The organism is Domibacillus sp. A3M-37, assembly GCF_024213455.1.
GTDB lineage: Bacteria > Bacillota > Bacilli > Bacillales > Domibacillaceae > Domibacillus > Domibacillus tundrae.
Map to the genome: position 1 here is coordinate 1 of NZ_JANAVL010000008.1, position 57,671 is coordinate 57,671.

The following is a 57,671-nucleotide window of genomic DNA, read 5'->3' on the forward strand; positions in this document are numbered from 1 at the left end:
GGCTATAGCCAAGCGGTAAGGCAACGGACTTTGACTCCGTCACGCGCTGGTTCGAATCCAGCTAGCCCAGCCATTTTTGAGCCATTAGCTCAGTTGGTAGAGCATCTGACTTTTAATCAGAGGGTCGAAGGTTCGAATCCTTCATGGCTCATTAACATTAAAAAAACGACTTTTCATGTAAAATCACATGAAAAGTCGTTTTTTGTTCGTATTCAACAAAAAAACTGCTATAATTAGAAATAAAAGGGAAGTAATGTCGAAAAGGTATTGCTTTTTTTATTTATGAGTAGAATATTCATTTAAAATCCGATCAAGCTTTTGGCTAATTTCGATCACTTTTTGGTTATTCAAAGACGTTTGCATTGCTTGGAAGATCATTTCAGAGCGGTACTGCTCAATCGTTGTATGAAGTTGAGTCAGCTGCAACGAGGATACCCCCTATTCATAGTGATTTACATACATAATCATACCTCTTTTAAAATTAGTGTAAACTTTTACTATTAATTTTTTTTATCTTTTTTTGAAACTTTTGTTTACCTATATCCGTATTAACATGTACCGCGAGGGCGGAGGGAGAAAAAATGGATTTAATTGTACAAAGAAGAATTAAGCAAGTAATAAAAGGAGACCAAAATGCGTTTGGAGAAATTGTCGAACTTTACAAGGACAAAGTATACCAAATCTGTTTTCGGATGCTTTGGGACCGCCATGAGGCAGAGGACGCGGCTCAGGAAACCTTCCTGAAAGCTTTTTTGAATATACACACATATAACCAAAGCAAAAAGTTTTCTACATGGCTGTATCGGATTGCGACCAATTTGTGTATTGATAAAATCCGTAAAAAGAAACCGGATTATCACCTGGATGAGGAAATTGCTGGAACAGAAGGACTGAATATGTACTCGCATTTAGCGTCAGGCGGTCAACTTCCGGAAGAAGAAGTAGAAAGTTTGGAAGTACAGGCATCGATCCACGACGCTATATTAATGCTTCCGGAAAAGTATCGTTCAGTAATTGTATTGAAATATATTGAAGAACTGCCGCTGCAGGAAATAGCAGATATATTAGAACTGCCCCTTGGAACTGTGAAAACACGCGTACATCGGGGACGTGAAGCACTGCGTAAGCATTTGCGGCATTTGTGAGAAAGGGTGCGATGAACGATGACATCTTGTCCAAAGCAGATTGTTCATTATATGCATGAGTATCTGGATGGGGATATTCGCGAAGAAGCGAAACAAGAACTGAGATTTCACATTGAAACGTGTACGGACTGCAAGAAGCATTTCGCTGAATTAAAGAAGACAATTGCACTTGTACAAAGTGCTTCCCATATTGAAGCGCCTGCAGGCTTTACGGCCAAGGTTATGGCACTGCTTCCGCGAGAAGGTAAAAAAATTGGAATGGAACGGTGGTTTCGCAATCATCCATTTTTAACTGCGGCTGCTTTATTTCTTTTGTTCATGAGCGGTGGTTTTGCTTCTTTGTTCAGCCAGGAAGACAACCATTTTGCATTTACGAAAAACAGTGAACTGAAAGTAGAGAATGAGACCGTTATTGTCCCGGCTGGAACGAAAATCGAAGAAGACCTTTTTGTGAAAAATGGCAACATTCGAATTGAAGGTTCGGTCGAAGGAGATGTTACTGTTATTAACGGAGAACGCTTCATGGCATCTGCTGGAAATGTAACAGGCGAAATTAAAGAGATTGACCAGTTATTTGGCCGAATTTGGTATGAAATGAAATCATTGTTTCAATAAGAAGCAGACGGGAATCGTCTGCTTCTTTTCGGCTGGTATGTTATAATGGACAGGTTAAAGAAGAAAGTGATTTCTTCACGGCTCCGTAATTCCAACCTGGAGGATATAGTATGCCGTTTACGACTTATTTTCAAGATTATACATTTATTGATTATTTATCGAACGCGATTGATATATTGCTTGTCTGGTATGTTGTTTATAAATTATTAATGGTCATTAGAGGGACGAAAGCTGTCCAGTTGTTAAAAGGAATTTTTGTTATCGTTATTATTCGGACAATAGCCGGCTTTGCCGGCCTGGACACGTTAAGCTGGATCATGCAGCAGGCGCTCACATGGGGTTTCCTGGCGGTCATTATTATTTTCCAGCCGGAAGTACGCCGTGCACTAGAACAATTAGGGCGCGGGCGGATTTTCTCCCGCAGTGCAATTCAAGAAGATGAAGAACAGCGCAAAATTATTGATGCGCTCGTGAAGTCTGTTCGTTACATGGGGAAACGCCGAATTGGCGCATTAATCTCGATTGAAAAAGAAACCGGAATGAATGACTATATTGAGACTGGCATTCCCATGCATTCTGTTATTACGTCAGAACTTTTGATCAACATTTTTATTCCCAATACGCCGCTGCATGACGGAGCGGTCATTATTCAAAAAGATCAGATTGCGGCGGCAGCTTGTTACCTGCCTCTGTCTGAGAACCCGTTTATTTCAAAAGAGCTGGGCACAAGACACCGTGCTGCGCTGGGCATTAGTGAAGTAACCGACAGTTTAACCATTGTCGTCTCAGAAGAAACGGGTGCCATTTCGGTCACTCGAAATGGTGATTTATACCGTGATTTGACGGAAGAAGAGTTTCAAGATATTTTAGAGCATCAGTTATTAACCGGAATTGATAAAAATGAGTCTGCTAACCGCTGGACGTGGAAGGGGCGCAGAAATAGTGGATAATTTTGTAGAAAGCAAGTGGTTCGTACGAGTTGTCGCATTTCTATTAGCTTTTTTGTTATACATGACCGTTAATTTTGCTGATTTTGAAGCGGTCCAGCAAGCAGGTGATTCGGGACTCGATACAACCGAGGTATTGACGAATGTACCGGTAAAGACATATTATGATACAGAAAATTTATATGTTTCCGGCATACCGGAACAAGTTCGAGTTGAGCTGTCCGGCCCGAAAAGTATTATTGAATCAACAAAACGGCTGCGTAATTTTGAGCTGACCCTCGATTTGACGGATTATGAAATTGGGGAGCACCGGGTGGCGATTAAGCATAAAAACTTCTCTGAAAAGCTCGATGTGTCGATTTTACCTGCTTCTGTCGATGTTATGATAGAAGAAAGAGTCATCACATCGAGGAAGGTTACGCCTGAATTCAATGATTCTGCACTGGCAGAAGGATATCAGGTGGACAATGTAACAGTCGCTCCTCGTGAAGTGAAGGTAACTGGATCTGAGTCGGATATTGATAAGATCGCCTTCGTACGAACAGCGTTGACCGGAGAAGACGAAATTAGCGAAGAAACGACTGCAACCGCTGCTGTTCAAGTATTAGACGGGGACTTAAATAAGCTGGATGTAAAGGTGGAACCGGCGACTGTTCAAGTATCAATTTCTGTTAAAAATCCAAGTAAAAAGGTGCCGTTGAATGCTGTTTCAAAAGGAATACCGGCAGAAAATGTCACCATCACCTCGCTAGAACCGAACGTGGAGGAAATTACCATTTACGGGAAAGAATCCGCTCTGGAAGAATTAAAAGAGTTTTCGCTTCCGGTGGATGTGAGCGGCGTGACAAAAGACACGACACTTACGGTGCCGGTGAACCTTGGGGAGCAATTTAATTTTTCATCGCCGCAGGAAGTAAAAGTGAAAGTAACAGTGGAAAAATCAACGGATGAATCTTCATAAAGCCGTTTTGATAAAAGGAGAGAAAACAATAGATGGGTAAGTATTTTGGTACAGATGGTGTCAGAGGTGTCGCAAATGCAGAACTGACACCGGAACTTGCGTTTAAGCTGGGCCGGTTTGGCGGTTATGTATTAACAAAAGATGCTGAGCGTCCGAAAGTGTTAATCGGACGAGATACACGTATTTCAGGGCCGATGCTTGAAGGAGCGCTCGTAGCGGGACTTCTTTCTATTGGAGCAGAGGTCATGCGCCTCGGCGTGATTTCAACACCAGGTGTCGCATATTTGACGAAAGCGATGGATGCACAGGCAGGTGTAATGATCTCAGCTTCTCATAACCCGGTTCAAGACAACGGCATTAAATTTTTCGGGTCAGATGGTTTTAAGCTTTCCGATGAACAAGAAGCCGAAATTGAAGCGCTTCTTGATCAGGCTGAAGACACATTGCCACGTCCTTCAGGGGCGGATCTCGGTTCATTAAACGATTATTTCGAAGGTGGTCAAAAATACCTCCAATACTTGAAGCAGTCAGTTGATGAAGACTTTGATGGCATCCATGTCGCGCTTGATTGTGCGCACGGAGCCACATCTTCGCTTGCTGCGCATTTATTTGCGGATCTTGAAGCAGATATTTCAACAATGGGTGCATCGCCAAACGGCTTGAACATTAATGAGGGTGTCGGATCAACTCACCCAGAAAAGCTTGCTCAATTTGTAAAGGACAAAGAAGCGGATCTTGGTCTTGCATTTGACGGAGATGGCGACCGTCTCATTGCAATTGATGAAAAAGGAAAAATCGTGGATGGCGATCAGATCATGTTTATCTGCGCGCGCTATTTAAAAGAACAAGGCCGCTTAAACAACGATACAATCGTCTCAACCGTAATGAGTAACCTTGGCTTTTACAAAAGCATTGAAGAGCATGGAATTAGAAGTGAACAAACCGCTGTTGGCGACCGGTACGTCGTGGAAGCAATGAAAAAGTATAACTACAACTTGGGTGGAGAGCAATCCGGTCATATTATTTTCCTTGATTTTAATACGACAGGTGACGGTCTTCTAAGCGGCCTTCAGCTTGTAAACATTATGAAAGCAACGAAAAAGCCATTATCTGAATTAGCAGCGGAAATGAAAAAATTCCCGCAAACACTTGTGAATGTTCGTGTAACCGATAAGCATCATGTAACAGATAATGAAAAAGTAAAAGCGGAAATCGAAAAAGTGGAAGCAGAAATGGCTGGAAACGGACGCGTTCTTGTACGTCCATCTGGAACAGAGCCACTTGTGCGTGTAATGGTGGAAGCAGCGACGGAAGAACTTTGCCGTGCGTATACAGACCGTATTGCAACAATCGTTGAAGAAGAAATGGGTCTTCGCGTTTAAATAAAAGGAAGTCCGGCAGCCAGTTTCGACTGGCGAGCCGGACTTCCTTTTTCGTTTCGTGAGCAATGGCCTCGTTTCGTAATCAAATCCCCCGCTCCTTGTCAATCGAAAAGGTTGAAATACGTTTCTATTTGCTCGATAATAAACAGAAAACGCTTTACGTGATGAGGAAGGCGGGTCAAGAGATGGAAGAATACATAGAAACAGGCCAGCAGCAAACCATTGGGCGAAAAGATCACATTTATTTTTTGGCGGCCGTTTTTTGTTTCTGGTTTGCGATTTATATTTATGCGCCGGTCTTTGGCGTTTATTTGCAGGAAGTAGGCTTCAACTTTTCCGCGATTGGCATTATTTTGGGTGCCTACGGTATTACACAAATTTTGCTTCGATTTCCACTCGGCATTTTATCGGACTTTCTGCAAAAGATCCGCAAACAGCTGCTTGTTGGCGGGTTTGTCATGGCACTGCTCAGCAGCTTAATACTTGTTTATTTTGAATCATTTGCCATGATACTCATTGCACGTCTGCTGGCGGGTGTAACGGCATCAATGTGGGTAATGGCGACTGTGCTCTACTCTCATTACTTCAGTGCGGCCCGCGCGTCGAATGCAATGGGGATTATGCAATTTGTAACGGTGGCGACACAGTTTTTCAGCATGGCGGTCAGCGGCTGGCTCGTTCATCAGTTTGGCTGGGATTTCCCGTTTTGGGTCGGAGCCGCAGCATCCGTTTTAGGCGCTGTTTTTGCCTGGAACATTCGAGAAGTGAAAACAGACACGTCTTCAGTTCCTAAAAACGCCATTCACCACATAAGGGAAACAGTGAAAATGCCGCATCTGAAAATGCTGACCTTTTTGTCACTGATGGCGCATGCTGTTTTATTTATAACGATTTTCGGGTTCAGTCCGATCTATGCGGCGGCGCTTGGTGTAGAAGAGCAGTCATTTATTTGGCTGACATGTGCCTTTTTCATTCCACACGCAGCGGCGTCACTCAGTCTTGTGTTTTATCGTCTCCATCCGCGCTTTAACAAGATAGTGCTGGGGGTTTGTTTTATCGTGACGGCTGTTTTCCTAATTGCCGTTCCCTTTTCGCATACCCTTGCATCTCTTAGTAGTGTACATTTTTTTATTGGGCTGGCGCTTGGTTTTATTTTTCCGATTTTGTTAAGTGAAGTCGTACTCGTCAGCCCGCCGGCGTTTAAAATGTCTGCGATGGGCTTTTTTCAGTCGTTTTATGCGCTTGGTATTTTTCTTGGACCGCTTGCGGCAGGTGTTATCGCGGAGCAGTGGAGCCTCAATGCAGTGTTCACGATCACCGGTGTTTTTTGTATCGTCGCTGCTGTGCTTGTTTTCTTGTTTTTAGGACAACGAAAATCAATTTTTGGTTGACGAAACAGATAGAACACGGTATGATTATCGTGTTTTTATCTGTACATAGAAAGGAGCGGAGAGACAGACACGTGTTTTACTAAAAGCGCCTGGGCTGAGCGGGACGACCATACGTTCAGTTGACGAGGAGGAGGTTTATCGATGATTCGGCGGATACCTCCCGGCTGCAGGTACACAGCTGTTACGTTCATCCTTAAAACAGGGGGGCAACCCCGTGGACAAAGGGAGCGGACATGTGCCTAAAAATATAAAATATGAAGGAGCGCGGCAGGCAATGTGCCCAAGCCGGCGCTTGTTTGCCGACGCCTCTACTCAGGAGGAACCATTTATGTGCGGAATAGTTGGATATATTGGCAGCGAAGATACGAAAGAAATTTTATTGAAAGGGCTTGAGAAGCTCGAATACCGGGGCTACGATTCAGCCGGTATTGCTGTGCGCAACAAAGAGGGTGTGCACATTTTCAAAGAAAAAGGACGTATCGCTGATTTGCGTGCAGTTGTGGACGAAAATGTACAATCTCACGTAGGAATCGGCCATACTCGCTGGGCAACTCATGGCGTACCAAGCCGTTACAACGCGCATCCACATCAAAATACAGACAACCGTTACACACTTGTGCACAACGGTGTCATTGAAAACGATGAGCAGCTGAAATATGACTATTTACTGGACGTTGCCCTTCAAAGTGATACAGACACAGAAGTCATCGTGCAATTGATCGGCTTGTTTGCCAAAGATGGGCTGACAACGGAAGAAGCATTCCGTAAAGCGCTTGGCCGTTTAAAAGGTTCTTACGCGATTGCCCTTTTGGACAAAGAAGACGATAGCACGATTTATGTAGCGAAAAACAAGAGCCCGCTTCTAATTGGCCTTGGCGAAGACTGCAATGTTATCGCATCCGATGCGATGGCGATGCTTCAAGTAACGAATCAATTTGTGGAATTGATGGACAAAGAAATGGTCATCGTCACAAAGGAATCCGTCACGATTAAAAATGAAAACGGCGAACCGATTGAACGCGCTCCTTATACAGCAGAAATTGATGCCGGCGATATTGAAAAAGGCACGTATCCGCATTACATGTTAAAAGAAACAGATGAACAGCCTTTTGTTATTCGTAAAATTACGCAGGCGTATCAAAACGAGCAAGGCAAACTTCACGTTGACGAAAACATCGTTAACGCACTAAACGAAGCAGATCGCCTGTACATCGTTGCATGCGGCACGAGCTACCATGCCGGTCTAGTCGGCAAGCAATATTTAGAGCAAATGGCGAACATTCCGGTGGAAGTGCACGTAGCGAGCGAATTCGTCTACAATATGCCGCTTCTATCGAAAAAGCCGCTCTTTATCTTTATTTCCCAAAGCGGTGAAACAGCGGACAGCCGCGCCGTATTGGTGAGAGTAAAAGAACTTGGCTATGAAGCTCTTACAATCACAAACGTAGCAGGCTCTACATTGTCTCGTGAAGCAGATTACACATTGCTTCTTCACGCAGGTCCTGAAATTGCTGTAGCGTCTACAAAAGCCTATACAGCGCAAATTGCGGTACTGTCCATATTGGCAGACGCGGCAGCGAAAAAAGCCGGCATCGATACAGGATTCGATCTTGTGCACGAGCTTGGCATCGTCGCAAACGCAATGGAAGTCCTTTGTGACGGAAAAGAAGAATTTGAACAAATCGCGCGTGACTATCTGTCAACAACACGCAATTGCTTCTTTATCGGCCGCTCTGTCGACTACTATGTCGGCTTAGAAGGTGCTTTGAAGCTAAAAGAAATCTCCTACATCCAGGCAGAAGGCTTTGCCGGCGGAGAGCTTAAACATGGCACAATCGCGTTGATCGAAGACGGCACACCAGTTATCGCTCTTGCGACGCAGGAATCTGTGAATTTGAACATCCGCGGCAACGTGAAAGAAGTCGCAGCACGCGGCGCCAACACATGCGTGATTTCTATGAAAGGCCTTGAGCAGGAAGGCGACCGTTTCGTCCTGCCAGCCGTTCATGAATTGCTAGCACCACTTGCAGCTGTCGTACCATTCCAGCTGATTGCGTACTATGCAGCGTTGCATCGTGACTGTGACGTGGATAAGCCGCGTAACTTGGCGAAATCAGTAACAGTGGAATAAGATAGGTGAAAAGACTAATATTGGTGTTATAGCAAAATTAAATTCTTTCCAAGTCAAATAAGTTGTTCCCTAAAACGAGTGAAAATCGGAGTCTACCTCCAGTTTTCCTCGTTTTTTTCGTTCCTGTGAAGAAGAAAAATCTTGAAAAAAGCATAAACAAAATCCCGAAAAAAGCCTGATAAATCAAGGTTTTCAAAGGTTGAAAAGTGAAAAAGAGAAAGAAAAAAGGCAGGAGAAAAAGCAGGAAAAACCCCTCGTTCTTAATCCCTTTCTCCTGATTTTCAGGGAACAACTTAATTTTCCTAAAAAAACAGGATTCCGACAAAAAATAGGAAAAAAGAGGAAGTTAGGAAAATACTCATTACCCTGCATAAATTGGAAAAATAGGGGAGTGCAGAACTATTTTTTTTTGTATAATGAAGTAAACAGACATTAATTTCTAGATAAAATTTGATCCAAATTCTTTTTGTTTTATTTGTATGAAATTTTATTAAATGGGATGAAAAAAAGATAGAGAAAGGGTCCTTTCCCATGAAACAACTTTGGCATAACGGAATCATTTACACTATGGAACAAGAAAATGAAACTGTAGAAGCAGTTCTTGTGGAAGACGGGGAAATTATTGCAGTGGGCTCCTTCGATGATCTAATTGAACAAGCAGAAGAACAACTGGATTTGCAGGGAGCGGTGATGTATCCTGGCTTCGTTGACAGCCATCTTCATATGATCTTTCAAGGAGAAACGTTCGTACGGCTTGATTTATCGAATGCGTCTTCAGCGGAGGAAATGCTGGAGATGGTGAAAGAGGCGGCGAAGACAACGCCTGCGGATAAATGGCTGTTTGGTGAAGGGTGGAATGAACAGAACTTTGCTGACCGACGCATCCTGACGCTGGAGGAGCTCAACGCGATTCGGAAAGAACCGATCCTCTTAACGAGAGTTTGTCATCATGCGGCGCTCGGCAATGCAGCGGCCCTGTCAGCGGGCGGCATTCGAGAAGAAAGTGAAGCACCGGCAGGCGGTGAAATCGGGCGAACGGCGGAAGGTAAATTAAATGGCCTTTTATATGATAAAGCCATCGATCCGGTAACAGAAGCGATTCCGAGAAAAGGGGAAGCATATATTGAATATCTCACGGAGGTGCTGAATCTGGCGGTTGATCAAATGCTGTCTTACGGGTTAACAGGCGGACACACAGAGGATATGCATTATTTCGGGGAATTTATGAATCCGCTGACTGCATTTCAGCGTGTTATTGGGAAAAAACATCATTTCAGGGTGAATGTGCTTCGTCATCATGCTGTATTTGAAGAAATGGTGGAAGCAAGTGTGCCATTCGATGAACCATTTATTGAATCGGGAGCGATGAAGATTTTTGCGGATGGTGCATTAGGCGGTTCAACGGCCGCGTTATCAAAGCCATATGCAGACCAGCCGGATAATAAGGGCTTGCTGATTCACACAGATGAGCAATTGAAGGAATTAGTAAAGCTTGCACGTACATATAATGAAGCGGTTGCCGTGCATATCATTGGAGATGCAGCGGCGGATCAAGTACTCCACATGATTGAAAAATATCCAGCGCCAAACGGCAAGCGAGACCGTCTTATTCACGGATGTGTCCTAAGCGAAGAGCTAATCGAGAGGATGGCTAAATTGCCTGTTGTCGTGGATATTCAGCCGGCATTTGTTTCATCTGATTTCCCCTGGGTGGAGGATCGTCTTGGTAAAGAACGTCTGGCTCATGCGTATCCTTGGAAAACGCTGTTGGACCGTGGGATTATGTGTGCTGCTGGAACGGATGCACCTGTAGAGGATATAAACCCTATTGCCTCTATTTATGCAGCGGTCGAACGCAAAAAACCATATGAAACGCATGACGGTTATTTGCCGGAACAAAAGCTGTCTCGTTTTGAAGCCATCCAGATGTACACAATCGGCAGTGCAAAAGCCATTTGCAAAGAGCATGAGCGCGGGCTTATTAAACCCGGCTACGTTGCGGATTTTTCGATTTTTGATCGGGATTTATCTGCCGGAACATCCGAAGATATGCTTGCTGCAAAAGCGGTCAAAACCGTTGTTGCGGGACGTATCGTGTTTGATAGAGAAGCAGGCGTTGGCGGTTGACTAATAAAAAGAGAGATGAAAATCCATCTCTCTTTTATGTTGTATTTGTTTAATTGTCAGCCCCGATATTGCTGATAGTGAGGAATGTAAGGAATATGTGGGTATTGCGGAATATATTTCCGCTGGTGATAATGATGAATTAAATAGTGATGAGGCATGTTTTCCTTGCCTTTATTGCAGTCCTTGTATGGACCTATATATGTTGAGGGTTTAACTGGTGCAGTTGCTTGTTTCCATTGATTTTCATCCATACAATACGTTTGCGACATGATATTTGCAGGAGTAAGTTTTAAGATGTCAGAGCCTAAAATCACTTCTGGAGTTGGTGCATTAAAAATGGCTAAAAGATGAGTGTTATCAACTGAAGCTACTTCATAATGCCACCAGCCTTGAGGAACATTTGCCACTTGTCCGGGTGTAATAGAGTAACTGAGAATTTTTTTTGTAAATGGGTTCAGCATCGATACAGTAGCAGCGCCGGAAATACAATAAACAAGCTCGGCTGCGTTTTGGTGATAATGAGGTTCTACGACATTATCGGCACTTAAGAAAATGTCTAGCAGAGAAACATTTTCCAATGTATTCAACTGTTTCACACCTAATACGTTAATATAGTTGTTGTTATCTTTTTTAAATAAGGGACTTTTATGTAAGTCAAAAGTGTATTGAGTTGATGGAGATGTGTAATCCATATTCTTCACCGCCTTACATTAGCTATAAAATCACCTTTATAGGTTATGTACTTACAATTGGTTTGGTGTGCAATTCGAAGGTAATATGCCGTCAAAAGAATTACCTCTTGCAACGGGTACTTGGGTTTAAAAACAGCTAAGTAACTCGATAGATCTATGCTGATCCAAGTTCCTTAACGTGCCACTGGAAAATACCCCAATTTATGAAAAGCTAAAGCCATTTGATAATATCCTCTACTATTAAGATGGATTCCGTCTCTTGTTAATAAAGCTCTTTCATTTCCTTTAACTATATTATAGATATCAGCTACTTTTACATGTTTATCCTTACTGAAATTGTAAATAAGTGAATTGAATGTTTTAATACCTTCCTCTGCTATGGGGATATTTGGGAATGGATTATACAAATTAGTTAGTCGGATTATAAATTCTTTTTGTTTCTCCATGTTGTGAATTCTTTTCATTATGCTGGAAAAGTTATTCTGAGATTGTTCAAGAACATTAGAAAAAATTTTTTCGTTTTTATTTTGTATGAATGCTTTAGCGGCATTTAATAGATCATTCCCTCCAGCAGTTATAGTAATGATATCTGCATGTTTTACATATTCTATAACAATTGGAGAGTGAAGCATATTTAGAACATCGCCGGTTGTTGCTCCCGGCCGTGCATTTTTCTTATATTGAATACACTTTTTTAAGGATTGTTTACTTAAACATGCGTAATGTTCTACAAATCCCGGGTCAAGAGCTGGGACACCGACACCAACAGTCAAGGAATCCCCTAATGCAAGATAATGAAAAGGATAAAAATCCATGTTTCACCTCGATTTGTATGAATTTGATTATATTCGTATTGTATTCATGGTATGCAACATACGAAACATTTTGTTGAACCAGCCTTTAGATTTGTAAATCTAAAGGCTTTTTATTTTGAGCATTTTTGATTGCTGATGAAGAAAAAGATATGAAAAAGCTGGCCAGACTTGCAAAAGAAGGCTGGATTTTTGAGAAGTGTGCTTTTATGGGATATAAGGACTGGTTTATACGGGACTGCCTTATTTAGGATACAGCTATAGAATAAGCAAACTGCATAAGAAAAAATGAAAAAACACACGGCCGCAACGGTCATGTGTTTTTTTGATAAGAACTATAATGATTTGTTTATCTCCTCATCCACTAATTCGGCGTCATACTTCTCTCCGAACCATTTTTTCATCCGTTGATGCGCCGCGCGCCGCATCTCGTCATTAACCATGTTATACACACTGACAAGCGCTGCGATCAGAAGGCCGGCATCATCCACCAGCCCGACCGCCGGCAGAAAATCAGGCATGACGTCGACCGGTAAAATTAAATAGCCCAGCGCACCGAGAATGGTCATGCGGGTTTTGTTTGGCAGCTTCGGACTTTTCAATGCTTCAAATAAAAGAAGGGCGGCATACATCGCTTTGTGGCCAAGTTTTCCTCCGGACTTTGTGAGCTTTTCTGTGAACTTTTCCTCTGAATAGTATTGTTCTTTTCCATCAATTTGCTGCTGGAGGTTTCCTGCTGTTTCTTCTTTTTTCTGTTTACGGATTCTCACATTCATCATCTCCTTATTCTTTTTTACCCGTTTTTCACGCACTTATTTGGGAAAGGGAAACATTTATTCTCTTGTGAAGTGAAGCCAGCCCCTTTTGTATGGAAGGATGGCTGTTTGTTAATGGATGTCGCGTTTTTTGAAATTGGTGCCGCGTACTTCAGAATGTAATAGGTAATCGCAGAATATAAGGCGCTTTCCAATCCAAAAATAAAACTTGCTCCGATAAAAATAAAGGCATTTAAAAATAAAATAATATCACCGACTAAAAACGGAATTTTTCGTGAAAGCAGAACAGCCAGCACTTCCGAGCCATCGAGAGCGCCTCCGTTGCGAAGCACGATGCCAATGCCGACGCCAAGAAAGATTCCGCCAGCCAGCACAATAAGCAATGGATCCTCTGGAAGCAGGATTAACCTATGTCTTCAGCTGTCACTCTATTTTCTTTATGTGAGTAACAATTTCGATCAACGCTTTAAAGCTTTGAACCGTTCAGCCAAATGTCCTGGATCGCTTTTTTCGGATTGGAAGGCTCCGAGTAATACAGCAAATAAGAATCATTCATGTTAAGCGGCTGAAAAATGCGTTCATGAAGATTTTCGTGAAATGGCTTGCCGGTCACTTTCTCGATGAGCAGCCCAAGCAGGATGTAGCCAGTGTCCGAGTAATGAAACACCTGGCCGGGCACACCGACTGCCTGCTGACGCTTTCGTGTAAAGTCAACTAGTTCAGGCGGGGTCCATTTTTTGTTAGGTTCAGAAATGATCAATTATTTTATTCCTGCATAAATCAAAATCGCATCACGCAGAAATTGAGCTCCGCCTTTGACATGTTTATCATAATAAGCAGTAAAGCGTTCATCCGCCACGTACATTTCCGCAAGACCGGCATGTGCTTCTTTTGAATAGCTTGGCCATGAAAACATAAGCCACTCTTTATGCTTGGCCGCAAGCTCTTGTGCTTTTTCAGATGAGGGATCGCCAGTTGCGTATGCTTCCTTAAGCACTAAAAGGATTTCTTCGCCTAATTTGTTCATCGCCACGTAATTTTCCTGCGACATGCCCATTAGCTTTGCATTGCTTGCATCTACTGTCTCGTTGCCATACTTTTTACGGATTTCGTCCCCATATTTCTGTTCATTTTCCTCAATCATTTTTTCTTTTAATCCTTCAAACTTGTCATTGTCCTGCATCGATATCCCTCTTTCTTTATGAGCGATCGTTTTTTCAACGTTCACCATGATTTTGTCAAGACGGGCGCGTTTTGTCTGAAGCTTGTTGTAATGGTTCTTCAAAGCAGCTGTTTGGTCAAAGTCTGGCTTGTTTAAGATTGCTGTAATGTCCTCCAGGCTGACGTCCAATTCGCGGTAAAATAAGATGTGTTGAAGCCGGTCCACTTCCTTTTGTCCATAAATACGATAGCCGGATGAATTGATTCTGGCCGGTGTCAGCAGCCCGATTTGGTCGTAATGGCGAAGTGTACGGGTCGTCACGCCTGACATTTGCGCTAATTTGTTGATCGTATATTCCATAGCAGCCCCTCCTGATAGTTATTATCATAAACGTTTACGCTGCGTAAAGGTCAAGAGGGATTTTGCAATATTTTAATGGATGGGAAAGATCAAAATCCTGCCTTACCATCCTGTCGGAATCATTATATACTTGAAAAAGAAATGTCAGTAACGGGAGGAAATAAAAAGATGACAGAATTGCCAAACTGCCCGAAATGCGGGTCGACATATACATATAAGGATGGGAGCTTGTTCGTTTGCCCGGAGTGTGCCCATGAGTGGACGCTGGAATCAACAGCTGAAAGCAGCGAAGGAACAAAGGTTGTCAAAGATGCTAATGGAAATGTGTTAAACGATGGAGATTCTGTTTCGGTCATTAAAGATTTGAAAGTGAAAGGCACGTCGTCTGTCATCAAAATCGGCACAAAAGTAAAAGGTATTCGCCTTGTGGAGGGCGATCATGATATTGACTGCAAAATCGATGGCTTTGGCGCGATGAAGCTGAAGTCGGAATTTGTGAAGAAGATTTAACTGGAAGAATTCGTTTTGAAGCATTTTTCAAAATGAATTCTTTTTCTTTTCATTTGTTCGAAACATATATCCTTTTCAACTGTATGAATTTATCTTTTAATAATAAAAAACCATACAATAAGGAGAGACAGGATGAAAGGGAGTTTATTTGTTTTTTCAAGCAGCAAAAGCATAACAGAAATTCAAGGATAAACGAGAAGGGTGATTAAATGACGAAAAAGGTAAAGATTGAAGGACCAAAGTTTTCCCGGGAAATGATTGAAGCCCATTTTCATATGATTTATGAGGAAGAAGAGCCGGAATTAACCGCATGTATCATAACAGGCGCACAGGCCGAAGGCGTTGCGATTGAGAAAGCAGTCTTTTCGAAAGTGGTCTTTAAAAATGGAACGTTTGTAAATGCTTGTTTTGAGGGGGTGGACATGGTGGATGTCCTATTCGAGAATTGTGACCTTTCGAATGCCAGCTTTCATAAAGGACTTTTTCATCGAATAGTCTTTAAAGAGTGCAAGCTGATGGGAACAGATTTTTCGGAAGCACACCTCAGTCATATAACAATTGACGAGTCTGTGGCTCGTTTAAGTGATTTTGTGGATGCCCATTTAAAAAATGTGACGTTTAACGACTCCTCGTTAAAAGGCGCTAATTTTTATAGCAGTTCACTTCAGCATGTGTATTTCGATCAATGTGATCTCGATGACGTTCAATTTAAACAAATGTCACTGAAAGGAATCGATATTAGCACTTGTACATTCGACCAGCTTCACGTCGATTTGGACTGTTTGAACGGCTGCGTGGTATCTCCTGACCAGGCGATTGGATTTGCCAGGCTGATCGGCTTGACTGTTAAAAAGCAATAAAAAGGGGCATGTCATTATTTAATCCTGGTATTTGGTAAATATTAAACAAATTGTTTTGTCGTATAATAAGTAAAAGAAAGTAATTCCTCAATTTTTTGTCGTTTTTTGACTGTCTAAATTGATTCAGGGAAGTGCTTTTTTTATATACAAAATTTCAATTTAAATACTAGGAGACATGCCGATGAAAGTAACCAGCTCTTCTATTATAGAGACAGACCCGCTTCCTGCTGTTATAAAACGCCTCCTTGATTTGTCCGGCAGCACTGTTGCTGTGGAGATTCATAAATCTACGGACCGTCAGACCATTGTCGGCGGTAAATACAGCTTAGCCCAGCATAAAATCACTCTTTATTGGGACGGCATTCAAGAGCAGTGCCGCATCTTATACGGCTCATTAAAACCATTTGATCAGCATCTGGCCGCAGTTTTCGCCCATGAGCTCGGTCATGCAGAAGACACCCAGCTAAAGGGGTTGGCTGATCAGCTTGATGAAACAGTTGACCTGCTGCAGAAAAAGCGGATTGCCCTGCGGATCGAAACAAACGCATGGCATTATGCCAATCGTCTTCTTCAAGATGCGGACAATGAATTTTTACAATTTCTTATGCATATGTCACTGGAGCCGTACCACACCAGGGAGGTGGCTTAAAAGTAAAAAATGCCTGCAGTAATCTCTTCAAAGAGAAAAGTTTACTGCAGGCATTTTATAAAACAAAATTTTCTAAAAGAGATACAAAGAACTAAAAATGCAACTTAATAAACAAAAAAGGAAATTCAATAGCAGTATTTTATTTACAGCAGCAATTAAAATAGCAGGGAAGATTCAGATGAATAGGGGGGCACTCTCTTTAACAGCGGGCACCTGCTGTTTTATTATAAAAAAGAGGCTGAATCAAAGCTTTAGCCTTTTTTCATTTTTTTGGCCAGTAATTACGCCAGCTGCTGTTCAGCGAATTTACGATAAAGTTCATGAGACTGTATTAACTCGTGATGTGTGCCAATTCCGGTTACCTGCCCTTTTTCAATGAAAATAATTTTATTCGCATCAACAATCGTCGATAACCGGTGGGCGATGACGAACGTTGTGCGGCCTTCCATTAAACGCGTAAGCGCTTCTTGGACAATACCTTCTGATTGACTGTCCAGGCTTGCGGTTGCTTCATCCATCATTAAAATTTTCGGGTCGCGCAAAAAAGCGCGGGCAATGGCGATGCGCTGTCTTTGGCCGCCGGACAGCTTCACGCCGCGCTCCCCGACTTCTGTGTCCAGGCCTTTCGGAAATGCTTTAATAAATTGATCAGCATAAGCCATTTTGGCTACTTCCCACAAACGTTCATCCGTTATGCTTTCCCCGTTTTTCAACCCATAGCTCAAATTTTCACGAACCGTTCCGGCCATCATGGCGCTTTCTTGAGACACATACCCAATTTGGCTGCGCCAGGACGCCATTGACAAATCGGCAATCGGTGTACGGCCGATACGTATTTCACCTGCAGTTGGTTCGTAAAATCGTTCAAGCAGCCCAAACATGGTTGTTTTTCCGCCGCCGCTTGGTCCGGCAAAGGCAATCATTTCTCCCGGCTGTGCTTGGAATGACACATTTTTTAAGACAGGCTCTTCTTCGCTGTAAGCAAAGGATACGCCTTCGACATGAATCGGCTCATTCTTAATGTCGATCTCTAACCCATCTTGTCCGGCTTCGAGCGGTAATTCTAAAATATCAATAATACGCTCTGTTGCTCCCATTGCTTTTTGTAATTGAGTAAAAAACATGGCAAATGAGGTGATTGGCATAATGATTTGGAACAGGTAAAGCAAAAAAGCAACAAGTGAACCTGTCGACATCGTTCCGTTTGCTACCCGCATACCGCCATACCCGATAATCATGACGATAACGACCATCACAACAAGGTACATAATCGGTCCGATTAAAGAAAAAACCCGTGCTTCTTTTAATCCGAAATGAAACAGATTTTCGATGCCCTTTAACCCTTTTACTTCTTCATTTTGTTCAGCGGTTGAGGATTTCATTAAGCGTACTTCACTGAGCGTTTGTTGAATGTGCCCGGTAAAAGAGGCTGTTTCATCCTGCAGCCCGCGGGAAATTTTCGCCATCTGCCGTCCAAGGGGAATCATAACAGCCAGTGTGATGGGAACAGAGATGAGCATGAGCATCGTCATTTTCCAGTCCATGACGAGCAAGATGATGACAGCACCGATAATCGAGATCACACCGGTAACAAATTGTGGAAAGTGATTCGAAATTAAATCCCGAACAACGCTTGTATCATTTACAACCCGGCTTACAGTTTCTCCGCTGGATTGTTTATCAAAATAGCTGACAGGCAGCCGGATTAGTTTTACCCACATACGGTCCCGCATGCTTGAAACTACTTTTTGTCCGACCACACTTAATAAGTAAATAGAGATCCCGCTAATGATTGCTTGGACGATAAAAGCTCCTCCAATGGCAATAATGAGAGGAGTGCTTAAAGATGAGACTGAAAACCCATCGACTAAATTTTTTGTCAGCACTGGAACAAGCAGTCCCGCAATGGTTGTCAGCACACTCGCGGATAATCCGATAACGAGCAGAAGCTTAGGGATGTCAGAGGATAAAATAAGGGAGATAAAAGGCTTTAAGCTGCTTTGCTTTTTTTCCACTATTCATTGCTCCTATTCATGTCATTTTTTCTTCTTTTCTCAAGTCTTGCAGCTATTCTTCTTTATTATACTTCTTTAGATCTAGAACAGCACAAACAATCATTGTTTTAACTCCTTCATTTATCGATTTTAGACGAGAAGAACGCCGCCTCTATGTGTAAGAAAAGGCAGGGAAGCATTCGTGAGATATTTTCCATGAAGAATCTTTAAAAAAAGAGATATTTTGAGCTGAAAAGGGAAAACAAACAAAAAAGCTTTCTAAAGAAGGAGAAGTGTTTATGTCTGGTGAAAATGGTATGCCAAAAGAAGAAGGACTGGATCAAAGCCTGAGTCTGTTAAGAGAAGGGTATTTGTACATACCGAACCGGCGCCGGTCGTTTCAGGCGGATATATTTGAAACACGCTTAATGGGCAAACCGGCTGTATGCATGGGCGGCAAAGAAGCAGCAAAGCTGTTTTACGACCCGGAAAAATTCAAGCGGGAAGGTGCCGCGCCAAAGAGAGTATTGAAAACATTGTTTGGCGAAGGCGGCGTGCAGACGCTTGATGGGGAAGCGCACCAGCAGCGAAAAGCGGCGTTTATGTCGCTGATGGCACCGAAAGAGATCATGCGTCTGACGGATGTGGCAGAGCGGCAATGGACAAAAGCAGCTGAAAAATGGGCGCAGCAAACAAAAATTGTTCTATATGAAGAAGCGAAAGAATTGCTATGCCGCATTGCGTGCGAATGGGGCGGTGTGCCGCTCTCAGAAGAAGATGCGAGGCAGCGGACTTCGGAACTTAGCGCAATGTTTGAATCGTCTGTTTCAGCCGGCCCGGCCTATTGGAAAACACGCCGCGCAAGACGAAAAGTGGAAAAATGGATTGGCGGCCTGATCGAGCAAATCCGTGAAGATAACCTTCATCCACCGGAAGAATCAGCCCTTTATGTTTTTTCACATCACAAAGAACTAACCGGTGAATTACTGGATACCGAAACGGCGGCGGTGGAAGTGATCAATATTTTACGGCCGATCACGGCAGTCTCTATTTACCTTGCCTTTACGGCGCTGGCACTGCATCAATTTCCGGAAGAAAAGCCGAAGCTGACTTCTGTAGAGGAGTCGTATACGAAATATTTTGTCCAGGAAGTCCGCCGGTTTTATCCGTTTTTCCCATTTACCGGGGCGAAAGTGAAAACGGATTTTGAGTGGAACGGCATGGACTTTAAAGAAGGAACACTTGCCCTTCTCGATTTGTATGGGACGAATCATGATCCCCTGCTTTGGGAGAATCCCGATCTGTTTCAACCCGGTCGATTTGAAGATTGGGATAAAAGCCCGTTTGATTTTATCCCTCAAGGCGGCGGTGATTATCATACCGGGCATCGATGTGCCGGGGAATGGATCACGATTGAATTAATGAAAGTGAGCGTTAATTTTCTCGTGAACCGCCTGTCGTATACTGTTCCGGATCAGGACACCAGCTTCAGTATGACCAGCATGCCAAGTGTGCCGAAAAGCGGGTTTGTTATGCGCGATATTACTATTATTTCGAGGAGTGAAAACGATGAAAACAAAAATAAATGAAAATACGCTGGAATTAGTGGTGGGTGACATTACGGAACAGGAAACAGACGCGATCGTGAATGCAGCGAACGGATCTCTTCTTGGCGGCGGTGGCGTGGATGGCGCTATTCACCACGCAGCTGGACGTGCCATGCTGGATGAATGCAAGAAAATACGGATGGAAAAGCTGAACGGAGAAGAGCTGCCGGCTGGTGAAGCGGTCATCACAAAAGGACACGATCTTCCAGCTGATTATGTCATTCACACGGTCGGCCCGGTTTGGAATGATGGTTCGGACGGGGAAGAAGGAAAACTGGCTGGCTGTTACCGAAACGCATTACATCTCGCGGTGGAAAATGGAGTGACAAGCATCTCATTTCCGTCCATCTCAACCGGCGTGTATCGCTTTCCGATTGAGAAGGCATCGGTCGTTGCGCTTCAGGCCGTTGTTGATTTTTTGGAGAAGCATTCCTTTGGTTACGTGGCATTCACCTTGTTTTCCGATCACGACTACCGTATTTACGAAGCAGCGATGAACCGCATATTGCAGGAAGAAAACCGCTAAGAATGATTAGCGGTTTTTTTGTGTTGAAATGGTTATTGTAAATTATTTAACAAAAAATGGAGAGTTTGATTAAATGTAATGAAGCGGCACGGGAAGAGAAAATCCCAATTTTTCTGTGCTTAGCGGCTTTTGGTTGTACGATGCTTTGGAAGTGATCTTTATGTATACTAGGAGTTTACTGGCGGAATTTTTAACGCTGACTATTATGTCTGTTTTATGAATATAAAAAGTAAAAGAAATGAGGAATAAAACAATGACGTTACAGCAATTAAAATATGTGATTGAAATTGTGCATTGCGGGTCGATTAATGAAGCGGCGCGGCGGCTGTTTTTGTCGCAGCCAAGCTTGTCTAAAGCGGTGAAGGAGCTGGAGGCGGAGCTTGGGATTACCATTTTTATTAGGACGTCAAAGGGCATTACGCTGTCAACAGATGGAGCCGAGTTCCTGGGATACGCACGGCAGGTGGTGGAGCAGGCGGAGCTGTTAGAAGGCCGCTATTTGAATTCGGCGCCATCCAAGCAGCTTTTTTCGGTATCTACACAGCATTATGCCTTTGCGGTCAATGCGTTTGTTGAAATGATTAAAAAGCATGGCGCGGATGAGTATCAATTTACGCTCCGGGAAACACGGACGTATGAAATTATCGAAGACGTGAAAAACTTGCGCAGTGAAATCGGCATTTTATACATTAGCTCATTTAATGAAAAAGTAATGCGCCAGCTGCTGAAGGAAGAAAGTCTCCTGTTTCATCCGCTGTTTGAAGCGAAGCCGCATGTTTTTGTCAGTGCGCAAAATCCGCTCGCTGGGAAATCATCGGTGACGCTTGAGGAATTGGAAGAGTACCCGCGGCTTTCGTTTGAGCAAGGAGAGTTCAATTCGTTTTATTATGCCGAAGAAATCTTCAGTACACTGCCACGTCAAAAAAGCATTCATGTGAGCGACAGGGCGACACTGTTTAATTTATTGATCGGGCTGAATGGCTATACGATTTCGACGGGGATTTTAAGCGAAGACTTAAATGGCTCTGATATTGTTCCGGTGCCGCTCCAAGCGGAGGAAGCGATTACGGTTGGCTGGATCGCGCATGAAAAAACACAGCTTGGCCGGATGGCGCATGTTTATTTGCAGGAGCTGCAAACCATTGTCGATCTTTATTTAGCAGATTGATATAACTTTTAGCTATAATAAATGATCATATTTAACCGTTACGCTATATCTTCCGTAAACGAGATCGGATTTTTTTCTTTTGGGGCGCATCTAAGAGCGTTTGGACCGGCGAAAAAATTTTTCTGCCGATGGGAAAGTAGAAGCTGCAATGATCTGTCTTTTTACCGGGGCTCCAGTTCCGTCAGTTCAAGCATGACTGCACCGCGGACCAAAGATTCAATTCTGCCGATGTTTGGCGCATAGTAGATCAACGAGCCGTTTTGGTTGTTGAAGTAATAATTAATTCTCCCGTTCCATTCGGATTGAGGGGCCAGGACTGGCCTTCTGTAATCGGATATTTGAGCAGCTGTACGATTGAAACAGGTCCTTCAGATGTTAAATAGCTCGGCGCTGTCTTCATGCTCTGCCATCGGAGTTTCCGCTTTAACACTGCCTTCATACGTCTCCCAAACATTCCATCCGTTCGGTTCTGTGTCCGAAAAGGAATAGACAATTATGCCGACCTCATCCGCGCTGTATCTGTATACTTTGGTTTGATCCATTGCGTAACTCGGCTTCTCGACCTTGAATCGGTCATCTAAAGCACGGGCCAAGAAGTCAGAAAATTGACCGCGCATAACGGGTTCATCCGGCCTGAAGGTAGAATCCGAAGAGCCGGAAATAATCCGTTCGTTTTTCAAAAACATCATTTCTTCATAAAATGGACTCGTTGCCCGAAGATCTGTAAAGCTTGCTGCCTTTGAATCGATAATGAATGCGCTGAAAAACAAAACAAATGCAGCCGCAAGCGGGAGAGTTCTTTTCATTGGAAGCTCCCCAATAGGACATCTTCCCCTACTTTCATTCCCTTTCTTTTTCTACAAAAAACATAATGATTTAAGTATTCTGACATTTATTTTTTTAGAAAAACATTCGAAATATTGCCTTCTTTCCTGTACGATGAAAAAAACTAATTAAATTTTAAAGGTGATCGCATGGCATTTTTACTCATGATCTTTTTCAGCCTTATTCCGCTGACCGCTGTTGTGATTTTATTCCGGATAAAACATCAGCGAATCACATACCCTCTTGCTATTTTTTATTGTGCCGTTTGTATGTGGCAGCTCAGCATTACTGTATTATACGGAGAAGGCTGGATAGAGCAGGAAACGATTGAGCGCTTATTCCGCTTTTTTAGAATTGGCACAGTTATTTTTGCGCCGCTGCTGTTTTATATGATTTATCAGCTGCTTTTTTTTGAGGAGCTGAAATTATCGCCTCGCAAAAAAAGGTTTTTAAAAAAGATTGTGAATCGCTCTACGTATATAGGTCTTTTAATATGGAGTATAGGTGTATACTTGATCGGTTGGACATCACTAGGCATTGCTGACTTTGAGCGGCATTCCATCGATCCATTTAAAGAGGTCTTTTATTACCCGCTGCCTGGTGCACTTGGCTGGACTTTTTCCATTCATGTGCTGCTTATTTTTGCAGTTGATCTGCTGGCTATTTATTTAACATCTAGGATAGTGGATAAACACCGCCGTACATTTTTGCTGATCTTTTTTATTTCTCTTTTTTTGGCCTACTCATTTGGCATTGTAAATCTATCACCGGACAGTCCATTGTTTCAAGCAACTTTAGCGCTCATCATTTTGGTTATGGGTATCTTTACGGCTAATGTGAAAATGAATTATGACAGGATGGAAGAAGTAAATGAGCAGCTGCTCATCCAGCAGTTATTTCTACGAAAGGTGATTGATGCCAATCCGAATTTTATTTATGCAAAAGATCAAAAAGGCCGTTATTCTATGGTGAATGCTGCATTGGCCGATTTATATAATACGACACCTGAGCAAATGATTGGGAAAAGTGAACAGGATTTTAGTTCGTTCCTTGATTATGCCGAAAAAGCGGTAAAAGAAGATCTTTCTTTGCTTAAGCACAACAAACGGCTAGTAAAGGAAAAGCAGTATTTATACGTTAATGAGGATCGCGTGTACACGGTGCAAATGACAAAAAAGCCAATTTTCTTTTCTGAAAGTCATAAAGAACTGCTCTGTGTAGCGAATGATGTGACCGAGATGGAACAGAAAGAAGAGTATATTCGCAGAACGGAAAAAATGAACATTGTTGGGGAGCTTGCGGCGGGTGTTGCCCACGAAATTCGAAACCCGCTAACGTCCTTAAAAGGATTTGTGCAATTGATTGAACAGGAATCTTCAATTGATCCGATGTATACAACGATTATGATGGATGAGCTAGAGCGCATCCACTTTGTCTCCAGTGAGCTTCTTGTGCTGGCGAAGCCTGAAATGGCGGTCAAAAAAACGATCTCACTGAAGGACTTAATGCAGGATGTGGTGGGGCTTCTGAATATGCAGGCAATGATAAAAGATGCAACCATTCAAATGGAGTCTTTTTCTGAAGATATGCTTCTTACAGGAAACGCGAACCAGCTAAAGCAAGTGTTCATTAATATTTTGAAAAACGCAATCGAAGCCTCTCCAGATAACGCTATCATTATGATCTACCCAAGAAAAGAAAAAGGCATGTTTTCCATAGCCATTGTGGACCACGGGGTTGGCATGCCGCAAGAGCGGATCGCCAAGCTTGGGGAGCCTTTTTATACAAATAAGGAAAAAGGAACCGGACTTGGTCTCATGGTAAGCCTGCGAATTATTAAGGAACACGGCGGTGACATTTTGTTTGAAAGTGAGGAAGGGAAAGGGACAACCGTAACGGTGTCTTTGCCGGTTCAAGGGAATGAGGAATAGTTGATTATTGAAGAAATAAAGTGAAAAAGCATGTCTTCCATCACAGGGAGCATGCTTTTTCGTTTATACGGTTGTCTCTGTTTCATGTGTTTTGACTGAAGGCGGTGTGTAAGTATGAAATGTTTCCAGTAATCGCTCAGGCGACTTGTCCACAAGAAGCATCGTCCGGTACTGCTCCTGCAAAAAACGCTCATCCGTCATATGATCAAAAAAGGAAACGAGCGGGTCAAAATAACGCGCGACGTTTAAAAGGCCAATGGGTTTTTGATGAAGGCCGATCTGCGCCCATGTAAAAACTTCGAAAAACTCTTCCATCGTACCGGCGCCTCCTGGCAGCACAATAAATGCGTCGGCCAGCTCCGCCATTTTTGCTTTTCGCTCGTGCATCGAGCCAACAATGTGCAGCTCGGTTAGCTGTGTGTGGGCAATTTCCCGCTCCTCCAGCAATGTTGGAATAACGCCAATTGCTTCGCCGCCATTCTGTAAAACGGCATCGGCGACCGTGCCCATCAACCCGGTGCTTGATCCGCCGTATACAAGTCCAATCCCTTGCGCTGCTAATGTTTGGCCAAGTAAAGCAGCTCCAGCCTTATATTCTATCGAGGCCCCGTCGGCCGAGCCGCAAAAAACCGCAATTCGCTTCATTGCACATCCTCATTTCTATTCGAATTCTACTTCAATTATACTGTTTTTCACAGCAGAAAAGAACGGAAAACGGGAAGTATGTTTACCTGCAAGTGGAATCGCCGAATACACTTGTTTTCATTCATTCGTTCGCGGATACAAAAGGAAAGACGATCCGCGCAAGAAAGCATTAAACAGGGATTTGCCGGGACACTTGCGCAGCTTGAGGCGTATATCTTGAAACAAAAGAAGGGTGTTAATAAAGGAAATATAAAGAAAACAGAGAATATATAACGTGAAACAAAAAATAAACAGAGGGTGAAAAATGGGCATGCAAGCAGACAAAATTTTCGTCAATTTACCAGTAAAAGATTTGCAAAAGTCAATGGCGTTTTTCTCGGAAATCGGTTTTGAATTTAATCCTCAATTTACAGATGAAAACGCGGGATGTCTGGTAATCAGTGATCATATTTTTGTCATGCTGCTCGTTGAAGAGTTCTTTCAATCTTTTACGAAGAGAAAGATTGCTGATACATCCGCGAGCACAGAAGTCATTATCGCGCTTTCGGCAAGCAGCAGAGAGCAGGTAGATGAAATCGTTCAAAAAGCATTGGCAGCCGGCGGGAAAGCGGCAAATGATCTGATCGATGAAGGTTTTATGTACGGTGGGAGTTTTCAAGATATCGATGGTCATATGTGGGAAGTCATGTGGATGGATGAAAATACAGCACAGCAAAGCGAATAATACTCGTATTAACATAAAGAAAATCCGTCATTCTTTCACATATGTGAAAAGGTGACGGACTTTTTTGTACATAAAAAAACAAAAATGGATCATGCTGCTTTTTAATCTGTCATGATTCGAATGACATCGCAATGAAAGAAAATATTTTTCTTCCATCCGTCTAATTAAATCCTCCACTGGGTATAACACTAGTACGATAAGGTGTGGCTCGAGGAGGGAATGCGATGAAATGGCAGGGAAGAAGAGGCAGCTCGAATGTGGAAGACCGCCGGGGCATGGGCGGCAAAGCCGTTCTTGGCGGCGGTATTGGTGGAATCGGTCTTATTTTTGTTCTGATTTTTACGTTAATGGGCGGAGACCCATCGCAGCTGCTTGGAACGGGCAGCAATGAACCATATCAGGAAACCGAACAGGATCAGGAGCTTGCCGAGTTCGTATCGGTCGTGCTGGCGGATACGGAAGATGTCTGGACGGAAGTGTTTAAAGAAGAAGGCATGGTATATGAGAAGCCGGTGCTTGTGCTGTTTTCAGGCAGTGTGGATTCAGCCTGCGGAACGGCGACGTCAGCGGTCGGGCCGTTTTATTGTCCCGGCGACCAAAAGCTCTATATTGATTTAAGCTTTTATGAAGAGCTTCAAAATCAATTCCAGGCACCAGGTGACTTTGCGATGGCATATGTCGTCGCGCATGAAGTCGGGCATCACGTTCAGACGCTGCTTGGCACGTCACAGAAAGTGCATGCGATGCGGAATCGTCTAAGTGAAGAAGAGTATAACGAGTATTCGGTAAAGCTTGAACTGCAGGCTGATTATTACGCGGGTGTGTGGGCACAGCATGCTCAAGGGATGGGCGTGCTTGAAGAAGGGGATTTAGAAGAAGCATTGACGGCAGCAAGCGCTGTTGGAGATGACACGATTCAAAAACGCGCGCAAGGACACGCCGTGCCGGACAGCTTTACACACGGAACATCAGAGCAGCGGAAAAATTGGTTTTACCGCGGCTTTCAGTCAGGCAATTTAAAAAATGGCGATACGTTTAACGCGCAGGATTTATAATTTGCGCTAATTGGGCCGGTATATTTACAATAAGGGCGGTTTTTGGCGCGCTTGGGGCGGGAAAATGATTTACCGCCCTAACCGTATCAAATACCGCCTTTAAAATGAAAATATCGTCCCAAGTCTTCTTCTTTTTTCTTTATCCGAAAAAGGCGTATAATAGGCTGTACTTGAAAAAAGCTGGAGGGAACAAAAGTGGAAAAATTACAGTCCATGGAACAATTTGAGCAGTTGAAAAAAGAAGAGCGGATCGTATTTATGTTTTCAGCAGACTGGTGCCCGGACTGCCGGGTCATTGAGCCGATCTTGCCGGCAATTGAAGCGGATTATCCGGAATATCAATTTATTTCTGTAGACCGGGATGAATTCATTGATTTGTGCGGCAAACTGGACGTATTTGGCATTCCAAGCTTTGTGGCGTACCACAATGGAGAAGAAGCAGGCCGCTTTGTCAGCAAAGACCGGAAAACGCAGGAAGAAATTGAAGCGTTTTTGAATAGCTTGTCTGCTTAAGTATAGAACGTATAAACACCGTCTTGGAATAACAGACGGTGTTTATTTTTGTGAAATATTCCCCCGGCGAAGATTTTCAATGCCTTCTTTACAGACGCCGTATGAAAGCCACGAACAACCTGCGCATACATGATCGAGGTCATCCGCCTGAATCTTTTCAGCCGTTAATCGGACCAGCTCAGATTTGGAGTAGATACCACCTGGCTGGAGTCCGAGCTTGTTCAGCACCCGGCGATCCATTGAAGTAACATGATCTTCTGATTGGGGCCCTGCTGCACATACTGTTCCGCCGTTATGAGGACAGGCGGCGCATGCATCGTCTAGTAACATTTGTACTTGAATAGGAAAATCGATTGTTTCATCACGTATTTCTTTCACAATTTCAGTCATCGTATCGGCAAAAGTTTCGCTATATCCCATTCCTCTGAAGCCATGAACACACAAAAGGTGGTGTCCACGCAGCACTCTATTCATGTAAACCATTCCTCTCTTTTTGTTTACATTTCATTATAGCAAATATAGAATCTATGAAGAAAGCCAGCGAGACAGGAAACACCAGCTTTGGCTGCGAAAGGCTGGACAGACAGAATGATCAGAACAAATTTTTGAAATAAAATAGTTGTTTTGTCATTAATTTATAGAGAAGTGGGTATTCAAATAGGGTGAGAAATTTAAAATAGTGTTTCAGGAGGGGAACAAACAGTTTTTACACCAAAATATTGTGAATAAGCTGCTGGTCACTTACATGTTTTATGATTGATAAAATGAAAGCGCTTTTAAGTTTGTTCGAGTAATGATTTCACGGAAAAATTACAATAACAAAGGGGATTTTCAGATGACAGGTAATCGGGCGATTGCGTATATTGAGCCAGGCAAAGTACAGGTCCAGGATATTGCGTATCCTGATTTGGTGTTGCGGGATGGTCCTGGGGTTAACCCGCTTAACGTCGGGCGCAAGTGCGAACATGGCGTTATTTTAAAAGTAGTCACCACCAATATTTGCGGGAGCGACCAGCATATGGTGAGGGGCAGAACGACTGCGCCGAGTGGATTAATATTAGGACATGAAATTACCGGAGAGGTGATTGAAGTTGGCCGCGATGTGGAATTTATCCAAAAAGGGGATCTTGTTTCTGTACCGTTCAATATCGCATGTGGACGCTGCCGCAGCTGTAAGGAGCGGGACACGCATATTTGTGAAAATGTGAACCCGGATCGTCCAGGCTCAGCTTATGGTTACGTGGACATGGGCGGCTGGGTTGGCGGCCAATCGGAATATGTCATGGTTCCTTACGCGGATTTTCAACTGCTAAAGTTTCCGGATAAAGATCAGGCGATGGAAAAAATTCTTGATTTAACGATGCTGTCGGACATTTTTCCGACCGGGTATCACGGTGCGGTAAGCGCCGGTGTCAGAACAGGGTCAACGGTGTATGTCGCAGGTGCGGGGCCGGTTGGTTTGGCTGCGGCTCATTCAGCGCAGCTGCTTGGTGCCTCTGCTGTCATTGTGGGGGACTTGAACAGTGAACGGCTGGAACAGGCAAGAAGCTTTGGCTGTGAAACGGTCAACTTAAAGGAATACCCGAATCTGGATGAGCAAATTGCCCAAATTTTAGGTGTGCCGGAAGTAGACTGTGCGATTGACTGTGTCGGATTTGAAGCACATGGGCACGGGGCGTCTGCTGGAGAGGCACCTGCTGCCGTATTAAATTCGATTATGGAAGTGACCCGTGCAGGAGGGCGTCTCGGCATTCCAGGTTTATATGTGACCGGTGATCCGGGTGCAGCGACTGAGGATGCAAAGCATGGGACATTGAGGGTTCGATTAGGACTGGGCTGGGCGAAGGCGCATACATTTGTGACGGGTCAAACACCGGTTATGCAGTATCACCGTGATTTAATGAATTCTATCTTAAGCGGCAGGGCGCAAATCGCAAAAGCAGTCAATGCCACGCTTATTTCGCTGGATGAGGCACCAGCAGCTTATGCAGAGTTTGATCAAGGGGCTTCAAAGAAATTTGTCATTGATCCACATAACTCTGTCAGAAAATAAATGGCTAAAAGGCGTTTACGCTTGGCCGAAAAGAGCTGGATGAACAAAACCGGCTTTTCAGCGTAGATGCCCAATTGATAAATTGGCGGATCAGTACAATTTATGCGCTGAAACAATTAAAAAAATTGGATATAAAAAATCTCAGCAACAAGATGGATTGCCTCTGGAAAAGAGGCAGTCCTTTTTTTATTCATGGGTGACCGCATGACAACTGGAAAGAAGAGTGAAGGTTTTTTTCTTGTAACCGATTGCGGGAGAAACAATCTTTCGTATAATGAAAGAGCATACTAAATCTAGTATAATGGGAGAAACCTTTCACATCGGGACGATTATTTACACAGAAACAGGTGAATGTCAGATGGAAAATGATCAGAATGCCTTGCTGTTTAAAGGATGGCTTGGCCTGACCGCCATTCAGGCCACGGTTGCGCGAGAATTGGAGCGGGCGCTGCAGGAGCAGCACCAGCTTTCATTAAATGAATGTTATGTGCTGCTGTTTTTATCAGAAGCACCGGAGAGGAAATTGAAGTTGTATCAGCTGCAGGATATGGTAGGCTTAAGCCAAAGTGCGCTGTCCCGCCTCGTGAACCGATTGGAAGAAAAGAACTGCCGCGTTGTCAGGAGGCATAGCTGCGAAGACGACCGACGCGCTATTTACGCGTCTCTTACGAAAGAAGGAGAAGCAAAATTTAAAGCGGTTTTACAGACATTTTGTGCTACACTCGAAACGGCTTTTTCTACTTCATCCATTCAAAACGATCTGCAGTCAACAATCCAGCAATTGAAAAGATAAGCATGTTTAAAAGCTTTCCAACCCGGGAAAGCTTTTTTTATGTACGAGTTCGTTTCTTTGACAGTTACAAAACAAGATGATAATTTATATGCATGTGCATACATATATTAAAGGAGCTGAATTAAATGAAACATTTATTTACGCCTTATACAATTAAAGGACTTGAGCTGAAAAACCGTGTCGTGATGCCCCCGATGTGTCAATATTCAGTAACCGCAAAAGATGGGATCGCCAATGATTGGCACTATTTCCATTACGTAAGCCGTGCAATTGGCGGCACCGGTTTTATTATTATTGAAATGACCGATATCGAGCCGGACGGCCGTATTACCGATTATGATTTAGGTTTATGGTCAGATGAACAAGTCCCGGCGCTGAAGCGCATTATTGACGCCATCCATGACAACGGTGCGAAAGTGGCGATTCAAATCGCACATGCCGGACGTAAAGCAGAAGATGCGGCTGAGCCGGTTGCCCCATCTGCTATTGCATTTGATGAAAATTCGAAAACACCAAGAGCTCTTTCAACTGACGAAGTGAAAGAAATGGTAGAGAAATTCCGTGCTTCTGTCCGCCGCGCTGTCGAAGCGGGCGTAGATGCGATCGAACTTCACGGGGCACACGGCTATCTCATTCATCAATTCCAGTCGCCGTTTACAAATAAACGGACAGATGAATATGGACAGGAGTTAACGAAATTCGGCAAAGAAGTCATCGAAGCCGCAAAAAGTGAAATGCCCGCTGACATGCCGCTCATTATGCGTGTATCCGCTAAGGAATACGTTGATGGTGGCTACGGCATCGAGGAAAGTATTGCTTTTTCAAAAGAATACCAGGCAGCGGGTGTCGATATGTTCCACATTAGTGCTGGCGGCGAAGGTCCAATCGCGGCACATGGACGTCCAGGTACGCATGCCGCTTACCAGGTACCATTGGCACGAGAAATTAAAGAGGCTCTTAACGTACCGGTCATCGCTGTCGGCCGTTTGGATGAACCTGTTCTGGCAAACGCAGTGATCGGCAATGAAGAAGCGGACCTTGTGGCAGTTGGAAGAGGCATGCTGAGAAATCCGTACTGGACGCTTGAAGCAGCAGTGAAGTTAAATAAAGAAGCCGATATTCCGAAGCAGTATGTGGCTGGATTTCCAGGGAAATAAAAGAATTCGCTAAACTAAAAATAAGCGTTTGGACCAATGAAATGTTAATCGGTCCAAACGCTTTTTATTTTGTCTTACATTTAAAATACATGTCAATTATGATAATTAAAATAATGAATGAATACTCATTTATTTTCCTGTACAATAAAATAGAAGCGCTATTATTTTGATAGGAGTGAAGCTGGAATGGAAAAATTTTCTTTGATTAACGTAAATGTAATAAAAAGTGTGGCGTATGTAACCATCGAAAATCCGCCGGTAAATGCGCTGAATGCGATGGCACTTCGGGAAATGGAACAATGTATCGACCGATTAAATAGTGATTCGTCTGTAAAAGCTGTTATTCTAACCGGCTCGGGTACCTTTTTTATTGCTGGGGCAGACATTAAAGAGTTCACTCATTTGTTTGGACAGGAAGAACTCGCGGAACAAGCGGCATTAAAAGGCCAGGCGCTTTATAATAAAATCGAACAATCCGAAAAACCGATTATTGCGGCGATTAACGGTGCGTGCCTTGGCGGCGGGCTGGAGCTGGCGATGAGCTGCCATATGCGGATTGCGGCAAATGAAGCGAAACTCGGCCTTCCGGAAACGAAGCTTGGCATTATTCCGGCATACGGCGGAACACAGCGTCTTGCCCGGTTAACGAACACAGCGAAAGCATTGGAACTTATTTTAACCGGCCAATTTATCGATGGGCGGGAGGCTGAAAAAATTGGATTAGTAAATCATTCTGTCGATGCAGATCAGCTTCTCCAAAAAGCAGCGGAAATTGCGGCATCCATTACCCAAAAAAGCAGCTTATCCGTAAAAGCAGTGCTAGAATCTGTTTTAACCGGCATTGATCTGCCGCTTGAGGAAGGGCTGGCACTTGAAGCAAAGCATTTTGGTAAACTATTTGGCACAGAAGATACAAAAGAAGGCGTCACCGCATTTATTGAAAAACGTCCGGCTGCATTTAAAGATCGGTAAATCCGCTTTGTACGGTACTCTTCGTTTATTGTATAATAAACATAGATTGAAAATGGAAAGCGAGTGTTCAGTTTGGGACGTAAATGGAATAACATTAAAGAAAAAAAAGCATCAAAAGATGCCAATACAAGCCGCATTTATGCAAAATTCGGACGTGAAATTTACGTAGCGGCAAAGCAGGGTGAACCGAACCCGGAAAGCAACCAGGCGCTTCGGATGGTGCTGGAGCGCGCGAAAACGTACAGCGTGCCGAAAACGATCATTGACCGGGCGATTGAAAAAGCAAAAGGTGGCGCAGAAGAAAGCTATGATGAGCTTCGTTACGAAGGATTTGGTCCTGGCGGCTCGATGGTCATTGTGGATGCGCTAACGAATAACGTCAACCGTACGGCGTCTGATGTACGTGCTGCATTTGGGAAAAACGGCGGCAACATGGGTGTCAGCGGCTCGGTAGCGTATATGTTTGACGCGACAGCTGTGTTTGGTCTTGAAGGAAAAAATGCAGATGAAGTATTAGAGCTATTAATGGAAGCGGATATTGACGTGCGCGACGTCCTTGAAGAAGATGAAGTGGTCATCGTCTATGCGGAACCCGATCAATTTCATGCAGTACAGGAAGCACTGAAAGAAGCAGGTGTGACGGAGTTTACGGTTGCAGAACTGACGATGCTTGCACAAAATGACGTCACATTATCAGAAGACGATCAGGAGCAGTTTGAAAAAATGATCGATGTGATTGAAGATTTAGAAGACGTTCAGCAGGTGTATCATAACGTCGATTTAGGTGAATAAGAGCGGAAGCGGTATGAGTGGACATAAAATTGTTCGAAAAGAGAGCTGTTTTGATGCTTCGGCATGGAAATGGCTTTTTTATTGTGGGGAAAATTTTACAAACAGATCATATATGATTCCCCTTGTCTCGATTTTGTTAAATAGGGTTTCAAGTGTATTCTTAAGAAGAAGGAAATATTGCTCATTTAGTCTTAACGTTCCTTGGCCATCCGTTTGTGGCGTTATCGATAGCTGCATTGGCCTTGTCAGTTTTACGGTTTGGTTTATCATTGGCATGATTATTGGCTATTAACGAAAGGGTGAATGGATGATGGGATTTTTATATACGATGGGGATTGATATTGGCACGACGAGCACAAAGGCCGTTATCTTTAAAAAGGACGGCGCGTTTGTGCACCGGGCCGGGGTGGAATATCCGCTTCATACGCCAGAGCCTTCCGCTGCGGAGCAGGATCCGAATGTAATCTTTCGGGCCGTGCTGACGTCGATCCGTACGTGTATAGAAGGAAGCGGCGTACCGGAACAGGATATCGGCTTTTTATCCTTTTCATCCGCCATGCACAGCGTTATTGCGGTGGACGAAGAAGGGCGGCCGCTGACGCCGTCCATTACGTGGGCAGACAGCCGCAGCACGAAATGGACGGAAAAGCTTAAAAACGAGTGGAACGGGCACGAGATTTATCTGCGGACCGGGACACCCATTCATCCGATGGCGCCTTTATCGAAAATTATTTGGCTTCGCGAAGAATTTCCGGAACTTTTCCGGCAGACGGCGAAATTTCTTTCCATTAAAGAGTACATTTTTTATCGGCTGTTTGGTGATTATGTAATCGATTATTCAATCGCCTCCGCGACAGGAATGTTCAACCTGGAAAAGCTGGATTGGGATAAAGAAGCGCTTCAAATCGCCGGCATTGACGCAAAACGTTTGTCAAAGCCGGTTTCAACGACACACGTTGTCCGCGGCATGGCGCCGGGCTTCGCGGTGGAAGCCGGTATTCGGACAGATATGCCGGTTGTGATCGGTGCGAGCGATGGGGTGCTTTCGAACTTAGGAACAGGCGCCATTAAACCGGGGGACGTTGCTGTTACGATCGGAACGAGCGGGGCGATCCGGGCGGTCACGAATAAACCGGTCACTGATCCGAAAGGGCGCATTTTCTGCTATGCACTGACGGAAGATCATTGGGTTATTGGCGGGCCAGTGAATAATGGCGGCATGATTTTCCGCTGGGTTCGGGATGAACTGGGCGCTGCAGAAACAGAAACGGCCAAACGGCTTGGAAAAGATCCATATGATGTGCTGACGGAAATTGCCGCGCGTATTCCGGCGGGAAGCGAAGGACTCTTGTTTCATCCATATTTCTCCGGTGAACGCGCGCCGCTTTGGAACGCGGACGCACGCGGATCATTTTTCGGGCTCGCGCTGCATCATAAAAAAGAGCACATGATCCGCGCAGTGCTTGAAGGAATTTTGTACAACCTTTATACGGTGCTTCTTGCGCTTGAAGAGCTGACCGGCGAGCCGCAGCGCATTCTGGCGACTGGCGGCTTTGCGCAGTCGGACTTTTGGCGCCAAATGATGGCCGATGTGTTTGACCACCCGGTAATTGTGCCGGAAAGCTTTGAAAGCTCCTGCTTTGGCGCGGTACTGCTTGGATTATATGGACTTGGGGAGATTGATTCACTCGACGTTGCCGCAGACGCAAGCGGTACTGTGTTTGAGCATGTACCAAATAAAGCAAACAGCGATGTCTATCGCGAATTAATTCCGTCTTTCATCCGGATCGCCAGATTTTTAGAGCCGGAATATAAAACAATCGCTGATTTTCAGCGTAGGCTGTCCTCGAAATGAGGACAGCTTTTTTGTATAAAAACCTGCCTCAGTGAGTGAGACAGTGGTATTGATTACGCATGTTTCCATTGCGTTGATTCGCCAGATTTCGGGCAGGAAGGGAACGTATCGCCCGGTACTAATTCCACTTGATCGCCGTCTTCATCGACGTACGTATCCGCCTCTGTTACTTGATCTCCTGTATTGTGTACGTGATTGGCGTGCCGCCACGTTGTGGGCTCATTCATATCCGGACAAACCGGAAATTGTTCGCCTTTTTGCAGCTCTACTCTTTTCCCAGCTGCACAAACATATGTGCCTGTTTCTTGTACCGTTTCATCTGTATGGTGAAGATCGTGTGTCGTACTCATGTGAAAAACCCTTTCTTTTTTAAAATTTAAATGATTGTTGTTAGTCTACATTAGCCGGGAATAGAAAAATTCAAACATTTTTACTGGAAATAAGGCTTCGGAAACTAAAAGGCAGGGAAAGGAAGAAGGTAACCATTATTTAAAAGGAGGGTCTTTTCTATGACCAGCCACAGTGCTGCTGCATACTTTAAAAGCATTCATCCCCGGCAGATGATTATGCACACGACAGGGAAAAAATCAGTATCAAAAATGGACATGACCGTCATAGCAGATTTGAATAAGCGATATCACTTGCCGGATGAAGTAGTGAATGTTCTTGTCCAATATATTTTGCTGGCGTCCTTATCATTAAGCCATCCCTCTCTTTTTAAGATTGCCATGCACTGGAGCAGAATGAACGTGGCAACCGCTGAGCAGGCGATGAACCTTGTGAAAAAAGAACATGCAAAATATAAAACGCTCTGGATGACCGACATTCTTCATTCAAAAAAGAAGACGGGTATTACTGTTGAGATGATTCGAGGGGCCTCCGACAGTAATTTAACAAATGAGCAGCTAGGAGCTTATATTCGAGAGCTGTTTTCTCGTTAAAGAAAAATAACCTGCAAAAAGATAAGGCGGCTGGATTTTTGCGCAAAATCCAGCCAGTTAACATAGAAAAGGGGGCTTTTAAAATAGCCCCCTTTTCTATGTTATACATATTTCCATCCGCCGAGTGAGGAAATATCTTCGCTGTCTTTTGCTGCACTGGCTTCACAAAGAAATCCTTGCATGTGCGTACCATCTTCGAGTTCAATTGTGCCAAATCCTAGTGGAGCAGGGATAAGGGAAACGAATGACCCTAATTCACTAATCGGCATTTCCCATAGCTCGAGTTCAATGGATGAGCCGTTTTTGTTCATTCGGATTAATCCGGGCTTTTTCGGCGCTGTGTTTAACTGAATGAGTTGATAATGCGGAGCGGTTTTTGCTTCACGAATGAAAACGGCGCGATGTTCGTTCATTTGTTTTTCAAGCGGAAACCCTCTCATATGAAGGCCGCAGACCGCGACAAGCGTTGTCTTTTTGCGCTCCGGCGCCCGATGTCCATACAGGAAAAGATCCGCCAGCCCGGTAATCAAATGTTCATCCTCATTTCCGGAGAACAGTGTAATACCGAACGGCATATTTTCTGCGGCGTCTTCAGCTGGAATATTAATGGCGCATAAATCGAGCAGGTTACAGTGATTTGTGTAAAGACCCATTTGACTGTTTGTTTCAATCGGGTTTTCCCGAACAGCTTCACGTGTCCACGTACCGCCGGCTGTCGGCATGATCAATACCGCATTTTCCAAATGCTGGTGCGCTTTTTGTTTGGAAATCTGTAATGAGTGCATTGCTTTAAAAACAGAAGCAGCGTTGTAATCAGGTTTTGCGCCGGAACGAAGCACGGCTTCGGTTACCGGGAAAGCGACATCTTCATGTTTCGTAATAAATTCGCCCAGATCGGCCCAGCGTTCTGCCACCCAAGGCCCGTCGTATAAAACAGAAGCCGCTTCGGATAGATAGTTGACGTCCAACGTCTCAACTGGTATACCAAGCTCATTCAATTTTGAAATGGCTTTTTGCCATGCTTGTTTGTAATCGTCAGCAAAAGGACCATAAAAGAGGGGAAGTTCATTTGGTACGTATACTTTTTTCGGAAGTGCCGCCGATTGGCGTGTAATCTTTCTGGACCACGGGTCATTGGCATCAAAACCGCGGGCGGCTTGATCAACAAGGTCCGCATCATGCAGGCCGTTTGCGAAAACAGTGACACAATCAAGGCTTGCGCAAGCTGGAACGACCCCTTTTACCGGCCATGCACCAAGGCTTGGCTTGTAGCCGATGAGGCGGTTAAGTCCCGCCGGCACACGGCCGGACCCCGCTGTGTCGGTGCCAAGTGAAAAAGCAGCCTGGCCGCGCGCGACGGAGACGGCGGATCCTGCACTTGAGCCGCCGCTGATCAAATCGTGATTCAGCGCATTTTTCGTTTCTCCATAGGGGCTTCTTGTGCCGACAAGACCGGTTGCAAATTGATCCAGGTTCGCTTTTCCGACCGGAATGGCACCGGTATCGATTAAGCGCTGAACAACAGTTGCATGCTCATCAGGCGTATAAGCAAACTCCGCACAGCCGGCTGTTGTCGGCACACCGGCGAGGTCAATATTGTCTTTAATAGCGAAAGGGATGCCCCAAAGCGGGGCCTGTTCACGGTTTATTGTTTTTAGCCGTTCTACGTACGGACGAATAAATGTCCATGAGGGCGGCGTGATCCAAATGTTCATGTCTTTGTCTGCTGCAGCGCGTTTAATAATTTGTTCGATGACCATTTCAGGCGTTAAAGCACCCGACTGATAGTTTTCCTTTAATTCAAGAATGGACAATGTTTTCGGCACGTTCATCGTTTGCATTGGATGCACCCCGCTTTTCTTTTGTAATCGAGACAATAAGCTGACCGGCATGGACTTCATCACCCGGTGACACGTGAACGGATTCGATAAACCCGTCATTTGGCGCCGGCTGAGGAAACTCCATTTTCATGCTTTCTTCGATGATCAATATATCGCCTTTTTTCACTTTATCGCCCTCGGACACAAGGACTTTCCAAACACTTCCGGGCATTGTGCAGCGGACTGCCTCAGCTCCTTCAGCAAGAACTTCTTCAGTTGGCTCTGCGGTCTCATGTTCTGACACATATTCTGCAAGCCCGAGCTCACGCCAGCTTTCGCGTTCGGCATGGAAAGCCGCCTGCTGTGTTTTGCGGAAGTCTCCGGCACTTTCTTCAATTGAATGGAGGAAAGATAAATATTCACCGAGCTTAAATGTTGTTTCGGTAATCTCTACTTCAAATCGTCCGCGCAGGAAGTCTTCGCGCATATCAAGCAGCTCATCTGCGCTGACCGGATAAAATTGAATTTGGTCAAAGAAGCGGAGCAGCCACGGCTTACCGGTCTGGAAGCTTTCCGTTTCACGCAGCCGATTCCATACTTGCACGGTACGTCCGACAAACTGGTAGCCGCCAGGTCCTTCCATACCGTATACACACATATACGCGCCACCGATTCCGACGGCATTTTCCGGTGTCCACGTACGAGCCGGATTGTATTTTGTTGTCACGAGACGGTGTCGCGGATCCACCGGTGTCGCGACCGGTGCGCCGAGATACACGTCGCCAAGGCCAAGGACGAGATAGTTGGCATCAAATACAATGCGTCTCACGTCTTCAATGTCTTTTAAGCCATTTACCCGGCGAATGAATTCCAGGTTGCTAGGACACCAAGGCGCGTCTGGACGAACGTTTTGCTGGTATCGGTCAATGGCCAGCTGCGTCGCCGGATCATCCCAAGAAAGGGGAAGGCGCACGACACGGGACGGGACTTCAATTTCTTCAAGCGGGGGCAGGCTTTCATCGATCGAAGCAATTACATTGCAAAGATCGGTAATCGACATTTGCGATGCGTTGATATGAACCTGCAAGGAACGGATGCCCGGTGTTAAATCCAATACTGGAATATCCGGACGCGCTTGAATTGCCTCCATTAAAGCGTGGACCTGGAATCGAAGCAACAGATCCAATTCCATATCGCCATATTCAATTAAGACATGCTCATCCCCTGCTGCCCGGATTGTCATCGGAAAGCGGCTTGTTGAATGCTCAACGAGAATCGGATAATCCGGTGACAGCCGGGCCGGTTCTTTTGGAAGAGATGGAAGAGAATAATCAGCTGTTTTTGAACCGATAGCGTTCAAGTGCTGTTCCTGTGCCTGACGAAGGGCGTCTGCTTCTTCAAGCGTCAGCAGCTGAAAACGGATGCGGTCGCCGGCATGAAGCTGGCCGATTTTCCAAAACTCAGCTGAAGCCGTCGTAACCGGGCAAACGAATCCACCGAGACTTGGTCCATCCGGCCCGAGCAGAATCGGCATGTCACCCGTTAAATCAAGCGTGCCAATGGCGTAGGCGTTATCGTGAATATTGGAAGGGTGAAGACCGGCCTCACCTCCATCTTCACGTGTCCAAAGCGGCGCAGGACCGATTAAACGGACGCCTGTGCGTGAGCTGTTGAAATGGACTTCCCAGCTTGTTTGGGTTAATTGATCCAAATACGCCGGCAGTAAAAATTCATTTGTGCAGTGAGGTCCCGGAATAACACCGATCGTCCACTCTTTTGTTAAGATGGGCTGTTCGTCGAATTTGAGTGCTGCGTGAGAAGGGATGTCCGCAGCGTTTATCTGCAATACGTCACCAGTGCGCAGCGCCCGTCCGCCATGTCCGCCGAATCCGCCAAGCGTAAAGGTTGCCGCGCTGCCAAGATGAAGCGGCATATCCAATCCGCCCGCGATAAGGAAATAAGCCCGCATGCCTGTTTCGGCTTCACCAAATGTCAGCACTTGTCCGCGTTTTGCCTGGATGACGCTGTACATTGGTACCGTTTCTTCATCTAATAAAGCATTCATCTCCGCACCCGTCAGGCAAAAAGCAGTATCGCCACGGAAACGATAGGATCCGCCGCGCAATGTAAGCTCAAGTCCCGCTGCCTGATCATCGTTGCCAAGCAGCTTATTGCCAATTCGGAATGAAAAAGGATCCATTGGTCCGCATGGCGGTACGCCAACGTCCCAATGGCCGACACGTCCAGGCCAGTCCTGCACCGTTGTTTGAATGCCGCCGTCAAGTACTTCAATGGCGCGTTCAGCCGGTGCAAAATTCTCCAGCATACGTGTATGAACGAGACCGTTTCGGCAATTTTCTTCCTGCAGCAGTGCTTGAATGTATTGCAAGTTCGTTGTTACACCATAAAGGCGCGTTTCATTTAATGCTTCATGTAATTTATCAATCGCTTCCTCGCGTGTTTCCGCATGAACGATAATTTTGGCGAGCATCGGATCATAAAGAGACGTAACAGTCAGGCCATCCCGCACCCATGTTTCGATCCGGGCTTGTTCAGAGAAGCGGACGTGGTCAAGCTGTCCGCCGCTTGGACGAAAATCGTTTAAGCAGTCTTCCGCATAAAGGCGTGCCTGAATGCTGTGTCCTTTTGGTGCTTCGTACAATTGATCGAGACCCCGCAGTTCATCAGCTGCTTCGCGAACCATCCACTCCACTAAATCGATGTTCAGCACTTCCTCCGTAACACCGTGCTCCACTTGAAGACGTGTGTTTACTTCAAGGAAATAAAACTGTTCCGCTTCCGGATCGTACAAAAATTCAACGGTTCCAGCACTTCGGTAGCCGACTTCCTCCGCCAGCCGTTTCGCAGACGAAAGCATGTGTTCACGAATAGAAGAAGAGAGGCAGGGAGCGGGGCTTTCTTCCACGACTTTTTGATTGCGCCGCTGAATCGAGCAGTCCCGTTCACCGAGTGCCGCAACCTCGCCAAATCGATTTCCAAAAATTTGCACTTCTACGTGCCGCGCTTTTTGGATATATTTTTCTAAAAATACGCCGCCATTGTTAAAGTTCGTTTCGGCCAGCCGGCAGACCGAAGGGAACGCATCCCGAAGCGCTTTTTCATCTGCGCAAATACGCATGCCGATTCCGCCGCCGCCCGCTGTGCTTTTCAGCATAACCGGGTAGCCGATGCGCCCCGCTTCTGACAGAGCGGTTTCCAGTTCAGTGATAAGAGCTGTCCCGGATAGGAGAGGAACCCCGGCTTTTTCTGCCATTTCGCGGGCAGAATGCTTTAAGCCAAACAATTCCATCTGTTCAGGCGTCGGACCGATAAAGGAAATGCCATTTTCGCGGCAGGCACGGGCGAAATCCGCGTTTTCGCTTAAAAATCCGTACCCGGGATGAATCGCCTGTGCACCTGTTTCAATGGCCGTTTTCAAGATAAGGTCTGTATTTAAATAACTGTCTTTCGCTGCGCCTTCACCGATCAAAATCGCTTCATCCGCCAGGTCCACATGCAGACTGTCCTGATCGGCTTTTGTATATACGGCAACAGAAGCGATGCCCATACGGCGAAGGGTACGTTCGATACGGACCGCGATGGCCCCGCGGTTGGCAATTAATACTTTTGTAAACATTGTCATCGCTCCTTTAATTGTTGTCCCAGACCAATAGCTGAATCGGTGTCGGGTTATAAGCGTTACAAGGGTTATTTAACTGCGGGCAATTGCTGATTAACACGAGTGTGCGGCGCACTGCCTGCATTTCTACGTAGTAGCCGGGAGCGGATACGCCGTCCGCAAATGTCAGACCGCCGTCTGGCGTAACTGGTACATTCATGAAAAAGTTGACGTTTGGTGCCAGGTCGCGCTTTGTAAAGCGCGGATCATTCTTCGAAAGCTGAAGCATGAACGTATCACGGCAGTTGTGCATTGGCAGTGTATCGTGTGAATAACGCACAGTATTGCTTTGTGCAGAACAGGCACCGCCGATTGTATCGTGGTTTCCACACGTATCGGCCACAATTTTTACCAGCTCTTTGCCTGACTCAGAGACAAGGACAGACCCGGTTGTTAAATAAACATTGCCCTGACGCTGAATGGTATTTACTGCACTATAATGATCAGCAGGATTATCTGCGTCATAAAAGAGCGTATCTGCTGCTTGATTTCCTTCAAGGTCCACGATGCGAAGCACTTGGCCGGGTTCTAACGTATACGTCCAGCCATCGCCGGCAGGAATGATTTCGTTATAAAAAGCCGCCTCCGCTTTTCGTTCGCTTACAACATGATGTAAAACAGCCATTATCGAATGCCTCCTTCAGTGAGCAGTGTGTGATCCCACGTATTTTCAAACGCGCGCCGGTTTTCCGGGCGGTGGTTCAAGCAAAAGTCGTCTTCCTGAACCGGAGCTGCATCCGTAATTGTTACTTCAACAGGCACGGATGGATAAGAAGTGCTCGGATCAAGCGGATTCGGTGTATTCGATAAAATGAGCAAGACGTCCATTTCGGTCCGTAGAGTAACCGTGTCGCCCTTTTTTGAGTGACCGGAAACAAAATGCATGGCGCCGTCTTCTATGCAGTATATTTTTGAAAAAAGATTAATAACGGGAACGAGATCACGCGTCGTTAGTCCATTTCGAAACAGCTCGACTGCGAAGTTTTCCTCGCCGCTTCGGTACCAGTCGTTTCGTTTTTCCTGATACGTCGTCTTTCCGTAGCGTGCATCGATCATGTTGCGGGATGTGTAGCCGGAAATCGCATCGTGCCAGCCGAGCGAGTCATCTGCAATGCTTGCCAGTACACGGCCATTATCGCTCATGAGGACATTTCCTTTCGTCAAGTGAGCGGTATACTGCGCTTTTAACGTATCAGGCATATTGTATCGTTCAGCTGTATCGTGTGCGTTATATAAAAGAAGAGAAATGTTGGCGCCGTCTTCCATTGCGGTAAACGTGATCGATTTGCCGCGGCTGATCCGGCCGGACCATTTGCCCCCGGCAGGAATTAGTTTTGTTGAAATAGCAGTCATGTTAAACAGCCTCCTTTTAAAATTAGAAAAGCGCAAGGCGGCCGTCCGCCTAAAGCTGGAAAATAAAAAAGGATAAAAGCATGAGAGATTGTCGTCTCCCAGGCTTTTATCCTTCCGTGTATGCAACAGCAGCTGCACGCTCTCTCTCGGACCAGACTTTAAAGAATGACTCTTTAAACGGAACCCTAGACAGCTTTTCGTTTCCAATGCAGTGTGGAAACCTTTATTGATTTATAAATAAAGTATAACATTCTGGGAAAATTGAAAACAATCATTATGTTAGATTATCTTACATTGTTTTTCTTTGAGCCAATGATTCTGCTGGAACCTCTAATTTATCTTCTTTGAATGAACTCCATGATTTTCTGAAGGCTAGATAAATAAATCCGACGATTACCCAAGTGACTCCATACATAAGAGTATGTTTATCCAAAAGAGTGAGCAGCCAGCCGATAAAACCAGCGCCGATCAGCGGGAAGATTAGATACAAAAATGTTTCTTTCAACGAACGTTTTTTCAGCTTTACATAGTAATGAGCGATGACTGATAAGTTGACAAATGTAAAAGCGGTCAGGGCACCGAAGCTGACAAACATAACAGCTGTATCGAGATTAATAAATACAGCAGATAATGATACAGCGGCAACAAATAGGATATTCGCAACCGGTGTTTTATATTTCGGATGAAGAGATGTAAAAAATTTTTCCGGCAAAATGGATTCGCGTCCAAGAGCATAAAGGAATCGGCTGACACTTGTTACAGATGAAACACCTTGTGTAAATGTCGCGACCATCAGAACCATAATAAACAGCGAACTTAGCATGTTTCCACCAACAAGCTGTACAAGGCTGTACGCCGCATTATCTGGATTTGTAAAGGTGAAATTAGGATAAGCAATTTGTGTTAAATATGAAATGGCAATGTACATCGATGCGGCAATTAATACAATCAGGAAAATGGCTTTAGGAATCGTTTTTTTGGCATCAATTGTTTCTTCTGCCATAGTCGTAACCGCATCAAACCCGAGAAAGCAGAAGCAAATGAGCGCCGCGCCTGAAAATACAGCGCCAAATGCGACATGGTCTCCGAAAAATGGTGCAAGCGAGAATAAAGAGCTTGTTCCAGTGTCGCCGATGATAACATCTTTAACAATCAGCGTACAAAAGAGAAGAATAAAGCCGATCTGCACGAGGACAGATATTCCGCTTACACGTGCAGCAGATTTAATGCCGACAATATTCACAATGGCAAGGACAACATTCATGACGATGATCCAGACGAAAATCGGGATTGCCGGAAACTCTGTATTCATAAAAATGCCGAATGTCAAAACGGCAATAATCGGTGAAAAAATGTAATCCATCAACAAAGCCCAGCCGACTAAAAATCCAACTTTCGGATGAATCGCTTTTTTCGTGTATGTGTAAGCAGAACCTGAGGTCGGATATGCTTTAACCATACGGCTGTAGCTATAGGCAGTAAAGAAAATTGCGATAAATGCTGTCACATATGCAGCAGCCATCATTCCACCTGCCGCTTCAAATGCGACGCCATACACCGTAAAGAAAATCATCGGTGTCATCCAAGCAAGACCCATAAAAACGACTTGGTGCAGCTTTAGTGATTTGACCAGTGCCTGTTGTTCGTTCATGTTCATTCACCCTCTTTTCCGGATTTGTCGGAAAAATAAAAAACCCGGGAGAATTTTATAAAAAAATTCTCCCGGGCTTTTATCCCTCCGTGTATACAGTAAAACTGTACGCTCTCTCTCGGACCAGACGTTTTTCAACCGGAACCCTAGAGAGCAATTTTGTTCTCGATTACGATAATGAGAGCCTGTATGTGTTTGATATTCCGGAGTATACGTTGAAAAAAGAAGAGGTGCAATAAACATGTTAGATTTTATAACAAAATATTTTGACGAAAACCATTTCTGCTCAACACCATATCTTTTTTGTGTGTAAAATGAATATATGGTACTTACACGGAGGATGAACGAAATGAAACAATCAAAATGGAGCGCATTGGGCTGGATTTCGACCGCGGTTTTATTTGCCTTAAGCCTTTGGTTCAGCGCCTCAGTCGTTATTGATGAATTAACAAAGGTATGGGGGCTGACAGATGCAGCGAAACCTTGGATATCCGCGGCCGTGCCGGCGGGATTTACGGCAGGCGCGTTAACCAGCTCCTATTTTGGCTTGGCAGACCGCTTTAATGCGCGAAAGTTATTTATGGTATCCGCTTTGGCCGGGGCAGTGCTCAATAGCATGCTTTTATTTGCGGACAATGCCTTTCAAGGTGTGTCTCTGCGCTTTTTGACTGGTGCGGCACTTGCGGGCGTCTATCCGACCGCTGTGAAAGTGCTGACGCTTTGGTTTCCGAAGCGGCGGGGTCTTGCAATCGGTATTGTGATCGGTGCGTTAACGCTCGGTTCGGCGCTGCCTCACATGCTTGCGCTGATCGCGTCAGATGTAAATTGGGAAATTGTGATTGGTATGAGCTCAGGGTTATCCGCTTTTGCAGCGATGATCATGATCGGTTTTGTCAAAGATGCGCCTCAGCAAGGAACAGCATCTATTTTTTCGTTCAACATGATCAGCAAAGTCGTTCGCAATAAGCCTGTCATGCTGGTGAACTACGGTTATTTCGGCCATATGTGGGAATTGTACGCGATGTGGACGTGGCTGCCGCTTTTTTTGGCAGCGGGCGGCTCGGTCCGTTCTTCCTTGTTCTCATTTTTGGCGATCGGCCTGGCAGGCGCAGCCGGTTGTGTAGTCGGAGGTGTATTAGCAGACAAAGTAGGACGAGCCCGTTTAACAATATGGTCAATGGGCATTAGTGCCGCCTGTTCAATGTTAATTGGATTAGTGTTTGGACAATCGGTCGTTTTAACGATCATTATTGCAATGATTTGGGGATTTTCTGTTATTGCGGACTCCGCCCAGTTTTCTGCAGCGGTCTCTGAATTTGCAGAAACGGAATATGTCGGCACCGCGCTGACATTTCAAATGAGTATCGGATTTCTGATCACAATTCTATCTATTAACCTTATTTCTTTCCTGCAGCCTTACATGGGGTGGGAGTGGGTATTTATTCTACTTGGAATCGGTCCTGTTTTAGGAATGGTAGCGATGACTAAATTTAAACGTTATGAAAAGCAGCGTTTATAACAAATCTTAAAGTTTCCTCTTTATTCAATTAATATTCATTTCGGAAAGAAATGCGCGGAACAGCCGCCATCTACTCGCTGCTTCCTGCGGTTGAAAAAGCAGCAGTCAATAATAAACTTATCTCTATCATCGTTTTGTTGATTCTTCTGGTATGAGTTTGTTATTAAATATCGTGCATTCACTCAACGAACAAAGAAAATTGTGAATGTAAAAGAAAATGTTCAAATCGTCTTTGATTTACTTCAGATCCCGGATATTCTAGGAGAAGATACGTTTATCTAACCAATTAAATATGTTGTTAACTGCCATGCGGTCATAGACTAAGCATGGTTTTTTTCTGTTCAAAAAGGAAAAAGCGCTATCAACAGCGAATTGAAGAAAGAAACAGGGGAATCTGGAGAAAGAGGAGGGAGGCAATTGACAGATGTATTACCTAACCAAACCAATCGGGCCATCGTAGAAAAAGAAGAAATGTATCGGAATATTGTTGAATATTCAGTCGAGGCGATTGTTATTCATGTTGATTATGAGATTGTGTATATTAATGAGTCGAGTGCTGCTTTTTTTCGTGCGTCAAAAGAATTGTTAATCGGCAGAGATGTTCTTTCTGTGTTCCAGCCGGCATCACATGAGATGATTAAAAAGCGTATTCAAAAAGGCATGACTGGCAATGAACTGGCGCCGCTCATCGAAGAGAAAGTGATTCGGGCTGACGGTACAATGGTGGAAGTGGAGCTTTACTGTCGTCCAGTCATATTTGGCGATCGAAAAGCCATGCAAACGGTCTTCCGGGATATTTCCATCCGCAAAGAAACGGAAAAAATACTGCGCGACCGGGAAAAACTTGCTTCAATTGGGCAAATTACAGCAGGGATTGCACATGAAGTGAAAAACCCGCTAACAGCGGTGAAAGGATTTTTGCAATTATTGAAAGAATCTCATTCACACCCGTATCTGCAAACGATGGAAAATGAACTGGACAAAGCGCTCATGACACTGCAAAATTTATTGCAAGTATCGAAACCGGACCTGCAGGATGAACCGCTCGTGCCGATTTATTTTTACAAGGAACTGGAATCGTTAATGCTGTTGTTTCAAGACAAACTGTATAATGTAGAAGTGGAAATGGACTTGCGGGATCCCGAAAAATGGATTCTTGGCAAAAAGAACTTATATTTAAAAGCATTTTTTAATTTAATAAAAAATGCCCTGGAAGCGATTAGTGAAAAAGGAAAAATTAAAATTATTCATTACTGCGAGAATCAGTGGATTCATATTCAAGTCACGGACACAGGAGTCGGGGTTCCGAAAGAGAAGTTGAATATGCTGGGCACACCTTTTTTCTCAAGCAAAGCGGACGGGACGGGACTTGGCCTGACACAGGTATATACAACTATTCACGAACATGGCGGCCATATTTCGGTTGACAGCAAGCTTGGAGAAGGCACAACCTTCTATATTCGCTTGCCGGTTAATAGATAACAAACAGGAGAGTTTATCATGTTTTTAATCAAAAAAAAAGAACGCCATGAACGACTCACCGCATACGGAGGGTCGGACACAAGTGGCGCAGCCGTCCAAACTGAATTGGACGGTTTTTTTATGAAATTAAGAAAGTGTATATCTTTAGACAGTGTCCAGCTTCAGGCGCCATTGGCTCGAGGGCTCACAGGATGTGAGTCAAGAAGGCATTGCAGCAGGATGCTGTGCTCTTAGTCTTTGCTTCAAAAAGCCAAGCCCTTCTGGAGGCACAAAACGCCTCCGCCAGTGCTCGTCTAAAGCTGTGCGCCTTGCGCTTTTCTTATGAACAGCCATCAATGCCGCAAGACTGGCCATCCATCAGCAGTGTCACTTTTTTCGTTTGTTTTTTTCGTTCTTGTTCAATGATTTGCTCGAGTGCTTCTTTTGAGCGAATACCAGACACCTTTGTGCTTCCGATCATAAATGTCGGCACAGCTGTAATCTCTGCTTCATTATAAGCATGATCCAACGCTTTTTCGTGCGCCTCTTTATACGTACGATTTTCAATTGCTGCACGATATGCTCCTTCATCTAAGCCAATTTCACCGGCAAGCTTTGTCAACACATCCACATCGCCAATGTTCTGTTGTTCCTGAAAAAAAGCACGCAGCATCCGATCGTTGTACTCATTTCCTTTGTCGTTTGCTTTCGCAAATTGATAGCCTTCAAACGCAAGGTGCGTGTAAGGCTGAGGTGATACATTCGGCAGGACGATTGGAATCCCCATTTCTTTTGCGAGCGGGTATACGGACTGCTTCCATGTCGTCTGCAGGTAGCTGTCTTCCGGACGAAGTGTTTCATTTGGATACGGACGCAGTTCATACGGCATCCATTCGACTTCTATATCGTCTTTTCCTTCAATTGCCTCATAAAGCGGCTGTTCCGCCAAAAAACAAAATGGGCAGACATAATCGGAGTACACATTGATTTTTACAGTCAAAATGAACCTCTCCTTTCCTAATCCTTGCAGTTGATTATATAGCGGCGGCGCGTCTCCGTCTAACCATCTGCTTTGGATAAATTGTTTCACGTGAAACAAAAAAAGATGCGCAGATGGCATCTTTTATAAATATTATTCAGAAGGCGGCTTTATGCTTCCGCGTCTTCGTTCTTCTTCTTCCGCAATAATTTCATTGTCTTCCGCATTATCACGTGTTACTTTTTGCGTTAAGATCGCACCAACCGCCACAAGAATCATAACGGCAATATAATAACCTTTTTCGTTAAGCTCCATGTCCGCGTTGAAAAGACCGATCGAAAACAAGGCAACACCTGCAATCAATGTAAAATAGGCCAAAAACGTAAAAGCTGGGGTATTTCTTCTCCGGTATCGCTGCATATTGTTTCCTCCTGCATGAAAGGATTAGTACTAGATACTAATACTATACCATAATTTTCTGAAAAAGAATATTAATGTCATTAAAAATGAAAAAACTCTATAATAAAGAAGAAAAAGGGAGGAATACATAGATGGAAAAATTGAAAATAGCCAACATTCCTGGCGATGGGATTGGCACGGAAGTTGTCGCAGCCGCAACAGATGTTTTGAAAGCGGTATCAGAAATTCACGGAGGATTGACGTTTGAATTTACAGATTTCCCGTGGAACTGCCACTATTATTTGAAGCATGGGGCGATGATGCCGGAAGACGGGATGGACCAGCTTACTCAATTTGATGGTATTTTCCTGGGAGCAGTTGGCGATCCGAATCTAGTGCCGGATCATGTATCACTATGGGGTTTGCTTATTAAAATCCGTCGAGAATTCGAACAGTCGATTAACCTCCGTCCCGCGAAAGTGATAAAAGGCATTCGCTCGCCCCTTCTCAATCCTAAAGACTTTGATATTATGGTCGTCCGGGAAAATAGTGAAGGTGAGTACAGTTCAATTGGAGGCAACATGTATCAGGGCGACGACGAAATCGCCATTCAAAATGCAGTTTTTTCACGAAAAGCAACCGAGCGTGCAATGCGTTTTGCATTTGAACTAGCGCAAAAACGGAGCAGCCGTGTGACGAGTGCAACTAAATCAAACGGGATTATTTACTCGATGCCGTTCTGGGACAGTGTGTTTGAAGACGTGGCAAAAGACTATCCGCACATCGAGACCGACTCGCGGCATATTGACGCATTGGCGGCCTTTTTTGTGACGCAGCCGGACCGGTTCGACGTCATTGTCGCCAGCAACTTATTCGGAGATATTTTAACCGACCTTGGCGCGGCGATTATGGGCAGCATTGGCATTGCGCCGGCCGCTAATATTAATGTGAACGGAAAATACCCGTCCATGTTCGAACCGGTTCATGGATCCGCACCGGATATTGCGGGTAAAGGAATGGCCAATCCAATCGGGCAAATTTGGACAGCCAAAATGATGCTCGACCATTTTGGCGAAGAAGAATTGGGACGCGTGCTGCTTGATACAGTAGAAAGTGTAACAAGCGACGGGTTCTTAACACGTGATATCGGCGGTAAGCATACGACGAAAGAAGTAACAGACGAGATTATCGCCCGGCTGAAAGTAAGATAAAAAGGGGAATCCAAAATGAAAGGGCTGTGCAAAAGGAACTCACTTTTGGCACAGCCCTTTTTTAAAAATAGGCTCTGTTATCGTTTGTTGTTGATTTTAGGACCAAATAAATAGCCACCTAGTTAAGTGGCTATTTATGCATCTATTGAACTATCGCACCTCGTTAGCTCAATAATGGAACAGACGATTGTTATTTCAGACTTAATTCATAGTGATAAAATTGCGAATCCCGAACATATCCATTTCTTTCGTATAGTCTTTGGGCAGAATAATTATCTGGTGCTGTACTCAAACTAATACTTTTAGCACCTGTTTCAATAGCGAAATCTTTAGCTTTATGTAAGAGTATTTCTCCTATTCCTTGTTTTCTAGCTTCTGCATCTACATATAAGTCATTTAATATCCAAGCTCTTTTCATAGATATGGATGAAAATGTAGGATAAAGTTGAGTAAAGCCTACATACTTTTGTTTGTCTTTAACAACAAATATAACGGATTCCTTGCTTTCTATACGTTCTTTTATATAAGTTTTAGCACCTTCTAAATCGGATTCTTGTTGATAAAACATCCGATACAAATTAAATAAATTTGACACGCCTTCTAAATCCTCAATTGTCGCTTGAAATATTTTCATAATTTCCCCCATCGTATAAACAATTCACTTTATCAAATAATATTATACGAAATTTGGATTTTTCGATATTAAATTATCCTGCCCCGTTAGCCATCCATGCAGCGCAAGCATTGCACCACAGATTATGTAAGGCAACTCGTTCTTACATGGGAGCTTAATAAGAAAATCAACAGTCAAGTTTAACAGAGCTTTTCGTTTAAATCCGTATCCAGTGCATAGTTAATAACCAAATTCCAGACTTTTAGCTGGCACCCCTTTTCTTCGGCAAAATTCAGTGCATCCTGGAGGTCCTTCCATATCTTTTTTATGGCTGCTTTTGGCGTGGTGGAAGAATATTTTCCATACATCGAATAAATAACAATATCGCTGCCCTTTTTTTTCATTTCATGCCAATCTATTTCTTATACCCATCGATGCGCCGGTTCTTTGATATTCTGGTCATCCGATACTTTGGGTCACACAATATCAACAAAAATTGCGCATGTTCTTCAAACTCGACCCCTGTAAAAGAAAACAGTTTTTTCTACCATATTCAGGTACATTCTTTGGGATAAGTCCCTCATGCGGAACCCGCCTCCTTTTTTAGTGGCAAGTATAGTATCCTATCCGGTTTATCACCGAAAGGAACAGGCAGGTAGCCGCATGAATGTAGAACAAGCAGTTTTTGTCCAAAAGCATTCAGTTCATAAAAAAAGAATCGGAAAATATCGATTCCAGCTGTGTGTAGTAAATCATTAATTCCAGCTTTTTTCCTCTCTTCCAATCTAAACAATAGGGAATTAAGGTCTGACGTGCCAACTACCGCCGAGTACAGAGGATATTTCTATTGGGATAATAATTTCAGGATGCTTTCGGTATTATCGTCCAGCAGCATGAGCTGAGAGAAGACATCGCTTCTCATTTGAACAAGCTCTCTTTTGTCTTTTGGTGCTTTTTCTGGAATATATAGTTTCTTTCTCGCTCTATCGAACTGGTCTCGGGAAATTTCCTCACGCTTCAATTTGCCTCGAAGTTCGTGTATCTCCTCCCAATATAAATTAAATGCTCTTTTGTTCATGAAAAGCTGGATAATCTTTAGGGCTGCATCATAATAATCCATTGCTTCGAAGTACAAGTCTGAAACCTGGTCAGGAATGCGGAGCACGGGTAGAGACTCTACTTGTTTCTTATTCTGCTCAATATAGTAGCCTAGTTTTAAATGAAGCTCTTTATCCAGTTCCGCGTCTTTTTCTCCAGAATGGACATTGGAAAGAATGGTCTTCATCACCCCTTCCGCATCACGAAGAAAATGAATACGCGTATGCAAATCATGGGATAGTTCGTTGTACAAAGTGACTTTGTCTTTTGCTTGTTTCTTTTCTCTTTTATGAATCTCTTTCGCTAACTCGTTTACGAAGCGCTTAGAGGCTCCCAACCACGTTTTTCCCAGCATCCCCTTCACATCCCTTATTTGTTTGTTTCTGCTCTCTATTTTTATTTAGCAAAAAAAATTTCGTAAGTTAGTAATTATTGTTTGAGTCATCTTTACTTACAGAGGACGTTGCAAGGTACCACCCCTTTTATGAAGATGTTTAGAAAATGGGGTTTGATGTATACTTTATGCAGCAATTTCTCGCGGATGACAAAAAATCGGAAAATAAATAAAAACAGAAAAAAAGGCTGTTTTTCAAAGCTATTTTAAGAAAAGGCTCTGTTAAAGTCTAATGTTGATAAAATCTGTGTTGGTTTTTGGTACGCTATATGGACGTACTGTTGATTAACTAAGTGCTGCTATTCTGTTATAAATATATAAGAGAATAATGATACGATAAAAAAACGTAATTTGCCACAACCATAGGGGATAGAAACATGAAGGAGTATTATAACGGAAAAAACTTTTGGGATAAAGAGAATACTTGGCGTCATCAATATCCAATCAATGATGAAATCATTCAAAAAGCAGAATCTATATTAGATATTACATTTCCAGAAACATTCAAACAGTTAATGAAAGAACAAAATGGCGGTCAACTTATGTACCCTTACTTTATGTTTCCTGACAGGCCAGGAAAGTACGAGTTAGATATTGAACCTATCCATTTTGACCAAGATGATGTGAGCCTTATATCATCAGGAGAGTTACTTGAAGAGGTAAAGCTACCGAAGGATTTGATTGTGTTGTGGTGGGATTTTCATCACTGGCTTGTTATGGATTACCGATTTACAAAAGAAAACCCTCCTATCCAATATATACAGGAAGATTACTCAACAGAGAAAATGTCCTGGATATATATCAAAATGGCAGATACATTTGATGATTTCTTAAAACAACTTTTTCGTATAGTGGACTAATTTAGCTCAATTTTTTAGTCAACAGTTTTGGTCTACTGTTAATTAGTAAACGGAATGCAATTATATTGCTTTGACAAGGCAAGTATCTATGACAGAAAGAATAATTAAACTGTTTTATATTCAACTAAGCGGCAGAATTGAGGTGCTGGAATGACATTTCGAATTATAACGTCAATCAGTATGTGGGATGAAAATGGCTGCTACATTGAAAATGAAAATGGCATATTACCAAATATCAACGATGAAGAAGCGGTGGAAGTTACTTTAAGTAACCTGGCAGCTCAAGCAGATGATACGTATTTTGATGGAACAATTACATTTGAAATAAAAGGAAAACCGTTTTATGATAACAGTTTTAGTACGTCAGCACTCTTAATGACGTGGGAAACGCTTATTCGCTTTAAAGACTATAATGTACCTATACAAATAAAGAAAGTTAATCAACAGTATCTGTCAACTAATGCTTAATAGTGTGGAAACCTTCAAATATCAACAGCCAACTTTAACAGAGCCTAAAAATAAAATAGTCAATCTTTGTTACAATAGAAGGAAGAGGCAAGAGGCTGGAGTTGAAAGTATGTTAATTGTATTGATGATGTTTTTGCTGGGCACGCTGTTCGGTTTTATCGGTGCGGGCGGAGCAGGTTTTGTGATTGCGGTACTGACCGTTTTTTTTGGCGTGCCGATTCATATGGCGCTCGGCACATCGCTTGCGGCAATGGCGTTTACAAGTATATCCGGTGCATATAGCCATTACCATGAAGGAAATACCCATGTGAAAATAGGCTTGATTGTCGGTGGATTTGCAGCGGCCGGTTCATTTGGCGGTGCTAAACTGGCGGCAGTCATACCAGAAGAATCCCTGCACTGGCTTACTGCGGGTATGCTGTTTTTATCCGCTTTTTTGCTGTTTATAAAGTTATTATTTTTGAAAGATACATCAAAGCCGGTTGATGAAAAAAGCCATGTAATCTGGATTAAGGGTATTTTTCTGGGCCTGCTGGCAGGTACCTTGTCTGGCACATTCGGAATCGGATCAGCGCCTTTTATTCAAATTGGCCTGATGATTTTGCTTCATTTAACCATCCGGCAGTCGGTCGGGACGACGATGCTCGTGATTGTGCCGCTTGCGATTGGCGGTGGAATCGGTTATTTTTCCGAAGGGTTTATTGATGTCTTCTTATTGCTGAAAGTGCTGATCGGTACCGCATGCGGCGCATACATCGGGGCGAAATTTACGAACATTGTGCCAAAGCCTGTGCTGAAATCGGCCATTATTTTAACGCCGACAGCAGCTGCTGTTTTATTGCTTTTTTAAAAAAATACAGGAAGCTTTTTTTTGTCTTGAGTGAAATAGTAGCGGGCTGACTTAAGCTGGGATATAATGAAGATACATAGTTTAAGAGTTAAAACTATTGCTCATTTTCGGGGCTTATAGAACTCCAAAGGGGAGTAGCTTACAGTTATGTCGACAATACATGGTCTTTTGGCCGCCGGCTTGACTGGCAACAGGTATGTTGTTTGCGAGACCTTTGCCTGCGTGGTAACGGATAATAGATGAAAAAACCTTTGCCGCATCCGGTGAAGGTTTTTTGTTTATTAAAAAGGAGTGTTTCGGATCTGATATTGGGCTGATTTTTGATGATGAATATTATTTTGAAGGGAAGAACAAGTAAGAGTTGGACATAGATAGGCGAAAAAAATTATTATTTTTTATCACGTTTTTAGTAACAGTTAAATTATATACGGCGGGTATTATTACACTGGATCCGCAAAATCCACCGCGAAGTTTAACAATCAGCGCACCGCAGTCCGTTATGGCTGATAAGAGCTATTATAGGATGTGAAGATAAGCCGGCGGGAATGTCCCGCCAGTGTTTTTTGGCTCTTTATCAGCTTTGAAAAAACGCTGGGCAAAAAGGCACTCTATAAACTATAATAAAAGGACAAAATAATCTGAAAAAGGCAAACTTCTCCGAAAGGAAAGGACGCAAAGCTATGAGCCTAAATGCTGAAAAGCATATGGTCGTCAGGCTGCCAGGCTCTCATTCTATGAGTCCAGGCTGACAGAATGGAGGGCTTTTTATGTTGAAAAAAATACGTGCTTCGATTTTGCTGATCATGCTTTTGGCAGCAGGAATTCCGCAGGTTGAGACGGAAGCATCTGTCCCAAACGATCAGGCGACATGGCTTTGGAATCCATGGGTGATTGTCAGTGATGAAGCAGGAACACTCACATTTCTGGAAAGCAAAGGAGTAAATAAAGTATACGTGCAAATTGACCGGGACATCCCTGTGAATGTATACCGCAGTTTTATTGAAAAAGCATCTGCGAAAGGGATACGCATTTATGCACTGGACGGCGCTCCGGATTGGGCGGCACCAAAAGGGTATATAAATCAGAATGAACTTATGAACTGGCTCAGCCGTTATCAAAGTGGTTCAGCAGCCACACAAAAATTCACAGGAATTCACTTAGACGTTGAGCCTTATTTATACAGCGGCTGGGCGACAAATCAAGCTGCGACTATTAAGTCGTATCAATCGCTTTTAACGAAAGCAAAAAGCAGCGCCGCTTCTTTAACATTACCTCTTGAAGCGGATATGCCATTCTGGTTTGATGAAATTTCCTATAAAAATACGTACGGAAAAGGGAAGCTGGCAGAATGGGTGATCGCCAATACAAACAGCGTTACTATTATGGCGTACCGCGACAGCGCGCCTCTTGTTATCGAGGTTGTGAAGAATGAAATTGTTATAGCTGAAAAATATGGAAAATCCCTTGTGATTGGCGTTGAGACTGGTCAAACGAGTGAAGGAGATGCTATTTCCTTTTTTGAAGAAGGTGAAGCCTCAATGAATCAGGAATTATCAGTCGTGCAAAACTACTATGCCCCTTCTAAAGGTTTTAATGGAACAGCGGTTCATCATGTCGGCAGCTGGACGACTATGAACCCGTAATGGTAAGAGCCGTCTTTTTAAAAGACGGTTTTTTCTTTAAAATCATTGTCAAGCATTCAGCTTGTAAACTAGACAGGCAATACATTTAAAGAAACTGTGGAAATGGTGGAAGCCGTGGCGATGCAGTCTAAAGAAGGGTCGGCGGTCATCGAGGAAGTAAGTGCTCGGTCAAAATCAATGGTACAGTTTATTGATACAATCACTTCTTCTGAAATGCTCAGCAACATGGCGTCTGAATTGCAGGAAACGGTTCAAAAGTTTAGATTTTAACGAAAGGGATTTATTTCGTCATCGAGGCGGGATAAATCCTTTTTTATTTTTACTAAAAAAAATTGACTTTTAGTAAAAATAATTTAAAATATAAGTAAAACAGGAGGCGCTTTCATGAAACTGAACCAATTAAAACAAACATTTGAAGAGGTCTTTGGACGACTGGCAGACCGGATCTTTTTTGCGCCGGGGCGGATTAATTTAATCGGGGAGCATACGGATTACAATGGCGGCCATGTTTTTCCGCTCGCGATCACATTTGGCACGTATGCATTGGCAGCAAAGCGAGAAGATGACCAGCTTCGCTTTTATTCAATTAATTTTGACAAGCAGGGTGTTATAGAAGGCTCGCTTCAAGGGCTCGAATACAAAGGGACGGATGGGTGGACGAACTATCCGAAAGGGATGACGAAACTGATAATCGAAGCAGGTTTTCCGATTGATTCAGGTTATGACGTACTATTTTACGGTAATATTCCGAATGGGGCAGGCCTTTCTTCTTCCGCATCCATTGAACTTGCTACGGGTGTTATGCTTGAAGGATTATTTGGGCTGGCGATAGACCGGATCGAGATGGTCAAAATCGGGCAGAAAGTTGAAAATGACTATATTGGTGTGAACAGCGGCATTATGGACCAGTTTACGATTGGCATGGGAAAAGAGGGGGCGGCGATTTGGCTGGACTGCGAAACACTTGAATATGAATATGCGCCAATCGAGCTCCCGGACGCTAGCATTGTTATAATGAATACAAACAAGCGCCGAGAGCTTGCTTCATCCAAATACAATGAACGGCGCGGTGAGTGTGAAGAAGCGTTAAGCAGACTTCAAAAGCAAGTAAATGTAAAGTCGCTGGGCGAGCTGACACCAGAGCAATTTGAACAGCACCGGACAGCAATCGGGGATGCCGTTTTAGAGAAACGAGCGCAGCATGCGGTTTATGAAAATGCCCGGACGATTGAAGCACTGGACAAGCTGAAAGAAGGAGACGTGGAAGCAGTCGGCCAGCTCATGAATGAATCACATCGTTCATTGGAGCGGGACTATGAAGTGACGGGAAAAGAGCTTGACACACTTGTCTACGCAGCTTGGGAACAGCCTGGCGTTATCGGCGCCCGTATGACTGGGGCCGGATTTGGCGGCTGCGCCATTGCAATTGTGAAAGATGAGAATGTGGAATCGTTTATCAGGGAAGTTGGAAACCGGTATAAAGAAAAGTGCGGAATCGAAGCGGAATTTTACATGGCGAACATCGGTGGCGGTGCTCGTGAATTGATGAGGGAGGAAATGGAATGAGTATTGCAGTTGTAGGTGGAGCAGGGTATATCGGAT

The 57,671-nt window shown here is 44.0% G+C and carries 58 protein-coding genes, 1 tRNA gene and 3 riboswitches (1 of these 62 running past the window's edge); of the genes, 36 read left to right on the forward strand and 23 right to left on the reverse strand.

Features of this window, described 5'->3' with window-relative positions:
- The first annotated feature begins 78 nt into the window (after positions 1–78).
- Positions 79–151: transfer RNA gene (locus NLX67_RS13110), tRNA-Lys, on the forward strand.
- A gap of 125 nt (positions 152–276) precedes the next feature.
- On the opposite strand, the gene NLX67_RS13115 is transcribed toward NLX67_RS13110, so the two are convergent.
- A complete protein-coding gene (locus tag NLX67_RS13115; RefSeq protein ID WP_254312034.1) occupies positions 277–426 on the reverse strand; it encodes an aspartyl-phosphate phosphatase Spo0E family protein in 150 nt (49 codons plus the stop codon).
- Positions 427–581: 155 nt separating this feature from the next.
- Here NLX67_RS13115 and sigW point away from each other — a divergent pair, with 155 nt between their 5' ends.
- From sigW to NLX67_RS13155, 8 genes are all read left to right on the forward strand, one after another.
- Positions 582–1,145, forward strand: coding sequence for an RNA polymerase sigma factor SigW (gene sigW, locus NLX67_RS13120; protein ID WP_254312035.1), 564 nt, complete (start codon positions 582–584; stop codon positions 1,143–1,145).
- 18 nt (positions 1,146–1,163) lie between these two features.
- Positions 1,164–1,760, forward strand: coding sequence for an anti-sigma factor family protein (locus NLX67_RS13125; protein WP_046179601.1), 597 nt, complete (start codon positions 1,164–1,166; stop codon positions 1,758–1,760).
- A gap of 110 nt (positions 1,761–1,870) precedes the next feature.
- Positions 1,871–2,710, forward strand: coding sequence for a diadenylate cyclase CdaA (cdaA, locus tag NLX67_RS13130; protein ID WP_046179600.1), 840 nt, complete (start codon positions 1,871–1,873; stop codon positions 2,708–2,710).
- Positions 2,703–3,668, forward strand: a complete 966-nt coding sequence (locus NLX67_RS13135; protein WP_254312036.1) for a CdaR family protein — start codon at positions 2,703–2,705, stop codon at positions 3,666–3,668. The genes cdaA and NLX67_RS13135 overlap by 8 nt, the downstream gene beginning before the upstream one ends.
- A gap of 32 nt (positions 3,669–3,700) precedes the next feature.
- A complete protein-coding gene (glmM, locus tag NLX67_RS13140) occupies positions 3,701–5,050 on the forward strand; it encodes a phosphoglucosamine mutase (protein WP_046179599.1) in 1,350 nt (449 codons plus the stop codon).
- Positions 5,051–5,235: 185 nt separating this feature from the next.
- A complete protein-coding gene (locus tag NLX67_RS13145; RefSeq protein WP_254312037.1) occupies positions 5,236–6,441 on the forward strand; it encodes an MFS transporter in 1,206 nt (401 codons plus the stop codon).
- A gap of 328 nt (positions 6,442–6,769) precedes the next feature.
- Entirely contained in the window at positions 6,770–8,572 is a 1,803-nt protein-coding gene (gene glmS / locus NLX67_RS13150) for a glutamine--fructose-6-phosphate transaminase (isomerizing) (protein WP_254312158.1), read from the forward strand.
- Positions 8,573–9,103: 531 nt separating this feature from the next.
- Positions 9,104–10,699, forward strand: coding sequence for an amidohydrolase (locus NLX67_RS13155; protein ID WP_254312038.1), 1,596 nt, complete (start codon positions 9,104–9,106; stop codon positions 10,697–10,699).
- Between the two features lie 56 nt (positions 10,700–10,755).
- Here the strand turns inward: NLX67_RS13155 and NLX67_RS13160 are convergent, their stop codons facing one another.
- The 6 genes from NLX67_RS13160 to NLX67_RS13185 all read right to left on the reverse strand — a co-directional run bounded on the left by NLX67_RS13160 (position 10,756) and on the right by NLX67_RS13185 (position 14,501).
- Positions 10,756–11,391 (reverse strand): cupin domain-containing protein, encoded by a 636-nt coding sequence (locus NLX67_RS13160; protein ID WP_254312039.1) that lies wholly within the window; start codon positions 11,389–11,391, stop codon positions 10,756–10,758.
- 173 nt (positions 11,392–11,564) lie between these two features.
- Entirely contained in the window at positions 11,565–12,206 is a 642-nt protein-coding gene (locus NLX67_RS13165) for a GDSL-type esterase/lipase family protein (RefSeq protein WP_254312040.1), read from the reverse strand.
- A 332-nt stretch (positions 12,207–12,538) separates the two neighbouring features.
- Positions 12,539–12,973 (reverse strand): YkvA family protein, encoded by a 435-nt coding sequence (locus NLX67_RS23050; RefSeq protein ID WP_254312041.1) that lies wholly within the window; start codon positions 12,971–12,973, stop codon positions 12,539–12,541.
- A 23-nt stretch (positions 12,974–12,996) separates the two neighbouring features.
- Entirely contained in the window at positions 12,997–13,353 is a 357-nt protein-coding gene (locus NLX67_RS23225; protein WP_375143383.1) for a YitT family protein, read from the reverse strand.
- 92 nt (positions 13,354–13,445) lie between these two features.
- The gene (locus NLX67_RS13180) at positions 13,446–13,739 is read right to left on the reverse strand and encodes a serine hydrolase domain-containing protein (protein ID WP_254312042.1); all 294 of its coding nucleotides are present in this window, start codon (positions 13,737–13,739) and stop codon (positions 13,446–13,448) included.
- The gene (locus NLX67_RS13185; protein ID WP_254312043.1) at positions 13,740–14,501 is read right to left on the reverse strand and encodes a MerR family transcriptional regulator; all 762 of its coding nucleotides are present in this window, start codon (positions 14,499–14,501) and stop codon (positions 13,740–13,742) included.
- Between the two features lie 168 nt (positions 14,502–14,669).
- On the opposite strand from NLX67_RS13185, the gene NLX67_RS13190 reads away from it, so the two are divergent.
- From NLX67_RS13190 to NLX67_RS13200, 3 genes are all read left to right on the forward strand, one after another.
- Entirely contained in the window at positions 14,670–15,011 is a 342-nt protein-coding gene (locus NLX67_RS13190) for a zinc ribbon domain-containing protein YjdM (RefSeq protein ID WP_254312044.1), read from the forward strand.
- A gap of 209 nt (positions 15,012–15,220) precedes the next feature.
- Positions 15,221–15,871 (forward strand): pentapeptide repeat-containing protein, encoded by a 651-nt coding sequence (locus NLX67_RS13195; protein ID WP_254312045.1) that lies wholly within the window; start codon positions 15,221–15,223, stop codon positions 15,869–15,871.
- A 181-nt stretch (positions 15,872–16,052) separates the two neighbouring features.
- Complete coding sequence (locus NLX67_RS13200; protein WP_254312046.1) at positions 16,053–16,520, forward strand: hypothetical protein; 468 nt, start codon at positions 16,053–16,055, stop codon at positions 16,518–16,520.
- 281 nt (positions 16,521–16,801) lie between these two features.
- Here NLX67_RS13200 and NLX67_RS13205 read toward each other — a convergent pair whose 3' ends face one another.
- Complete coding sequence (locus NLX67_RS13205) at positions 16,802–18,535, reverse strand: ABC transporter ATP-binding protein (protein WP_309143133.1); 1,734 nt, start codon at positions 18,533–18,535, stop codon at positions 16,802–16,804.
- A 278-nt stretch (positions 18,536–18,813) separates the two neighbouring features.
- Between NLX67_RS13205 and cypC the strand changes: the two genes are divergently transcribed.
- The 3 genes from cypC (at position 18,814) to NLX67_RS13220 (ending at position 21,815) form a co-directional block, all read left to right on the forward strand.
- Positions 18,814–20,103, forward strand: coding sequence for a CYP152 family fatty-acid peroxygenase CypC (gene cypC, locus NLX67_RS13210; RefSeq protein ID WP_254312047.1), 1,290 nt, complete (start codon positions 18,814–18,816; stop codon positions 20,101–20,103).
- A complete protein-coding gene (locus NLX67_RS13215) occupies positions 20,084–20,647 on the forward strand; it encodes an O-acetyl-ADP-ribose deacetylase (RefSeq protein WP_254312048.1) in 564 nt (187 codons plus the stop codon). Before cypC ends, NLX67_RS13215 begins: the two co-directional genes overlap by 20 nt.
- Positions 20,648–20,900: 253 nt before the next feature.
- Entirely contained in the window at positions 20,901–21,815 is a 915-nt protein-coding gene (locus NLX67_RS13220) for a LysR family transcriptional regulator (RefSeq protein WP_254312049.1), read from the forward strand.
- A gap of 247 nt (positions 21,816–22,062) precedes the next feature.
- On the opposite strand, the gene NLX67_RS13225 is transcribed toward NLX67_RS13220, so the two are convergent.
- Positions 22,063–22,215 (reverse strand): hypothetical protein, encoded by a 153-nt coding sequence (locus tag NLX67_RS13225; RefSeq protein WP_156154012.1) that lies wholly within the window; start codon positions 22,213–22,215, stop codon positions 22,063–22,065.
- A complete protein-coding gene (locus tag NLX67_RS13230) occupies positions 22,184–22,621 on the reverse strand; it encodes an S-layer homology domain-containing protein (RefSeq protein ID WP_254312050.1) in 438 nt (145 codons plus the stop codon). Before NLX67_RS13230 ends, NLX67_RS13225 begins: the two co-directional genes overlap by 32 nt.
- Positions 22,622–22,789: 168 nt before the next feature.
- Between NLX67_RS13230 and NLX67_RS13235 the strand changes: the two genes are divergently transcribed.
- Positions 22,790–24,571, forward strand: a complete 1,782-nt coding sequence (locus NLX67_RS13235; RefSeq protein ID WP_052728406.1) for an ATP-binding protein — start codon at positions 22,790–22,792, stop codon at positions 24,569–24,571.
- 63 nt (positions 24,572–24,634) lie between these two features.
- Here the strand turns inward: NLX67_RS13235 and NLX67_RS13240 are convergent, their stop codons facing one another.
- Positions 24,635–25,216, reverse strand: coding sequence for an LOG family protein (locus tag NLX67_RS13240; protein WP_046179581.1), 582 nt, complete (start codon positions 25,214–25,216; stop codon positions 24,635–24,637).
- A gap of 304 nt (positions 25,217–25,520) precedes the next feature.
- On the opposite strand from NLX67_RS13240, the gene NLX67_RS13245 reads away from it, so the two are divergent.
- The 3 genes from NLX67_RS13245 (at position 25,521) to NLX67_RS13255 (ending at position 27,508) form a co-directional block, all read left to right on the forward strand.
- Positions 25,521–25,940 carry a VOC family protein gene (locus NLX67_RS13245; RefSeq protein ID WP_046179580.1) on the forward strand — a complete coding sequence of 140 codons (420 nt, stop codon included), beginning with the start codon at positions 25,521–25,523 and terminating at the stop codon, positions 25,938–25,940.
- A 224-nt stretch (positions 25,941–26,164) separates the two neighbouring features.
- Positions 26,165–26,995, forward strand: a complete 831-nt coding sequence (ypfJ, locus tag NLX67_RS13250) for a KPN_02809 family neutral zinc metallopeptidase (RefSeq protein WP_254312051.1) — start codon at positions 26,165–26,167, stop codon at positions 26,993–26,995.
- A 195-nt stretch (positions 26,996–27,190) separates the two neighbouring features.
- Positions 27,191–27,508, forward strand: a complete 318-nt coding sequence (locus NLX67_RS13255) for a thioredoxin family protein (RefSeq protein WP_254312052.1) — start codon at positions 27,191–27,193, stop codon at positions 27,506–27,508.
- A gap of 42 nt (positions 27,509–27,550) precedes the next feature.
- Here NLX67_RS13255 and NLX67_RS13260 read toward each other — a convergent pair whose 3' ends face one another.
- Positions 27,551–27,982, reverse strand: coding sequence for a DUF1284 domain-containing protein (locus tag NLX67_RS13260; protein ID WP_254312053.1), 432 nt, complete (start codon positions 27,980–27,982; stop codon positions 27,551–27,553).
- A gap of 361 nt (positions 27,983–28,343) precedes the next feature.
- Between NLX67_RS13260 and fdhA the strand changes: the two genes are divergently transcribed.
- The 6 genes from fdhA (at position 28,344) to gntK (ending at position 35,130) form a co-directional block, all read left to right on the forward strand.
- Positions 28,344–29,561, forward strand: a complete 1,218-nt coding sequence (gene fdhA / locus NLX67_RS13265) for a formaldehyde dehydrogenase, glutathione-independent (protein WP_254312054.1) — start codon at positions 28,344–28,346, stop codon at positions 29,559–29,561.
- Between the two features lie 358 nt (positions 29,562–29,919).
- Positions 29,920–30,354, forward strand: a complete 435-nt coding sequence (locus tag NLX67_RS13270; RefSeq protein WP_046179614.1) for a MarR family winged helix-turn-helix transcriptional regulator — start codon at positions 29,920–29,922, stop codon at positions 30,352–30,354.
- 125 nt (positions 30,355–30,479) lie between these two features.
- Positions 30,480–31,511, forward strand: a complete 1,032-nt coding sequence (locus tag NLX67_RS13275) for an NADH:flavin oxidoreductase/NADH oxidase (RefSeq protein WP_046179575.1) — start codon at positions 30,480–30,482, stop codon at positions 31,509–31,511.
- Positions 31,512–31,697: 186 nt separating this feature from the next.
- Positions 31,698–32,483, forward strand: a complete 786-nt coding sequence (locus tag NLX67_RS13280) for an enoyl-CoA hydratase (protein ID WP_254312055.1) — start codon at positions 31,698–31,700, stop codon at positions 32,481–32,483.
- 72 nt (positions 32,484–32,555) lie between these two features.
- On the forward strand, positions 32,556–33,275 hold the full coding sequence (locus NLX67_RS13285) for a YebC/PmpR family DNA-binding transcriptional regulator (RefSeq protein ID WP_254312056.1): 720 nt from the start codon (positions 32,556–32,558) through the stop codon (positions 33,273–33,275).
- A 307-nt stretch (positions 33,276–33,582) separates the two neighbouring features.
- On the forward strand, positions 33,583–35,130 hold the full coding sequence (gene gntK / locus NLX67_RS13290; RefSeq protein ID WP_254312057.1) for a gluconokinase: 1,548 nt from the start codon (positions 33,583–33,585) through the stop codon (positions 35,128–35,130).
- Between the two features lie 53 nt (positions 35,131–35,183).
- Here the strand turns inward: gntK and NLX67_RS13295 are convergent, their stop codons facing one another.
- Positions 35,184–35,480 carry a hypothetical protein gene (locus tag NLX67_RS13295; RefSeq protein WP_046179571.1) on the reverse strand — a complete coding sequence of 99 codons (297 nt, stop codon included), beginning with the start codon at positions 35,478–35,480 and terminating at the stop codon, positions 35,184–35,186.
- Positions 35,481–35,639: 159 nt separating this feature from the next.
- Here NLX67_RS13295 and NLX67_RS13300 point away from each other — a divergent pair, with 159 nt between their 5' ends.
- Positions 35,640–36,071 carry a DnaD domain protein gene (locus tag NLX67_RS13300; RefSeq protein ID WP_046179570.1) on the forward strand — a complete coding sequence of 144 codons (432 nt, stop codon included), beginning with the start codon at positions 35,640–35,642 and terminating at the stop codon, positions 36,069–36,071.
- Between the two features lie 101 nt (positions 36,072–36,172).
- Here the strand turns inward: NLX67_RS13300 and atzF are convergent, their stop codons facing one another.
- The 5 genes from atzF to NLX67_RS13325 form a co-directional block, all read right to left on the reverse strand.
- Entirely contained in the window at positions 36,173–37,912 is a 1,740-nt protein-coding gene (gene atzF, locus NLX67_RS13305; RefSeq protein ID WP_254312058.1) for an allophanate hydrolase, read from the reverse strand.
- Positions 37,872–41,528 carry an urea carboxylase gene (gene uca / locus NLX67_RS13310; RefSeq protein WP_254312059.1) on the reverse strand — a complete coding sequence of 1,219 codons (3,657 nt, stop codon included), beginning with the start codon at positions 41,526–41,528 and terminating at the stop codon, positions 37,872–37,874. Before uca ends, atzF begins: the two co-directional genes overlap by 41 nt.
- 13 nt (positions 41,529–41,541) lie before the next feature.
- Positions 41,542–42,195, reverse strand: coding sequence for an urea amidolyase associated protein UAAP2 (locus NLX67_RS13315; protein WP_254312060.1), 654 nt, complete (start codon positions 42,193–42,195; stop codon positions 41,542–41,544).
- Positions 42,195–42,923, reverse strand: a complete 729-nt coding sequence (locus tag NLX67_RS13320; RefSeq protein ID WP_254312061.1) for an urea amidolyase associated protein UAAP1 — start codon at positions 42,921–42,923, stop codon at positions 42,195–42,197. Before NLX67_RS13320 ends, NLX67_RS13315 begins: the two co-directional genes overlap by 1 nt.
- A gap of 93 nt (positions 42,924–43,016) precedes the next feature.
- A riboswitch (guanidine-I (ykkC/yxkD leader) is annotated at positions 43,017–43,123 on the reverse strand.
- Between the two features lie 89 nt (positions 43,124–43,212).
- Complete coding sequence (locus tag NLX67_RS13325) at positions 43,213–44,574, reverse strand: APC family permease (protein ID WP_254312062.1); 1,362 nt, start codon at positions 44,572–44,574, stop codon at positions 43,213–43,215.
- A gap of 66 nt (positions 44,575–44,640) precedes the next feature.
- Positions 44,641–44,735, reverse strand: a riboswitch (guanidine-I (ykkC/yxkD leader).
- Between the two features lie 188 nt (positions 44,736–44,923).
- Here NLX67_RS13325 and NLX67_RS13330 point away from each other — a divergent pair.
- On the forward strand, positions 44,924–46,093 hold the full coding sequence (locus NLX67_RS13330) for an MFS transporter (RefSeq protein ID WP_254312063.1): 1,170 nt from the start codon (positions 44,924–44,926) through the stop codon (positions 46,091–46,093).
- 417 nt (positions 46,094–46,510) lie between these two features.
- Positions 46,511–47,575, forward strand: coding sequence for an ATP-binding protein (locus NLX67_RS13335; RefSeq protein ID WP_254312064.1), 1,065 nt, complete (start codon positions 46,511–46,513; stop codon positions 47,573–47,575).
- A gap of 319 nt (positions 47,576–47,894) precedes the next feature.
- Here NLX67_RS13335 and NLX67_RS13340 read toward each other — a convergent pair whose 3' ends face one another.
- Both NLX67_RS13340 and NLX67_RS13345 read right to left on the reverse strand, forming a co-directional pair.
- Positions 47,895–48,554, reverse strand: a complete 660-nt coding sequence (locus NLX67_RS13340) for a DsbA family oxidoreductase (protein ID WP_046179563.1) — start codon at positions 48,552–48,554, stop codon at positions 47,895–47,897.
- A gap of 132 nt (positions 48,555–48,686) precedes the next feature.
- Complete coding sequence (locus NLX67_RS13345; protein ID WP_046179562.1) at positions 48,687–48,953, reverse strand: YiaA/YiaB family inner membrane protein; 267 nt, start codon at positions 48,951–48,953, stop codon at positions 48,687–48,689.
- Between the two features lie 131 nt (positions 48,954–49,084).
- Between NLX67_RS13345 and NLX67_RS13350 the strand changes: the two genes are divergently transcribed.
- A complete protein-coding gene (locus NLX67_RS13350; protein WP_254312065.1) occupies positions 49,085–50,143 on the forward strand; it encodes a tartrate dehydrogenase in 1,059 nt (352 codons plus the stop codon).
- Between the two features lie 190 nt (positions 50,144–50,333).
- Here the strand turns inward: NLX67_RS13350 and NLX67_RS13355 are convergent, their stop codons facing one another.
- From NLX67_RS13355 to NLX67_RS13365, 3 genes are all read right to left on the reverse strand, one after another.
- Positions 50,334–50,777: a GNAT family N-acetyltransferase gene (locus tag NLX67_RS13355; RefSeq protein WP_254312066.1), complete on the reverse strand. Its 444-nt coding sequence runs from the start codon at positions 50,775–50,777 to the stop codon at positions 50,334–50,336.
- A gap of 179 nt (positions 50,778–50,956) precedes the next feature.
- Positions 50,957–51,160, reverse strand: coding sequence for a hypothetical protein (locus NLX67_RS13360; RefSeq protein ID WP_254312067.1), 204 nt, complete (start codon positions 51,158–51,160; stop codon positions 50,957–50,959).
- A gap of 440 nt (positions 51,161–51,600) precedes the next feature.
- The gene (locus tag NLX67_RS13365) at positions 51,601–52,209 is read right to left on the reverse strand and encodes a hypothetical protein (RefSeq protein ID WP_254312068.1); all 609 of its coding nucleotides are present in this window, start codon (positions 52,207–52,209) and stop codon (positions 51,601–51,603) included.
- 416 nt (positions 52,210–52,625) lie between these two features.
- Here NLX67_RS13365 and NLX67_RS13370 point away from each other — a divergent pair, with 416 nt between their 5' ends.
- From NLX67_RS13370 to galE, 7 genes are all read left to right on the forward strand, one after another.
- On the forward strand, positions 52,626–53,108 hold the full coding sequence (locus tag NLX67_RS13370; protein ID WP_254312069.1) for an SMI1/KNR4 family protein: 483 nt from the start codon (positions 52,626–52,628) through the stop codon (positions 53,106–53,108).
- A 150-nt stretch (positions 53,109–53,258) separates the two neighbouring features.
- On the forward strand, positions 53,259–53,576 hold the full coding sequence (locus NLX67_RS13375; RefSeq protein ID WP_254312070.1) for a hypothetical protein: 318 nt from the start codon (positions 53,259–53,261) through the stop codon (positions 53,574–53,576).
- Between the two features lie 109 nt (positions 53,577–53,685).
- Entirely contained in the window at positions 53,686–54,426 is a 741-nt protein-coding gene (locus tag NLX67_RS13380) for a sulfite exporter TauE/SafE family protein (protein ID WP_254312071.1), read from the forward strand.
- Positions 54,427–55,062: 636 nt separating this feature from the next.
- Positions 55,063–55,150, forward strand: a riboswitch (cyclic di-GMP riboswitch).
- Between the two features lie 43 nt (positions 55,151–55,193).
- Positions 55,194–56,069: an amidase gene (locus NLX67_RS13385; RefSeq protein WP_254312072.1), complete on the forward strand. Its 876-nt coding sequence runs from the start codon at positions 55,194–55,196 to the stop codon at positions 56,067–56,069.
- Positions 56,070–56,171: 102 nt separating this feature from the next.
- Entirely contained in the window at positions 56,172–56,339 is a 168-nt protein-coding gene (locus NLX67_RS13390) for a hypothetical protein (protein WP_254312073.1), read from the forward strand.
- Positions 56,340–56,453: 114 nt separating this feature from the next.
- Positions 56,454–57,635 carry a galactokinase gene (locus tag NLX67_RS13395; protein WP_254312074.1) on the forward strand — a complete coding sequence of 394 codons (1,182 nt, stop codon included), beginning with the start codon at positions 56,454–56,456 and terminating at the stop codon, positions 57,633–57,635.
- Positions 57,632–57,671: the beginning of a UDP-glucose 4-epimerase GalE gene (galE, locus tag NLX67_RS13400; protein WP_254312075.1), read on the forward strand. It continues 962 nt past the right edge of the window; the window shows 40 of its 1,002 coding nt (coding positions 1–40); it begins with the start codon at positions 57,632–57,634; the stop codon falls past the right edge of the window. The genes NLX67_RS13395 and galE overlap by 4 nt, the downstream gene beginning before the upstream one ends.

Bases quoted from the DNA above. Each gene is read 5' to 3' on its own strand.
- NLX67_RS13390 (WP_254312073.1), top strand. From the start codon at position 56,172: ATGGTGGAAGCCGTGGCGATGCAGTCTAAAGAAGGGTCGGCGGTCATC.
- NLX67_RS13330 (WP_254312063.1), top strand. From the start codon at position 44,924: ATGAAACAATCAAAATGGAGCGCATTGGGCTGGATTTCGACCGCGGTT.
- NLX67_RS13275 (WP_046179575.1), top strand. From the start codon at position 30,480: ATGAAACATTTATTTACGCCTTATACAATTAAAGGACTTGAGCTGAAA.
- NLX67_RS13365 (WP_254312068.1), bottom strand. From the start codon at position 52,209: ATGCTGGGAAAAACGTGGTTGGGAGCCTCTAAGCGCTTCGTAAACGAG.
- NLX67_RS13270 (WP_046179614.1), top strand. From the start codon at position 29,920: ATGGAAAATGATCAGAATGCCTTGCTGTTTAAAGGATGGCTTGGCCTG.
- NLX67_RS13225 (WP_156154012.1), bottom strand. From the start codon at position 22,215: ATGAAGACAGCGCCGAGCTATTTAACATCTGAAGGACCTGTTTCAATC.
- NLX67_RS13300 (WP_046179570.1), top strand. From the start codon at position 35,640: ATGACCAGCCACAGTGCTGCTGCATACTTTAAAAGCATTCATCCCCGG.
- sigW (WP_254312035.1), top strand. From the start codon at position 582: ATGGATTTAATTGTACAAAGAAGAATTAAGCAAGTAATAAAAGGAGAC.
- NLX67_RS13240 (WP_046179581.1), bottom strand. From the start codon at position 25,216: ATGAAGCGAATTGCGGTTTTTTGCGGCTCGGCCGACGGGGCCTCGATA.
- NLX67_RS13245 (WP_046179580.1), top strand. From the start codon at position 25,521: ATGGGCATGCAAGCAGACAAAATTTTCGTCAATTTACCAGTAAAAGAT.
- NLX67_RS13125 (WP_046179601.1), top strand. From the start codon at position 1,164: ATGACATCTTGTCCAAAGCAGATTGTTCATTATATGCATGAGTATCTG.
- NLX67_RS13230 (WP_254312050.1), bottom strand. From the start codon at position 22,621: ATGAAAAGAACTCTCCCGCTTGCGGCTGCATTTGTTTTGTTTTTCAGC.
- NLX67_RS13370 (WP_254312069.1), top strand. From the start codon at position 52,626: ATGAAGGAGTATTATAACGGAAAAAACTTTTGGGATAAAGAGAATACT.
- NLX67_RS13155 (WP_254312038.1), top strand. From the start codon at position 9,104: ATGAAACAACTTTGGCATAACGGAATCATTTACACTATGGAACAAGAA.
- NLX67_RS13215 (WP_254312048.1), top strand. From the start codon at position 20,084: ATGAAAACAAAAATAAATGAAAATACGCTGGAATTAGTGGTGGGTGAC.
- glmM (WP_046179599.1), top strand. From the start codon at position 3,701: ATGGGTAAGTATTTTGGTACAGATGGTGTCAGAGGTGTCGCAAATGCA.
- NLX67_RS13165 (WP_254312040.1), bottom strand. From the start codon at position 12,206: ATGGATTTTTATCCTTTTCATTATCTTGCATTAGGGGATTCCTTGACT.
- gntK (WP_254312057.1), top strand. From the start codon at position 33,583: ATGATGGGATTTTTATATACGATGGGGATTGATATTGGCACGACGAGC.
- NLX67_RS13380 (WP_254312071.1), top strand. From the start codon at position 53,686: ATGTTAATTGTATTGATGATGTTTTTGCTGGGCACGCTGTTCGGTTTT.
- NLX67_RS13260 (WP_254312053.1), bottom strand. From the start codon at position 27,982: ATGAATAGAGTGCTGCGTGGACACCACCTTTTGTGTGTTCATGGCTTC.
- NLX67_RS13320 (WP_254312061.1), bottom strand. From the start codon at position 42,923: ATGACTGCTATTTCAACAAAACTAATTCCTGCCGGGGGCAAATGGTCC.
- NLX67_RS13350 (WP_254312065.1), top strand. From the start codon at position 49,085: ATGGAAAAATTGAAAATAGCCAACATTCCTGGCGATGGGATTGGCACG.
- NLX67_RS13185 (WP_254312043.1), bottom strand. From the start codon at position 14,501: ATGGAATATACGATCAACAAATTAGCGCAAATGTCAGGCGTGACGACC.
- NLX67_RS13145 (WP_254312037.1), top strand. From the start codon at position 5,236: ATGGAAGAATACATAGAAACAGGCCAGCAGCAAACCATTGGGCGAAAA.
- NLX67_RS13160 (WP_254312039.1), bottom strand. From the start codon at position 11,391: ATGGATTACACATCTCCATCAACTCAATACACTTTTGACTTACATAAA.
- NLX67_RS13375 (WP_254312070.1), top strand. From the start codon at position 53,259: ATGACATTTCGAATTATAACGTCAATCAGTATGTGGGATGAAAATGGC.
- glmS (WP_254312158.1), top strand. From the start codon at position 6,770: ATGTGCGGAATAGTTGGATATATTGGCAGCGAAGATACGAAAGAAATT.
- NLX67_RS13200 (WP_254312046.1), top strand. From the start codon at position 16,053: ATGAAAGTAACCAGCTCTTCTATTATAGAGACAGACCCGCTTCCTGCT.
- uca (WP_254312059.1), bottom strand. From the start codon at position 41,528: ATGTTTACAAAAGTATTAATTGCCAACCGCGGGGCCATCGCGGTCCGT.
- NLX67_RS13295 (WP_046179571.1), bottom strand. From the start codon at position 35,480: ATGAGTACGACACACGATCTTCACCATACAGATGAAACGGTACAAGAA.
- NLX67_RS13280 (WP_254312055.1), top strand. From the start codon at position 31,698: ATGGAAAAATTTTCTTTGATTAACGTAAATGTAATAAAAAGTGTGGCG.
- NLX67_RS13235 (WP_052728406.1), top strand. From the start codon at position 22,790: ATGGCATTTTTACTCATGATCTTTTTCAGCCTTATTCCGCTGACCGCT.
- NLX67_RS13220 (WP_254312049.1), top strand. From the start codon at position 20,901: ATGACGTTACAGCAATTAAAATATGTGATTGAAATTGTGCATTGCGGG.
- cypC (WP_254312047.1), top strand. From the start codon at position 18,814: ATGTCTGGTGAAAATGGTATGCCAAAAGAAGAAGGACTGGATCAAAGC.
- cdaA (WP_046179600.1), top strand. From the start codon at position 1,871: ATGCCGTTTACGACTTATTTTCAAGATTATACATTTATTGATTATTTA.
- NLX67_RS13315 (WP_254312060.1), bottom strand. From the start codon at position 42,195: ATGGCTGTTTTACATCATGTTGTAAGCGAACGAAAAGCGGAGGCGGCT.
- NLX67_RS13355 (WP_254312066.1), bottom strand. From the start codon at position 50,777: ATGAAAATATTTCAAGCGACAATTGAGGATTTAGAAGGCGTGTCAAAT.
- NLX67_RS13385 (WP_254312072.1), top strand. From the start codon at position 55,194: ATGTTGAAAAAAATACGTGCTTCGATTTTGCTGATCATGCTTTTGGCA.
- atzF (WP_254312058.1), bottom strand. From the start codon at position 37,912: ATGCAAACGATGAACGTGCCGAAAACATTGTCCATTCTTGAATTAAAG.
- NLX67_RS13195 (WP_254312045.1), top strand. From the start codon at position 15,221: ATGACGAAAAAGGTAAAGATTGAAGGACCAAAGTTTTCCCGGGAAATG.
- NLX67_RS13360 (WP_254312067.1), bottom strand. From the start codon at position 51,160: ATGAAAAAAAAGGGCAGCGATATTGTTATTTATTCGATGTATGGAAAA.
- NLX67_RS13345 (WP_046179562.1), bottom strand. From the start codon at position 48,953: ATGCAGCGATACCGGAGAAGAAATACCCCAGCTTTTACGTTTTTGGCC.
- NLX67_RS13325 (WP_254312062.1), bottom strand. From the start codon at position 44,574: ATGAACGAACAACAGGCACTGGTCAAATCACTAAAGCTGCACCAAGTC.
- NLX67_RS13395 (WP_254312074.1), top strand. From the start codon at position 56,454: ATGAAACTGAACCAATTAAAACAAACATTTGAAGAGGTCTTTGGACGA.
- ypfJ (WP_254312051.1), top strand. From the start codon at position 26,165: ATGAAATGGCAGGGAAGAAGAGGCAGCTCGAATGTGGAAGACCGCCGG.
- fdhA (WP_254312054.1), top strand. From the start codon at position 28,344: ATGACAGGTAATCGGGCGATTGCGTATATTGAGCCAGGCAAAGTACAG.
- NLX67_RS13190 (WP_254312044.1), top strand. From the start codon at position 14,670: ATGACAGAATTGCCAAACTGCCCGAAATGCGGGTCGACATATACATAT.